The organism is Blautia glucerasea (genome assembly GCF_020537505.1).
Classification (GTDB): domain Bacteria; phylum Bacillota; class Clostridia; order Lachnospirales; family Lachnospiraceae; genus Blautia_A.
In genome coordinates this window covers 1-57,671 of record NZ_JAJBMO010000008.1, presented here as the reverse complement: position 1 = coordinate 57,671, position 57,671 = coordinate 1, and the positions used below count along the sequence as shown (strand labels likewise).

Sequence of the window (57,671 nt, the reverse complement as noted above, 5' to 3'; positions counted from 1 at the left end):
ACTGCAGTTGTGTACCAGAATGGAAGAGAGGTCACAAAGAATTATCCGGCAGCATGGTTTTCCTGGCGTAAAAAGACTGAAAGCGGTGAGAGCTTCCTGGGATACGGCTACAGTATCAAAGTAAAGAATGAAGATTACATGTTTGGCGGTGTGGTGATCGGACGATTTACCACATACAAGACTGCAGCGCTCATAGTAGGCGGCAAACTCCTTGTGATCGGAGGGAAAGCTGTCAATCTGAATGTAGATGCGGTATGAAGAAAGGAGATTAAGCTATGGCATTACCACAAGACGGCCAGGACGCAAACGGCCTCACAAAAGTAACACAGATTCCCGCAGGGAAAGAATTGATGTTCATCGATCCCACCACGAATGAGGGTGGGATTATTACATTGGAGGATTTGACGAAGCAGATTTTGAATGGATTGACCTCACAAACCTTCGGTTTAGACAGCGGAACCCAGACGCTACCGGCAGCCATTAACTATTTATATGGCAACTCCTTTAGAATCTCAAATAATAATTCGTCTTCACGCACAATAACGATTCATAGAACTTCCAAAAACAAACGTATTCCACATTGCGCATTACTATATTTTACCAACGATTGCATTGCATTGATCAATATGGATATGGCGAACGATGTAGTGGAAGCCACAAAAGTATATTCTATATGCGGCCCAGATACTCCTACTGCATCTATTAGCAATGGAGACCTAAAAATATCAATTAAGTCATGGAGAAACGTCACTCTGATTATGCCAGGGAACGAATTTTCAGCAACTTTGTCTGACTAAAATAGTAAGCCTTTGATTTCTGCAAGAGAAACAATCCGTTACAATGGCGATGATTCAGTAATGAAATTCACTATTTTAATAAATACGAAACGGAAAAATAGATTCTAACACCTTTCAGTGAATATTTTCCGAACACTACAATGTCACCATTTGGGGATATTGAAAGTTCTATAATTTCCTTTGGATTGTAGGAATATCCAAGAGCATGAAAGGCAAACGCTGGTCTATATTTTTCTCTCAGCTTGCATAAAACAGTTCCCTCACTCACATCAATGTTATTTGTAATGATGTCGAATGATAATGTTGATGCAGTTCTTGTATGATTTGCTGAAAAGATAAGCGAACGTTCTGTCAATATATCACCGTCATGCAACGATGCGTTATTGCCATATTATATAGTCAGCACTTTGTAGGGTAGACCTTCCTGGTACCAGAAAATATAATGGAATCAGGAAGGGAGGTATTCATTTATGACCGAAAAATTGATTCAAAATGTAATTGTAGCAATGCAGGATAGCCTTACTGACGAACAGCTTCAGAAACTGGAAAACGTTCTTGCAATCAATCTTCATGGGATGGAAGTGAGAGAGGAGTGCACACAGTTGGTTACTTCGGAACGACACTGGGAGCGAATTCTAAAGCTGTACATAGCTAGTAAGCGTTTGGAAAACTGCGCCGAATCTACACTACTGGCGTACAATCGGTGCATTACACTACTATTTCAGGGAATTAATAAGAAAATTCACGAAATAACTACCAATGATCTTAGGTACTATTTGGCTGTATACCAGGAACAGAGGAAAATTTCGTTGGCTTACCTTGAAACTTTGCGGCACAATATCAGCGGATTCTTCAGCTGGGCTACGGATGAAGGCTACATAAACAGGAATCCAGCCAGAAGATTAAAACGTGTAAAAGTGCCGCAGAAAATCAAGAAACCTTACACTGCAGAAGAGCGGGAACATCTTAAAGATGTAGCGAAAACGGAAAGAGATGTGGCAATCATGGAGCTCTTATACAGTACGGCTGGGCGTATTGGCGAAGTGGTAGCTCTTAATCGTGATGATGTAGATTTTGTAAACAGAGAAATAATCATTTACGGTCAAAAGGGTAAGAAGGAGCGTAAAGTGTATCTTACAGAAGGTTGTGTTTATCATCTTAAGAAATATCTGGAGAGTAGAGACGATAACAATCCGGCATTGTTTGTGAGAGGAAGGAAGCCGTATAATCGCCTGGGAAGGCAGGCAATACAAGACATGCTCCGGAAACTTGGAGCGGAAGCAGGAGTACATGCGCATCCTCATAAATTTAGAAGAACATTACTTACGGATGCAGGTGCCAGAGGTGTGCCATTACAAGAAATCCAAGCTTATGCTGGGCACGCAAAGTCGGACACAACAATGCTGTACGTAAGTGTTAAACAGGAATCAGTAAAAGCATCCTTTATGCGTCTGATCGCATAGGAAAAGGAAAAAATAAATGTTGGAAAAGCCAGCTGAAAAGGTGGCTCGGGGAAGTGCGGCCTTTGGGAAAACGATTGTATTTTTGAGGGAAAAAGGAGCTTGCGTATAATATGGCAAATTAAAGCCTTATTATTCAGGCTCAATTACTTCTTCATCTACATCAGTATCAATGCCTTATGGAATATATCTCGTAGCCACATATCGAACAGGTGGGTATAAAATAAGTTCAGTATCTATATTAAATATCCAAATACAAAACGGTTCTTTTATTGAAATTCTTGCAAAGGGTATTGATTTTGATGATTCAATTAAATTTGAATGTGCTGAGCACGAGTTCTTGTTTCAATATAAACTAACAATCGATGGTGCAGCTGGAATAAGAATATATAAGCTTTAAGAACTTTTTGCATCCCAGGTAAAAACATAATTTTAGTCAAAAAGGAGAACGGTAACCGTTCTTCAAAATGTAGCAACGGTTCTCTCGGTTATTCGTATAAATAATTATTTTAAAGTATAGCATGAAATTTATTTTATGAAATTGATATTACATTGTTAATTATATTAGCTCGGATAGTAAAGACACAATTTGCATTCTATAGTGTCCTGGTTGGTAAGCCATTACAACACGTCCATATTTATATCCAATACCATTGAAATCTTTTATGGAATCATTCGTTGGTGTGGTGGTTATTTTGGCTTTGCCATTTTTGAGAACTTCCATTAAAAAATGGCTTACTATTTTATCAACAAATCATTATTGAATGAATATATGCCTATACAATTAGCTTCATTACCTGAATTAATATTTTTTATAGTTACTGTTAAATAGTCAGAAGACAACTTGGTTTCTAATCGATCCGGTTCTTCTTGTATTTTAGTTAGATATCCGTTTGAGTATATATAGAAACTTTTTGTAGCAACTATTACAAATGCAGTTCTATATGACTCAATCTTAATATACATTGATTGACCGCCAGTTAATGTTCTATAGTGAGTGTTGCCATATTGTTTAGTAAAACAAGAATTCATGCTAAAGGGCACCTCCCAAGGTGTCTTTTATTATGGATTTTTATCCGGAAAGGAGGAAAAACCCGATGATATTCGAACAGGAAGCCAGTATATTTTCCAAGGAATATACCCTAAAGCGCTTCCAGGCAGCAGAAACCGCAATCCAGGTAACTCAGGGAAAAATTACCGCACTGATCAGTGAATCAGAACTGATTGAACTGCAGAACAGCAAGGCAACCATGTACAGTAAACTTGCATCAGCCGTACTGGATATAAACAGCCTTCAGCTGCAGTTTTCCGATATCAGCAGTAAATACGATACCGTAACCGGTCAGTACAGTTCCCTGGATGCAAAAGTAGCAGATTACAAAGCAGGCCTAGATGGACTCTCAGTAAATCTGACCAACCTTAGTACCAGGATAAACAATGACTATTCCACGACTACGGCAATGAATGCAGCTATTAAAGCCAGCGTGGATGGGCTGTCAAGTACTGTCTCACAGACTTATGCGACAACGCAAAATGTTAAATCTTCACTGGCAGAAGCGGATACCAATGCAAAGAAATATGCAGACAGTGCACAGAACACCGCAATAAGCCAGGCACAGCAAGACGCAACGTCCAAGGCAGATGCAGCAGAATCCAATGCAAAAGCAGATACAGCCAATAAACTGAAGAATTATTCCACTACTGTAGCCATGAATTCTGCAATCAAGCAGATGGCTGACAGTATAACACTTAGCGTTTCCAAGACCTATGCGACAGGAGCAGATCTCTCAGCTGGTCTATCCGGCGCAGACCAGAAGGCTAAAAACTATGCGGACAGTGCCTTACAATCAGCGGATAAATCCGCAAAGGGATATGCGGATGCGGCACAAAGTGCAGCCGTAAAAGCTGCGAATGCAAATACAGAAGAACTTCTGAAATCGTATCCGACTGTAACTGCTATGGAATCAGCTATTAAGCAGAATGCGGATTCCATCACAGCATCTGTTTCAAAGACTTATGCAACTAAGGAGGGGCTGAGCGACGCTAGTACAAAGATATCAAATCTAGAGACCTGGAAGTCCCAGGCCGCACTGAAGATCACAGATTCCGCAATCGTCAGCACCGTAACCAGTTCCACATCCTGGAGCAAAAAGGCAGACAAGGCCAGCCTGATCTCCCAGATCAACCAGTCTGCAGAAAGTATTTCCATTAACGCGAGCAAGATCAATTTAAACGGCGTGGTGACAGCCAACAGCTATTTTAAGATTCTCACTACCGGAGCAATGGAGTGTACTTCTGGAAAAATCGCAGGCTGGCTTATTGGAAGCCTGACGCTGAAATCCGCAAACAGCTCTATAATCTTGGATGCAGCCAATAACAAGATCACAACAACGACAGGCAAAAACGGCTATGGAACAACAATTACTCCTGGATACATAGATGTTGGAGATATTACAGCGAATTATATGTTTTCCAGTACAGGACAGTTAGGCGCTGACGGAACCACGCTTGCATATTTAAGAGTTCGGAGCCCTTTTGATGATGGTGGAAAATATAGCGGCGGCGTGGAAATAGTTGGAACAGGTTCTACATCAAGTGGTGCAAAACTGGTTCTTGATTCAGACGGGAAAACAATAGCCAAGCTGGCTTCCTCATCCAGAAGATACAAGGACCATGTCGGAGACATGACAGAAGAGGATGTGGAAAATCTGTATAGCCTTCCAGCCGTATTTTTTACTTATAAGCCTGGCTATCTTGTCCGGGACAGTGCCGTTCCCATTCCCGGGCTTTATGCAGAGGATGTGGAAAAATATCTTCCCTTAGTTGCCAGATACCAGGATGGAAAGATTGAAGACTGGAACGAAAGAGCACTGATCCCGTATCTGCTCAAGGCAATCCAGCTGCAGCACAAAGAAATTGAAGCACTAAAAAGAAAGGTGGCGTGAAAATCGAATGAACGAACCCAGGGCGAGACCGTGTAACCGGTCTTATTTTTATACCATAAAATAATATAATAAGAAGGAGAACACATAATATGAAGGTGATTGATACGTATAATGCTATTGTTGGCGCAGCTGTTGCTGTATTGAGCTATATCTTTGGAGAGCACTGGATCCTGTTTGCATTGTTCCTGGCATTTAATGTTGCCGACTGGATCACAGGCTGGATGAAAGCCAGACTGACACACAAGGAAAATTCCAAAGCCGGATGGAAAGGAGTCCTGAAAAAACTGGCTTACTGGATCATGATTGCGGTAGCCTTTGGGGCATCTGCAGTGTTTGTGGAGATCGGAAAAACGCTTGGTGTTGATCTGGGAATCACCACATTACTTGGCTTCTTTGTACTGGCATCCCTGTTAGTAAATGAGATCAGGTCTATTTGTGAGAATCTGGTGGAGATGGGAGTTGACGTCCCGAAGATTCTGATCAAGGGACTGGAAGTGGCAGACAAGGCAATCAATAAAGATGGAGAAGATATTGACGAGGGCGAGTGATCGCCCTCCTTTTTGAAAGGAGAATTTCAACATGAAATATTTTATCTGTGTAGGTCACGCGAACTATGGCGGTGGCGTCATCTCATCTGCAGATGGCACCAGCAAGGGTGGCGTGAACGAATATAAGTACAACAAAGAATTGGCACCTTATGTGTGTAAATGGCTCCGGGAAGCAGGTCATAAGGCAACACTGTGTATTGCTCCGGAAGGTCAGCTGCACTCCCTGAATGATGAAATCAAGTATTTCATTGAAGAAGAGCATAAACAGAACTATGATCTGTCTGTTCAGCTTCATCTGAATGCCTTTAATGGAGAGGCATATGGCTGTGAAGTATACTGCTACAATGCAAATGGACTCCCGGAAGCCCAGCGGATCAGCGCGAAGCTTGGCACTGTCTGGCATGACAGAGGAGCTGAAGAACGTCCAGGTTTGTACTGGACCAGAAAGACCAAGGCAAAAGCTGTCCTGGTAGAATCTTTCTTCTGTGATAACAAGGACGATTATGCCAAAGCGAAAAAACTTGGTATGGAAGCTCACGGAAAGCTGATCGCAGAGGGTATTCTGGGAAAAACGATCACAATTGCGCCAGCGCAACCAAAAGCAAAGTATTACATCCAGGCTGGAGCCTACGGAACAAAAGAAAATGCAGACGTGATGGTGAAAGTGCTTAAGAAAAAAGGATTTTCAGCAAGTATCCGCAAAGTATCCGGCTCCGTCCCATACCGTGTCCAGGTTGGCACCTACAGAACAAAGAAAGCTGCCAACAAAGTGGTGAAGAAGCTGAAGGCAGCAGGCGTCACAGTCCTGGTGAAGAACCTGTGATGTCGAAATCTGTCGCACTATCTCGCACGATAAAACTCGACAGATGAGAAAGAATCTGGTACAGTAAAACTGAACATGAGATTTCCCTTAGACAAGAAAAGCCTTTACAATCCCGCGAGTTGCCCCTCAGGAGAGTAAAGGCTTTTCTTCTTATTAAATATTGTATCATCTATGAAAATTTGAAATTATTAGTCTGCCCCCAGGGGGCAAATAGGGGGCAAATTTTTGACAACCCCTGACATTTCTTGAAATCCTAAGCAACAAAAAATCCCGTAAAATCAAGGATTTGACAGGATTTATATAACATATGAAATATGAAAAAGTGCCGGCAGTGGGACTTGAACCCACACGTAGTTGCCTACAACAGATTTTGAGTCTGCCTCGTCTGCCATTCCGACATGCCGGCGGTTGAACAATTGATATAATAGCACATTATAAAAATAAAGTAAAGATGAAATTATGAAAAGTTTATAAATTTTCGGGACAGAATATTGATATTCATACACGGAAATGCTAAAGTATTTAACAGTTTACAGAAAATGGAGGAAATACCAATGAATATTGACCATAAAAAACCAGAGAATCGGCCATTGTACATTTTTGTACTGGTAGCTGCCTTGGTAATCCTTTTCCTGAACATTTTTGCCATTCCTGCTATGCAGGAGCGTTCTGTGGAGAAGACGGACTACAGCACATTTCTCAGCAATGTGGAGCGGGGAAACGTGTCCAAAGCAGAGGTACAGGATGATTACATCTATTACGTAGTAAGAAAGAATGGAGAGGATGTGGTATGCAAGACGGTACGCATGGATGACCCGGATCTGGTAAGCCGTTTATATGAGGCCGGAACCAGTATGGAGGCAGTGGAACCACAGAAACAGTCCATTTTCCTCAGTCTGGTGATCGGATATGTGATCCCGATCGTCATTTTTATTTTACTTGGAAAATGGCTGAGCAAGAAGATGATGAGTTCCATGGGCGGCGGCCCTGGCGGAGCAATGTCTTTTGGAAAAAGTAATGCCAAGGTGTATGTAAAGTCTTCCACAGGAATCAAATTTACAGATGTAGCAGGTGAAGATGAGGCGAAAGAGCTTCTTACAGAGATTGTAGATTATCTCCACAATCCTCATAAGTACACAGAAATCGGAGCTTCCATGCCGAAGGGTGCCCTTCTGGTAGGCCCTCCAGGTACTGGTAAGACGCTTCTTGCCAAGGCGGTTGCCGGAGAAGCGGAAGTGCCATTTTTCTCCATTTCCGGTTCTGAATTCGTGGAAATGTTTGTAGGTATGGGTGCTGCCAAGGTGCGTGACCTGTTTAAGCAGGCTAATGAGAAAGCACCGTGTATCATATTTATCGATGAGATCGATACCATTGGTAAGAAACGTGACAGCGGAAGCTTTACAGGCGGAAATGATGAGCGTGAGCAGACACTGAACCAGTTGCTTACTGAGATGGATGGATTTGACGGTTCCAAGGGAGTTGTGATCCTTGCCGCTACTAACCGCCCGGATTCCCTTGATCCGGCGCTTCTTCGTCCAGGCCGTTTCGACAGACGTATTCCAGTAGAGCTTCCGGACTTGAAAGGCCGTGAGGAAATCCTGAAAGTCCATGCCAGGAAGATCAAGATTGCAGACAGTGTCCGTTTCGATGACATTGCCAAGGCAGCAGCCGGAGCTTCCGGTGCGGAGCTTGCAAACATTGTCAATGAGGCAGCCCTTCGTGCTGTCCGTGATGGCAGAAAGTTTGCAACCCAGGCAGATTTTGAGGAGAGTATTGAAGTGGTTATTGCCGGTTATCAGAAGAAGAACCGGGTGCTTTCCAATAAGGAGAAGTTGATTGTATCTTACCATGAAGTGGGACATGCACTTGTGGCAGCCAAGCAGACAGATTCTGCTCCGGTGCACAAGATCACCATTATCCCCCGTACTTCAGGAGCCCTTGGATATACCATGCAGGTGGATGAACAGGAACACTATCTGATGTCAAAGGAAGAACTGGAGAATAAGATCGCCACCTTTACCGGAGGGCGTGCGGCAGAAGAGCTGATCTTCCACAGCATTACAACAGGGGCATCCAACGATATTGAGCAGGCAACCAAGATCGCCAGAGGCATGATCTCACGTTATGGTATGAGTGACGAGTTCGATATGGTTGCCATGGAGAGCATGAGTAACCAGTATCTGGGCGGTGATGCAAGCCTTAGCTGTTCTTTTGAGACACAGACTCTTCTGGACAAGAAAGTGGTAGAGCTTGTTCGCAGACAGCATGAAAAAGCATATAAGATCCTGGAGGAAAACATCAACAAACTCCATGAGCTTGCCAAATACCTGTATGAACATGAGACCATTACAGGAGAGGAATTTATGAAGATTCTGAATGATCCGCCAAAAGTGCCTGCAGGTGCAGAAGAATAAAAAACAAGTAACTGTTTAGTGCCTTCACAGTTGCAAAAACAAATAAAAAGAGAGACAGCAGAAGATACCTTGTTTTGTTTACTGGTTACTGTTCGCTGAACAGAAACATGGGTATCTTCTGCTGTCTCTTGTGTTTTTGTGGGGATTCGGATATAATAAGTCATATGGTCTGTGAAAGAGAGGTGTGCTTCCATGAATTGTCAGACAGCAGAGAGTATGGTAACCAGATATATTGAGCATGATCTGTCAGTAGATGAGCTGGAAGGGTTTCTGAATCATGTGGAGAATTGTCCTTCCTGTTATGATGAACTGGAAACGTATTTTATTGTGCATGCCGCTATGCAGCAGCTGGATGAAGAGAGCAGGAACGCAACGTTTGACCTCCGGGAACTTCTGGAGGAGGATATCCGCAGGTCCAAGCATCATATATTGAGAGAAAAATTTCGCCGGGCATTAAGTGGAGTGGGTTTTTGTGCACTGATCGCCGGGCTGGGCGGATTTTTGATCTATATTATTATGCAGGTATTATAAAAGTGCAGCATTATGGTTATACAGGAGGCACATATGTATAAAAAAATTTTATTGATAGATGGTCACAGCATCTTAAACAGGGCATTTTATGGCCTTCCGGATCTGACAAATTCAGAAGGTGTGCATACAGGTGCCGTTTACGGCTTTTTAAATATCCTGTTTAAAGTGCTGGGAGAGGAAAATCCAGAATATCTGGTGGTGGCTTTTGACAGAAGTGGGCCTACCTTCCGCCATGGAAAATACCCGGAATACAAAGGCACGCGGAAGCCTATGCCGGCAGAACTGAAGGAACAGATCCCCCTTCTAAAAGAGTTGCTTGAAAAAATGGGAATCCATACCGTTTCTCTTGCTGGCTTTGAGGCCAATGATATTCTTGGCACACTGGCAAGAAAAAGTGAGGAAAAAGATCTTGACGTAACCATTCTTTCCGGTGACCGCGATCTTTTACAGCTTGCTACAAAGAAAACCATGATCCGTCTGCCAAAGACTGCAAAAGGACAGGCCGTGATAGAAGATTATAAAGAAGAACAGGTGCAGGAGCGCTATCAGGTTACCCCTGCCCAGCTCATAGAATTAAAAGCTCTTATGGGTGACTCTGCCGATAATATTCCCGGAATTCCAGGTGTGGGAGAGAAAACAGCTACAAAGCTGATCGTAGAATATGGATCTGTAGAAAATGCTTTTTCCCATGCAGATGAAATTCCACAGAAACGGGCCAGAGAGTCTTTGAAAGAGAATTACCAGCTGGCACAGCTGAGTAAAGAGCTTGCCACCATAGACACCAATTGCCCGGCAGCGTTTGATCAGGAGAAATTTAAACTGGGAGATATCTATACCAAAGAAGCTTATGAGCTTTGCAGAAAACTGGAATTTAAGAATTTCCTGGCGAAATTTGATCCGGCCCAGGTCAGTGAGAATACCATGGAGCAGGATTTCTTCACCTGCAGTGAGTTTGGCGGCTGCGAGTCCCTTTTTGCAAAAGCAGGACAGGCAGAGAATGCAGGAATTGCTCTTCTCTGGGACAAAGAGGGCGTCTACGGTGCTGGCGTAGCTTTAAGCGAAAATGAAATCTATTATATTCCAGTAGAAGGAGTGGTAAGCGCTGGATATCTTGGAGAAAAGATCGGAAGGCTTGGAGAAACCACCACGGTCTGTGCCATGGATGTCAAAACCATGTTAAAATGTGCGGAAATGAACCCGGATGCAAAAGTGTTTGACTGTGGAATTGCCGCGTATCTTCTGAATCCACTGAAAAGTACCTATACCTATGAAGAACTGGCCCGGGACTATCTGGATGGAAAACGCCTTCCGTCAAAGGAAGAGCTGCTTGGAAAAACATCCCTGAAAAAAGCCTGGGAAGAAGAAGTGCCGGAACTTTCGCATCTGGCATGCTATATGGCGTATACGGCTCTTGCCACCAGAAAGCCTCTGGAAGAGAAGCTTCAGGAAACTGGCATGTGGAAGGTGTATACGGAAATTGAGCTTCCTCTTGTATTTACCCTGGATTCCATGGAAAAATGGGGAATCCAGGTAAAAGGGGAAGAACTGAAAAATTATGGAGACAAGCTGACTGTCCGTATTCAGGAGCTGGAAAAGCTGATCTGGCAGCAGGCAGGGGAAGAATTTAATATCAATTCTCCCAAGCAGCTTGGCGTGATCCTTTTTGAAAAAATGGCCATTCCAGGTGGGAAGAAGACAAAGACCGGCTATTCCACATCCGCAGATATCCTGGAAAAGCTGGCTAAAGAGAACCCTATCGTAAATGATATTCTGGAATACCGTCAGCTCACCAAGCTGAAATCCACATATGCAGATGGTCTTGGAGCCGTGATCGGAAAGGATGGCAGGATCCATTCTACCTTTAACCAGACCATTACGGCGACCGGCCGTATCAGCAGTACAGAGCCAAACCTTCAGAATATTCCAGTCCGCATGGAGCTTGGAAGACTGATCCGAAAGGTATTTGTGCCGGAAGCAGGCTTTGTCTTTCTGGATGCAGATTATTCCCAGATCGAGCTGCGTGTACTTGCGCACATGTCCGGAGACGAGAAACTGATCGAAGCTTATAGGGAAGCAGAGGATATCCATAGGCTGACAGCTTCCCAGGTTTTTCATATCCCTCTTGAAGAAGTTACGCCTTTGCAAAGACGAAATGCCAAGGCGGTAAACTTTGGTATTGTATATGGGATCAGCTCCTTTGGCCTTAGTCAGGACCTTAGCATTACCAGAAAAGAGGCTGCAGCTTATATCCAGAAATATTTTGAGACCTATCCAGGTATCAAGGGCTTCCTGGAGGGACTTGTAGAGCAGGGAAAAGAAAACGGCTATGTTTCCACCATGTTTGGCAGAAGAAGACCGGTTCCGGAATTGAAGTCCAGCAATTTTATGCAGAGATCCTTTGGCGAGCGTGTGGCTATGAACTCTCCAATCCAGGGAACTGCCGCAGATATTATCAAAATTGCCATGAACCGTGTATACAAGCGTCTTCTGGACGAAAACCTACGGTCCAGGCTTGTGCTGCAGGTCCATGATGAGCTTCTGATCGAGACCTGGAAAGAGGAAATCCCTCAGGTTTCCAAAATCCTGGAAGAGGAAATGAAAGGTGCAGCGAATCTGGCAGTAGAGCTGGAGGTTGACATGCACCAGGGGAATAACTGGTATGAAGCAAAATAAAAACTGGATGTTGTTAAAATAAAGGAGAAGAAAGCCAGAATCAGCAGGAAATAAAACAAATGAAGATAATTGGGATAACAGGAGGTGTAGGCGCCGGGAAGAGTACGGTGCTTGCCTATCTGGAGAAAAAATACAATGCTTTTGTCATACAGGCAGATGAAGTGGGACATATTGTAATGGAACCGGGACAGGAGTGTTACCAGCCTGTCATCGATCTGTTTGGAAAAGAAGTGATAAAAAATGATAAAACTATTGACCGGAAGAGGGTTTCCGATGTAGTATTTGGACAACCGGTTTTTTTGACCCGCTTAAACGGGATCATTCATCCGGCTGTGAAACAATATATTTTAAAAAGCCTGGAGGAACAGAAAAGAAAAGGGAGAAAGCTGTGCATTGTGGAGGCTGCCCTTTTTCTGGAAGAACATTACCAGGATTTTTGCGATGAAGTATGGTATATTTACACAGATGAGGAAGTCCGTATTCAGCGCCTGATGGAGAGCAGAGGATATACAAGGGAGAAGTCTCTTGGAATTATTGGAAACCAGGCCAGCGAAGCATATTTCCGTGCCCACACAGATTACGTGATAGAAAATAATGGCGATCTGGAAAAAACGTGGAAGCAGATCGATGAAGGAGTAAGAAGAAATGAGACTTTGTAGCATTGCCAGTGGAAGCAGTGGGAACTGTATTTATGTGGGATCAGAAGAGACACATGTTCTTGTAGATACAGGGATCAGCGGAAAAAGGATCGAGCAGGGACTGAACCAGCTGGAGATTACTGGCAGGGACATTGACGCCATTCTGGTTACTCATGAGCATTCCGACCATATCAGCGGGCTTGGGGTGATGGCACGCAGATATCACATTCCGGTTTATACCACAGGTGGAACCGCAGATGCCATCAGCAGAATGAAAAATATGCAGAATCTTCCAGAGGATACGTTCCATGAGATCGTGGAAGACCAGGATTTTCATATCAAGGATCTGACCATACATCCTTTTTCCATTCCTCACGACGCGGCGCAGCCGGTTGGTTACCGTGTGGAGTGTGAGGACAAGGCGGTTGGGATTGCTACAGACCTTGGGAAATATAACGATTACATAGTAGATAATCTACAGAACCTGAATGCCCTTTTGCTGGAGGCTAACCATGATATCCGCATGCTGCAGGTAGGAAGCTATCCCTATTATCTGAAGCAGCGTATTTTAGGAGACCGGGGACACCTTTCCAATGAAAATGCGGGAAGGCTGCTTTGCAGGCTTTTGCATGATGATATGAAGGCAATCTTCCTTGGACATTTGAGCAAAGAAAATAACTACGAGGCCCTTGCTTATGAGACGGTGTGCTCAGAGGTAACCCTTGGAGATAATCCATATAAATCAAAAGATTTTCAGATACAGGTTGCGAAACGGGACAGTATTTCAGACGTGGTTGTGCTGTAGCAGCATGCAACGGCGATAAAAGTGAAAGCCAGGTTTCTGGCAGATGTTCCGTTTTTATATACAGATTATGGGAAATGTGAGAATAAGACAAAACATTCCCGTGAGACAGTCAAATATGGGCGTGAGACCCAAACACAGGAGGAGTATCATGAAAAAAACAATCATCACAGTAGTAGGAAACGACACCGTTGGTATTATCGCAAAGGTATGTACCTATCTTGCAGAGAACCAGGTAAATATTCTGGACATCTCCCAGACGATTGTACAGGGATATTTTAACATGATGATGGTGGCAGACACCAGTGCTTCAGACAAGGAAATTGCAACTCTTTCCAAGGAACTGGCTGCTCTCGGGGATGAGATCGGCGTTGTGATCCATTGCCAGCATGAGGATATTTTTAACGTAATGCATCGGATCTAATCTATAATCTTATCTGGAGAAAGGAACACGAACGCTATGATTAATATGTTTGAGGTAAACGAGACCAATAAAATGATCGAGCAGGAGAACCTGGATGTGCGTACCATCACCCTTGGAATCAGCCTGCTTGACTGCATTGACAGTGATCTCGATAAAGTAAACGAGAAAATTTATAACAAAATTACCACATATGCCAGGGATCTGGTAGAAACCGGGGAGAAAATTTCTGCCCAGTATGGAATTCCCATTGTAAATAAACGTATTTCTGTAACGCCTATTGGTCTTATTGGCGGGGCAGCCTGTAAAACCACAGAAGACTTTGTGACCATCGCCAAGACTCTTGACCGAGCTGCCAAGAAGGTGGGAGTAAACTTTATCGGCGGATATACCGCTCTTGTAAGCAAAGGAATGACGCCTGCGGAAGAGCTTCTGATCCGTTCCATTCCACAGGCTCTTGCCAGCACAGAGCGTGTGTGCAGTTCTGTAAATGTAGGATCCACAAAGACCGGGATCAATATGGATGCAGTGAAGCTTATGGGCGAGATCGTTCTGGAAACAGCACAGGCTACCAGGAATCAGGATTCTCTTGGCTGCGCCAAGCTGGTAGTATTTTGCAATGCACCAGATGACAACCCGTTCATGGCAGGCGCCTTCCATGGCGTAACAGAGGCAGATGCCATTATCAATGTTGGTGTCAGCGGACCTGGCGTTGTAAAAACAGCTCTTGAGAAGGTAAGAGGAGAGGACTTCGAAACTCTCTGTGAAATGATCAAGCGTACTGCATTTAAAGTAACCCGTGTGGGCCAGTTGGTTGCCAGAGAAGCGTCTAAGATGCTTGGGGTTCCATTTGGTATTGTGGATCTTTCCCTTGCACCTACACCGGCTATCGGAGACAGTGTAGCGGAGATTCTGGAAGAGATCGGCCTTGAGAGAGCAGGTGCGCCTGGAACTACAGCAGCTCTTGCCCTGTTAAATGACCAGGTAAAAAAAGGCGGCGTAATGGCTTCCACAGCAGTAGGTGGATTAAGTGGCGCATTTATTCCAGTCAGCGAGGATCAGGGAATGATCGATGCGGTAACTGCAGGTGCGCTTACCATTGAGAAACTGGAAGCTATGACCTGTGTATGCTCTGTAGGACTTGATATGATCGCAGTGCCTGGAGATACCAAGGCCTCCACCATTTCCGGCATTATTGCAGATGAAGCAGCAATCGGAATGGTAAACCAGAAGACCACTGCAGTCCGTTTGATCCCGGTTATTGGAAAAGGTGTGGGAGAGACTGTTGAATTTGGCGGCCTTCTTGGCTATGCACCGATCATGCCAGTGAATAATTTCTCCTGCGAGGCATTTGTGGCAAGAGGCGGAAGAATCCCGGCACCGATCCATAGCTTTAAAAACTAAGCTTGCGAAGCAAGCGCTACTTCTTGTGCCTGTCACAAGAAGGTTCCTCTTTTTTGCGAAGCAAGCGCTACTTCTTGTGCCTGTCACAAGAAGGTTCCTCTATATTTAAATTTGTACTTGACATTCTTACATCACTGTGCTAAAGTATAAATCAGTTAAACCGATGAGAAAGAGTAGTAAATCAGATGCAACATTGAGTCATTATGAATGGACTGAGTAATGGCTTGCCAGAGAGCGGAGGACGGTGTGATCTTCGTATGAAGCGGCTGATGGAATGGACTTTCGAGGGCGGCCCGAAATTGTAATTGGGGAGAGTAGGCGCCGACGGGAACCGAACCCGTTACCAATCAGGAGTGTATGTTTGTACATGAGAAAGTGGACGATTTGTCAATTTGAGTGGCACCGCGATAATAAGATTTTATTACCGTCTCAAAGAACAACAAGGAATGTTGTTTTTTTGAAGACGGTTTTTTAATACCCTGGAAAGCCCACAGCGGTTGCTGATGGACACGGGAGACAGATACCACTCATTCTTTCTCGCAGACAAGATGCGGAGGATCGGCTCAGTTATCTTCCAGCCAATTTTAAGAGAGAGAGGAAAAACACTATGAAAAAAAGAATGATCGCAATCGCAGCAGCAACAATGGCAACTATGATGATGGCAACACCTGTTCTTGCAGAGGACTATAAGATCGGTATCTGCAACTACGTGGATGACGCTTCCCTGAACCAGATCGTAGACAATCTGGAAAGCCGCCTGAAAGAAATCGGCGATGAGAAGGGTGTAAACTTTGAAATTTCCTATGACAACTGTAATGCAGATGCCAATGTTATGGAGCAGATCATCTCTGACTTCCAGGCAGACGGCGTAGACCTTATGGTTGGCGTTGCTACACCGGTAGCTATGCGTATGCAGGCAAGCACAGAAGGAACAGACACACCGGTTGTATTCTCCGCAGTGTCAGATCCAGTTGGTGCAGGTCTTGTAGAGTCCATGGATGCACCTGGCGCAAATCTTACCGGAACAAGCGATTATCTGGATACCGCTTCCATTATGAAACTGATCGAAGCTGTAAACCCGGATACCAAGAAGATCGGACTTTTATATGATATCGGACAGGATTCCTCCACAGCAGCCATTGAAGCAGCAAAAGCTTACATGGATGAGAATGGAATCGAATATGTTGAGCGTACCGGAACCACCACAGATGAGGTTCAGCTTGCAGCAGACGCACTTGTTGCAGATGGTGTAGATGCAGTATTTACCCCAACAGACAACACCATTATGACAGCAGAGCTTTCCATCTATGAGAAATTCATTGATGCAGGAATCCCACACTACACAGGAGCTGATTCCTTCGCATTAAACGGAGCATTTGCAGGATACGGTGTTGACTATGCAAACCTTGGCGCCAAAACAGCAGACATGGTAGCAGACATTCTTTTAAACGGTGCTGATCCGGCAACCACTCCTGTAGAGACCTTTGACAACGGTACTGCAACTGTAAATACAGAAACCTGCGAAGGCCTTGGCCTTGATTTTGAAACTGTCAAAGCAGCTATGGAGCCTCTTTGCACACAGGTAAATGAGATCGTGACAGCAGAGAGCTTTGACGAACTGGAAGCAAATTAATGATTAACCGGAGGAAATGATCGTGACACTGGCTACTGCACTCTCCTTAGGAGAAACTGCCCTGAAACTTGGACTGATCTGTTCACTGACTGTCCTTGCATTGTTTTTAAGTTATTCTATGCTGAATGTCTGCGACCTTTCTACAGACGGCTGCTTTACTTTAGGCGCCGCTGTAGGAGCTGCCGTGGCAGTCAGCGGACATCCTTTTTTATCTATCCTGGCAGCAATGCTCGCTGGAATCTGTTCCGGCTTTGTAACCGGATTTTTGCAGACGAAAATGGGCGTAGACAGCCTGCTTGCCGGAATTATTGTGAATACAGGCTTGTATTCCATTAACATCGCTGTGATGGGAGGCTCTTCCCTGATCAACATGAACCGTACAGATACGGTATTTTCCATGATGAAGGATGCCCTGGCAGATACCCCTCTTAAGGGAAGATCAGACATTCTTGTTGCACTGATCGCAGTAGTAGCAGTGGTTGCCTTTCTGGTAGTATTTTTGAAAACAAGACTTGGTCTTGCAATCCGGGCGACAGGAAATAATGCGGATATGGTGAAGTCATCCTCCATCAATCCGGTATTTACAACGATTATCGGACTTTGCATTGCAAACTCTTTTACCGCATTGTCCGGATGTCTTCTTTCCCAGTCCCAGAAATCAGTGGATATCAATATCGGTCAGGGAATGGTTACCATTGCCCTTGCATCTCTGCTGATCGGTGGAACCATCCTGGGAAAAGGCGGAATCTTTGTGAGAGCTGTGGGAATGGTACTTGGTTCCTTTATTTTCCGACTGGTCTATACAGTGGCACTGAGATTTAACATGCCAGCCTTCATGCTGAAGCTGGTATCCTCCGTGATTGTCATTCTGGCAATCTCCGGTCCGTATCTGAAGCGTCAGTGGCCGCAGCTGAAACGAAGAATGACACACCAGAAGGGAGGAATCTGATCCATGCTAAAGCTTTCACATATTTCCAAAACCTTTAACCCGGGAACGGTAAATGAAAAAGTTGCGATCAGGGATTTGTCCCTTCATCTTGAAAAAGGTGATTTCGCAACCATCATCGGTTCCAATGGAGCTGGAAAATCCACTATGTTTAATGCCATTTGTGGGGATTTTCTTACAGATTCCGGATCCATTGTTCTGGACGGGGAGGACATTACATTTATGCCCCAGCATGCCAGAGCGAAAAATATTGGCCGATTGTATCAGGATCCTATGAGAGGAACGGCACCTGGAATGACCATCCTGGAAAATCTTGCTCTTGCAGCTGGTAAGGGCGGCTGGCTTTCCCGTATTTCCAAAAGTGACAAACAGCGCTTCCGTGAGCAGCTGGCTCTTCTGGATATTGGACTGGAAGACCGCATGAACCATCCGGTGGGACTTCTCTCCGGTGGTCAGAGACAGGCGCTTACCCTTTTGATGGCGACCATGAATCCGCCGAAACTCCTCCTTCTGGATGAGCACACCGCAGCTCTTGACCCAGGAACAGCCGAGAAGGTGCTGAACCTGACAAAGAGAATTGTGGAAGAACATCACCTAACCTGTCTGATGATCACTCACAATATGCAGTCTGCGCTGGAGCTTGGAAACCGTATTCTGATGATGGATTCCGGTGACATTGTTCTGGATATTAAGGAAGAAGAGAAGAAGGGACTTACTGTGGAAGGCCTGCTTGATAAGTTTAAAGTTGGAGCAGGAAAGAAACTGGATAATGACCGTATTCTTCTTTCTAATGAAAAATAAAAATGGAGCCCTGGCTATGACGAGAACTGTGATAGCCGGGGCTTTTTACTTACGCGGGCAATGGGCCAAAGTCCGTGCTTGCACGAGACCTTGGCAACTGCCACGTTTGACTTGGAAGAGAATCAGCTGCCTGAAAAATATTAAAAACAAGGCGCTGCCTAAATACTTATTATAGAATAACGATCTGCTGTCTGTATTCATGCGTATAAACAGCAGTATTTTTTTGCGCCAGAATACTTTCGTAAAGATTGGATGCGAGGGTTGTTTCGTTTAACAACTCCATAGCCTGAGGCACATTTTCGAGTGTTTTAGGGGCATCCGGCAATTTGGTAAGCAGAGGAATACGGCCACGCTTTTTTATTTCCCCCAGAAGTGCAGAACTGTCTTTTCGAAATCCCAGAACCCGGGCATAAGGAATCTGTGCCGGCACATTCTGAATATGAAGAAGCATGTGAAGCAGTGCCCTCTGGATCCTGGTACGTGTGATCTCCTTGGTTTTCAGAAGGTCAGCAAACTGGGAAAAGGTCTGGTACTGATCCCGGCAGGCGAGGATCCTTCTTGCAAGAGAATGAGAAAGATCCAGGTAAGTGCACAGGCTTTCCTCGGTTTCCAAAAGAAGACAGTAGCGGTAAAGAACGTCCAGATCATTTTCCAGGAGAAAACGGTTTTCGGAAACCTCCTGTAAAAACAAATTTCGGCTGGATTTTGGTAAAAAGTTTTCTGTCAGATCCGTAAGGAGGGCGTCCCCCTGCGCCGATGCCCCGTGAAAATCTGATGAAGTAAGGTGCATGCTGCCGGTAAGGGCTGATGAGCAATTGTCTGCACGCTTTATGCCTGAAATGGCATTTCGAATCGCGGAAGCAGAGGGAAATTTGTTCTCGGATAAAGTATTCTCGTGATAATCATCTCCCTCGCGTTTTATGGCGACTGGTGAAATGGAACTGCTTTCCCGCAAAATAGCCTTGCAATATTCGATCCCAAGAATGTTATTAGGGGAAGAAAGTATCTGCTGGTATTTTTCAGATTCGGGCAGAACAGCAGCAAGAGCCAGGCTTCTGGCTTTGGGAAAGGTCATCCCCTCTTTCAGATTCTGGCGAAGGGCAGTCTGAAATTCTTCTGGTTCTTCCACCAGGATTTTTGCCAGCTCCATAAGGATATCCGTATTGCCGCATTCGCTTCCAAAACAAAGCAGATCGGTAACCCCAAGTCCGTTTAGAAGCTGCACGCCTCCTCTGGCAAAAAGCTCTGCGCTGGCAGTGGAAATAGAAACTGGCAGCTCCAGAGCCAGGTCTGCTCCGCTTCGAAGAGCCATTTCAGCGCGTACATATTTGGAAAAAAGAGCAGGGGTTCCCCTTTGGACGAAATCGCCGCTCATGGCAATGACCACATAGTCTGCCCCAAGTTTTTCCCTTACATAGTTTATCTGATATTCATGCCCTGTGTGGAATGGATTGTATTCTGCAATAATTCCGACTGTTTTCATAAAATTGCACCTCAAAAAATACGTTGTTCTTCCATATTCTAACATTGAAAAGCTTGAAATACAAGGCGGGGTGGCGTATAATGAGGATAAGTTACTGAAAGGGAAAGGGATATTTATGCCAGTTCCCAGAGGATTACTGTAACAAATGAAAGGAGCCATTTAATCATGGGATTTATTGATGTAATCAAAGAAAGAGCAAAATCCAGCATTAAGACAATCGTACTGCCAGAGACAGAGGACATGAGAACTCTTGAAGCAGCAGACAAAATTTTAAAAGAGGGAATTGCTAAGCTTGTACTTGTTGGTAATGAGGAAGCAGTTAAGAAGAGCGCAGCTGAAGGCGGCTTCGACATTTCCGGTGCACAGATCGTAGATCCTGCAACATCTGAGAAGACTCAGGGATATATTGACAAATTAGTAGAGTTAAGACAGAAAAAAGGCATGACACCAGAGCAGGCTAAGGAGATCCTTCTGAACCAGTATCTGTATTATGGTGTTATGATGGTTAAGATGGGCGATGCAGACGGTATGGTTTCCGGAGCTTGCCACTCTACAGCTGATACCTTAAGACCATGCCTTCAGATCCTGAAGACAAAACCAGGTACCAAGCTTGTTTCCGCATTCTTCCTGATCATCGTTCCGGATTGCGAGTACGGCGCTAACGGTGCATTCGTATTCGGTGATTCCGGTCTGAACCAGAACCCGAATCCAGAAGAACTTGCAGCAATCGCAGCTTCTTCTGCTGAGTCCTTCAAGCTTCTTGTACAGGAAGAGCCTGTAGTAGCTATGCTTTCCCATTCTACTAAGGGAAGTGCGAAACATGCAGATGTTGATAAAGTTGTTGAGGCTACCAAGATCGCGAAAGAGCAGAATCCAGACCTTGCACTTGACGGAGAGTTCCAGCTTGATGCAGCTATCGTTCCAAGCGTAGGTGCTTCCAAAGCTCCAGGAAGCCCGGTTGCAGGTAAGGCTAACGTCCTGATCTTCCCAGACCTTGATGCAGGAAACATCGGATACAAACTGGCTCAGCGTCTTGCAAAAGCAGAAGCTTACGGACCTATCACCCAGGGTATCGCAAAACCTGTAAACGACCTGTCCCGTGGATGCTCCGCTGACGATATCGTTGGTGTTGTAGCAATCACATCTGTACAGTGCCAGGCTCAGGACTAATTTGGAATTAGTCTGAAAAGGGCTGAATCGTATTGTGATTGAGGGCACATGCCCTTGAAGAGATACCAGAGGAATAAAATATCTGGTGTCAGGTAATACATAATCATGTAAACAGGAGAGTAAAAAAATGAATGTATTGGTAATTAACTGCGGTAGTTCTTCTTTAAAATACCAGCTGATTGATTCCGACACAGAAGCAGTTCTTGCAAAAGGACTTTGCGAGAGAATCGGAATTGACGGAAGACTGGTATACCAGAAAGCCGGAAACGACAAAGAGATCACAGAGGCTTCCATGCCGACTCATAAAGAAGCCATCCAGATGGTTCTGGAAGCTCTTACAAATGAGAAAACAGGCGCGATCAAGAGCCTTGCAGAGGTTAATGCAATTGGTCACCGTATCGTACACGGCGGCGAGAAATTCGCTTCTTCCGCTATCATCACAGATGAGATGATCAAAGCAGTAGAAGAGTGCAACGATCTTGCACCGCTTCACAACCCGGCAAACCTGATCGGTATCCGCGTATGCTCCGAGCTTATGCCAAACGTACCTCAGGTAGGTGTATTCGATACCGCATTCCATCAGACAATGCCTGCAAAAGCATATTTGTACGGACTTCCGATCGAGTACTACAAGAACTACAAAGTAAGAAGATACGGCTTCCACGGAACCTCCCACAGCTTCGTATCCAAACGTGCTGTTGAGTTCCTTGGCCTTGACAAAGATAACTCCAAGGTTATCGTTTGCCACCTTGGAAATGGTTCTTCCATCAGTGCTGTACAGAATGGCAAATGCGTAGATACTACAATGGGTCTTACTCCTCTTGAAGGTGTTGTAATGGGTACACGTTCCGGAAGCATTGATCCGGCTATCGTTGAGTACATTGCAAAGAAAGAGAACCTGGATCTTGCAGGTGTTATGAACGTTCTGAATAAGAAATCCGGTCTTCAGGGTATGTCTGGTGTTTCCAGCGATATGCGTGACCTTAGAGCAGCAGCTGCTGAGGGCAACGAGGATGCTAAGAACGCAATCGAAGTTCTCTGCTATGGCATTGCGAAATATGTAGGCGGATATGTAGCAGCTATGAACGGTGTTGATGCGATCGTATTTACTGCTGGTATCGGTGAGAACGTTGGCATGATCCGTGAGAAAGTTTGCTCTTACCTTGGATTCCTTGGTGTTACAATCGACGCTAAGGCTAACGAGGCTATGGGCGAGGAAGTTGTTATTTCCGGTGCTGACTCCAAGGTAAAAGTTGCAGTTATCCCGACCAACGAGGAGCTTGCAATCTGCCGTGATACTGTAGCACTTGTAAAATAATTACAAGGTAATACAGCATTCCTTTATAAAAAGTACTGATCCTGCCAGAGCGTATGCTTCTCTGGCAGGATTTTATATGCAGCAGGGAATTTCCCTGGAAGCTCCTGCTGCATGTAAGTAACAGGAAATTAATTTGGTATTTCCCCTGAAATTTCGTTAGCTTTTGTAATTTTTTTGAAAATTTATTGTATATAAGGGAAAATTCAAGTTGACAAATAATGACAGGGTATGTATAATTGATTAAGTGTGAATAGGGAGACGATTATGCAGATACATTTATCAGACATTTCATCCAGCGAAGGGAAGAGCCAGCACTACAGTGTTGCTTTTGAGATGGATACCATCACCTTCCAGCAGGGAACCTTTCCAGTACTGGATAAGGAGCCTGTAGAGCTTACCATTACGAATAACGGAGACAGAGTTCTGGAACTTGAAGGAAGCGGTCTTGTGACTGTTGGAATTCCATGTGACAGATGTCTGGAAGAGGTTAAGACCAGGATTCCTTTTGAATTTAAGAGGAAGCTTGATATGAAGCTTACAGATGAAGAGCGTGTGAATGATCTGGATGAGAGTAGCTATCTCACCGGCTATGACCTGGATGTGGACCGTTTGGTCTATCTTGAGGTACTGATGAGCTGGCCTTTGAAAGTCTTATGTAAAGAAGACTGCAAAGGGATTTGCAGCAGATGCGGGAAGAACCTGAATGATGGTCCCTGCGGATGTGCCGAGGAGCCTAAGGATCCCCGTATGGCAGCTATCAGTGATATATTCAGTAAATTTAAGGAGGTGTAACCGAAATGTCCATCTGCCCAAAGAATAAATCTTCCAAAGCAAGACGCGATAAGAGAAGAGCAAACTGGAAAATGAGCGCTCCGAACCTTGTAAAATGCAGCAAATGCGGCGCACTTATGATGCCACACAGAGTTTGCAAGGCTTGCGGAAGCTATAACAAAAAAGAAATCGTTAAAGTTGAAGACTAATAGCGAACCTTTAAAGAACATCTGAGATGATCGGGTGTTCTTTTTTTATTGTTTTTTCTACATATTTCATATATAATATTTACAGAAAAACGCACAAATCTGAATTCTATTTTATGAATAAAATGGAGAGATGCGGCGTGCTGAAAAATATAGTATTTGGAGGAACCACAATGTCTGAATTAAGTGATAAGATCAGATCAGAATTTAAAAAAGCAGATGATGAGCGGGATGCTCTTTTGAATACCCCGGAGGACATCGACCGCTGGGATAACATTGTATATGGACACGATGACAGAGAGATGCAGAAGCTGGATGTGTACAGACCGAAGCAGGCACAGGGAGAGGATCTTCCGGTGATCATCAGTGTTCACGGCGGTGCCTGGATGTACGGAGATAAGGAGAGATACCAGTATTACTGTATGAGTCTTGCCCAGCGTGGATTTGCTGTTGTGAACTTTACCTACCGTCTTGCACCGGAGTACAAATTCCCGGCACAGCTGGAGGACCTGAATCTTGTCTGCAAGTGGGTGATGAAGCGTGCAGGAAGATTCCACTTTGATACAGAGCGTATTTTTGCAGTGGGAGATTCTGCAGGAGCCCATCTTCTGGGACTTTATGCAGGAATCTGCACCAACCCTGCATCTGCATCCAAATATGATTTTGCGGTACCGGAGGGATTTGCCCTCACTGCAATTGCATTGAACTGCGGCGTATACAGAGTTCCGAGGGAAGAACCGGAGAATATGACCATGCAGATCATGAAAGAGCTTCTTCCAGAGGGCGGTACGGAGGAAGAACTGGAGAAGATTGACGTGTTAAATGGCATTGCAGATGTGTATCCCCCTGTATTTTGCATGACTTCTGTAGCGGACTTCCAGAAAACACAGGCACCTGCCCTTGTTCAGAAGCTGATGGAGAATAATGTGCCGTTTGTATATCGCGTGTTTGGAGATAAAGTAAATAAACTTGGACATGTGTTCCACTGCGATATTAAGACTATTGACGCGGCTCAGTGCAATGATGCAGAATGCGATTTCTTCCGGGAATTTTGTTTCTGATCGGATATGATATCTGGTTGTTGCTGCGAACGGAGTGAACAGTAACACCGTTTTTCACGGAAACCTGCGGTTCGCCACAGGTTTCTTGTTTTATATGGTAAAATTCGATATGCTTAAAACAGGAGAGAATAGATGAAGAAAAAAAGGATTTACTGGCTGGCCGTAATTGTATGCTGCCTTTTCCTGTGGGGCGGGGCTGGAGGAAGGACAGTGCTGGCGGCTGATCATGTGATAACAGATTTTTCCAAAATCTTTTACATACCTGCAGGTGCCGTTTTAAAAGACGGGGATATGCAGGGACTTCGGGAAATTTACGATGATATGGGCTGCATGGCTTACACAGAAGAGGGAGAAAAACTTTATCTGAATGTAATCTGGGACTATTCTGCAATTGATATACGAACTGCAGGTGCCTATGAACTGAAAGGTACGGTACAGCTTCCAGAAGGCTATGTGAGCAAGGCTAAATTACCTGTGTGGACGGCAGAAATCTCAGTACAGAATCCGGGACAGCCAGAGATCCAGGTCTATTCCAGAATGATTTCTGCAGGTATTTACTATTTTCCCTGGATTGCAGACCAGGATCCGGATACCATGACCATCTGGATGCGAAAAGAAGGGGAAGACTGGGTAAATGTAAGTGAGGAAGGGTATGGATTCTGCGATACCGACGGAATGTATCTTTCCTGCCAGAGTATGCTGCCGGGAAATGTGTATACACTGACGGTGACTTATGAGAGAGGAAAAACCCGAAATCTTACTTACCGATATGGGTCAGATGGAGCGCTGGATGTGATCAGTTATCAGCCTGATACCCTTGGCGATACGCTTAAGAAGGACAGGACCATCCGTTCTATTGAGAGTATAAATGAAAAAGGCCTGCAGCGCTGTATGGTTTATGCAGTGCGGGTAGGGCAAAGTCTGGCAGAGGTAAGAGCAGATCTGGAAGAAACATTTCATATTCTGGGAAGCACCTGTGAGGAATATGAGGATACCGCAGCCCATCCGTCTGTAATGATGCCCTCAGTGTGGGATTTTGACCAGGTAAATACGGCGGTTCCAGGCGTTTACAAGGTGACTGGGACGTTTACTGCTCCCCAGGGATATGAGGCAGATTCCGGGCTTTTAGTGCCGGAGGCGGTGGCTTATGTCACGGTACAAAGACCAGATCAGCCAGAGGTACAGACCTGTTGTATGACAGGTGTGGATACCTTGTACTTTCCAATGGTGCTGGATGCTTTTTTGGACAGCCAGATAAGTGGATTCCAGGTATATTTAAAGAATGCAGGAACCGAAAAAAGAGTAGAAACCGGTAATTTTTATTTTACCAGAAAAGGCCTGTATCTGAAGCGGGGCGGTCTGAAGCAGAACCAGGAATATGGCATTTACGTTCTTTATCCAGGTGGAAGCACAGGCGTGTATACCTTTCAATATGATGAAGATCTGATCACCAATGAACACTGGTATGAGAGAAACTATGCAGACCGGGATGGAAAGGATTTCCCAGATATAGACAATGGTCCGGAGAAAGTGACAGATACGTCTACGATCATGGTAGGAAACCGTCTTTTGGATCTTATACGTATGGGAGAGAAGCAGATCCCTTTTGAAAAAGACGGCGTTCTCATCGAGGTTCCAACAGAGACGGTAAAGGACTGGGAGATTGAAGACCAGGATCAGATCCAGGTGGATATCTCCAGGGAAGGGAATGGAATATCCGTTAAAATTTCTAAAAATGGGAATGAAATTACAGAGATTCCAGGAGCTGTTTTAAAAGTTCCATATACTTCTGAAGATGGGGAACCTACGCTTACAGATGAGGATGGAAATACTTATACTGGTACTGTGGAGGAAACCCAGAAGGTGGCTGTGATCCCTATTGACAAGACGGGAGAATACACAGTGGAAGAGACACCAGAGGAGGAGGTCTCAGAGGAAGCAGATACAGAGACAGAGGATATCTCCCAGGATGCGGAAGAATTCCATTCGTCTGGTGAAATTCCAACAGAAGCCCAGGAAGAAAGAAAAGAGAAAGATTTATCAGCACAGCATAAAAAAACGGCTTCTATTGTTGGAAGTATTGTAATTTTGTTAATATTTTTATGGCGTTTGCAAATGGGAAAAGGAAGAAAACTCCGAAAGGGGGGACGGGGTGAAAGAGAACAGGGCAAATAAGAAAAGCAGAAAAATGCTGTGGGGGACGATGCTTATAACCATGGTCCTGTCCTTTATGTTTTTTTATGTATTGTATTGTTCAAACAACAAATATATGACAAGAGAAGAAAAGGCAATACATGGACTTCTCTATGCAGATGGCTCCTATGAAAATCTCCCTGTATATTATCTGTCGAGAGAGTGGGAATACTATCCGGATGTGCTGCTTACACCCAGGGATGATCTGTCAGATTACTATTCCCGTTATATCTCCATAGGAGAATACGGCGGAATGGAGCTTGGAGACCGGGATGGCGATCCATATGGGAGCGGTACCTACCGCCTGCGCATCATGATTCCGTCGGAAGAACATACCTATGGATTATATCTGCCGGAAATATTTTCTGCATATAATCTGTATGTAGATGGAGTTCTGATCGAACAGGTGGGAAATCCGGATCCAGATCATTATGTAGAGCGCATTCAGCATAGAATGTTTACTTTTAAAGCCCATACTTCTGTGGAAATTATGATCGCAGTGACCGATAAGGATTCTGCATCCCCGGGAATCCAGTATGTCCCGGCCTTTGGAAATCCGTTGAAGGTAAATACCATAAGAGGAATCCAGATATTTATCAATTCTTCTGTATTTACATTAGTGGTTCTGGTTTTGCTGTTTTCCATCTGGGCTTTTTTCAGGACCAGGAGCAGGGCAAATGCGCTGTTTGCGGGAGTGTGTCTTTGTGTGCTGGGATATACCTGTTATCCGCTTTTGTACACTTATGCAGCGCTTCGGGTGCAGCCGTGGTTTTCTCTTGAGATGCTGTTTTATTATCTTGCTTTTTCAGCTATGCTGCTTTTGGAATATGAGATCACAGAACGAAAATATAAATGGATTGGCTGGGTGGTTGTACTTACTGCAGTGCTGGGAGTGGGCGCCACTGTTGCAGGATTTTTTGCAGGAGGAAGTAAGACAGCAGTTCTTTCTTACGGCATTTCCTGGGGAACAGAAGGGTTAAAATGGTTTACTGTGGTCTGTCTGATAATTGCCGCTTTTTTTTATACAGAGGGAGAAGGAAAAATTTCTCTTCTTGCAGGAACTGTGATCTATGCGGTCTCTCTGGCTGCAGACAGAATCTGGCCATTGTATGACCCTATTATCGGGGGATGGTTCCCAGAGTGGGGCGGGACGATCCTGACAGGGATTTTTGGGATGCTTCTTTGGAAAGAATTGACAGAGGGCTACCGCATGCGCCTGATTTACGAAGAGCAATCCAGGCAGATGGAGCTTCGCCTGATGATGCAAAAAGAGCATTATGAGAAGCTGACAGGGGCACTGGAGGAAGCAAGCCGTACCAGGCATGACCTGCGCCAGTATATCCGTACCGCTTCCATGCTGCTGGAACAGGAGCACTATGAAGAACTGAAAGAGTATTTCCACCGGTTTGCCAGGGAAAGCAGTGAAAAAATGCAGACGCCAGTCTGTTACAGCAAGAACATGTCTGTAGATGCAATTCTCCATTATTATGCGGCGCAGCTGGAGCAGCTGGGAGTGGAATTCCGGCATTCTGTGGAGATACCGGCCCAGATGAAAATTACGGATCTGGATATCTGCAGGATTTTTGGCAATCTTCTGGAAAATGCAGTTCGTGCCGTGAAAAATGAGCAGGATTCGGAAGAGGCTTATGTAAATTGCGTGTGTAAAGTGAGAATGGGAAAATTGCTGATCAATATTGAAAACACCTACCACGGGGAATTGAGAAGAAATGGAGAGGTGCTGTATTCCACAAGGCATAGTGGACGTGGAATTGGAACAGCCTCTGTAAGCAAAACAGCGGAAAAATATGGGGGATATGCAGATTTTGCAGCAGAAGATGGAATGTTTCGGGCAAATGTGTTTATCCCGCTTGGAAATCTGGAAGGAAAAAAGTCTGCATGAATGAACGTGCAGACTTTTTAAAATTATGAAAAAAGATAGTTCAGATATTCCTTCTTTATGGCGTTGGCACCCCGCTTGCGGATCTGGACGATTTCCTGATTGTCCAGGAGAAAGCCTTCTTCCAGAGTTTTATGAATGCGGTCCATATTTACCAGACAGCCCCGGTAGCAGGAGAGAAAGCATGGCAGATCCTGGATCAGCTCTTCAAATTTCTGGAAGGTCAGGTAGGTGCGAAGCACACCGGCATCGGTGTGGAGCTGGACTGCATTGTGGAAGGTGTCTGCATATAAAATTGTTTTTACAGGTACCCGTACGAGAGTCCGGTCACAGATCACTTCAATGTATCGTGCATCCTGAGCACTTTTGATTTGGATGGAATCCAGCACGTTTGCCAGCTTCACCGGATCCAACGGTTTCAGAAGATAATAGGTAGCCTGGACGTCGTAGCTGGCGACTGCGAAAGCGTCACTGCTGGTGACAAAAATTAGGGCACAGGAATCCCCCTTCTGACGAAGGTTTAGTGCCACATTCATGCCGTTGCTCTGTTCCATGTAGATATCAAGAAAGACCAGATCATATTTGTCAGGGGTGTAATCCTCCCAAAAGGCGGCAGGAGAGGAAAAGGTGTGCAGCTGAACCGTAAGCTGACGCCTGGCGTAATAATCGCTGACAGTTGCTGCGAGTGTATCAAGATCCTGCTTTACATCGTCAATCATTGCAATATTCAATCGATAAATCCTCCGTAAGAAGTAATTTCAAAATATTATTGTAAATCATAAATTCAAAATATCACCGAAAGTGTCATTTCATCCCATGTGTATTGTTTTTTGAAAATGAATCGGATATAGTAATCTTAAGGTGATGAGTAGCTTGAAAGTAATACTTTTTCGGTATACTTTCTAAGACCTCTCTATAATATCACAAAATACGACAAAAGTGAGGTAGAAAAATGAAAAATTGGAAAAAAGTTATGGCTATGTTATGTGCCGCAGCAATGGTTACCGGATTCTCCGCTCCTGTATGGGCTGAAGCAGATGCAGCAGAGGATACTGAGGCAGCAGCAGATACTGAAGCAGCAGATGATATCACAGAGCTGACACTGGATATGCTTGACGAAGCTGCATACGAAGGAACATGGTTATCTTTTGAGCCAGGATTTGACCTTTATGTACCAAGTAACTGGAATGTTCTGGAGATTTCTGATGATGATGCAGCTGATGGACTTATTTTCCAGGCTCAGGATCCGGATTCTGAAGAGGGCGTAAACATGGTAGTGACCGCTACAGATGTTGGAACAGATTATGACCTGTATTCCATGGCTGACGAGCTTGCTACAGAGTATAAGGATGTTGAGAAGGTTTGCATCAACGGACTTTATGGTGTTACCTTCGAGACTGACACTACATACGGACTGGCTTTCCTGGAGGATGCAGAGGGCGTTATGTACAATGTTCAGATCGGACCGAAATCTGATGATATTCAGCCAACTGCTGAGACACTTTTCATCTCTCTGATCAAGACCGAAGACAATACAGCTAATACAGGCGATGAAGCAGCTGACGCAGCAGAAGCTGATACAGCAGAATAAGAATCTGCAGACTGAAATGAAAAAATAGGACAGGAGTTATACCGCATATCTGTTTAGGACAGGGAAAGGTATAACTCCTGTTTTTGTTACTGTTCTAAGAAGAATTCCCGGTTTCTTCTGAATGATGAAAAGAAAACCGGGAATTGGATACTTTTAAATTAGCTTTGCAAAGATTTTTTTAATTTGGCATTCCATTTCTGCACGATCAACGGATTCATTTTTACCTTCTTGCGGTCGTAAGTGATCAGTCCGTTGATTTCTTCTTCAATATCCGAGAGCTGGGTGTAGATGGTAGCGGAATACCCTTTTTTTACAGAAGGGACGATGGTGCCTTCCATAAGTCTGGAAAAGCCGTCCGTGAGAGCCTCGCTGGTGGTGAATTTCTTATAGCCGTAAATATTTTTGCAGGCACTGTGTTCTGGCAGGCGAAGAGAATAGCCGCCAAATTCGGAAAGTGCAAGCACGCGGTCTGACTTCGGAATCGGAAGTCCCAGGAAATAGTAGTGAAGACTGTTGATATCTCCACATCCCTGGTCGAACCATCCGCTGGCAGAATCCACAAGACGGGAAGGGTCCAGCTTGTGGATAAAATCTGTCACCTTTTTCGTGGAAAACTGTCCCCAACCTTCATTAAATGGGACCCATGTCACAATGGAAGGATGGTTGTACAGAGTCTTTATCATGTCCCGGATATCATCTATATATTCCTGGCACCCATCCTTATCTGTACGGGAAAGAAGGCGGGCGTGGATATCTTTTACCGGAATGCGCAGCCAGTTTAGAAGAGTGGCCAGGTAAGTTACAAACCAGTGATGATAATCGGAACCTCCGTTTGGCATGTCCTGCCATACCAGCATACCCAAGCGGTCACAGTGGAAATACCAGCGGTCTGCCTCGACTTTGCCATGCTTGCGGAGCATGTTAAAACCAAGATCCTTCATGGCACGAATGTCATAAATTAGGGCTTCGTCAGAAGGTGCGGTGTAAAGCCCGTCGGGCCAGTATCCCTGATCCAGAACGCCGCTCTGAAAGTAAGGCTGGTTATTCAGGAAAAAGCGTGGATAACCGTCATCCGCCATCTGCACATCACACTTACGCAGGGCAAAATAACCGAGAACCCGGTCACTGTCAAATTCCAGGGAGTAGGGATAAAGCCAGGGCTCTTTGGGATTCCAGGCTCTTTGCTCTTCCTTTGGAATGGAGAGGCTGGTTTCTTTTCCAGGCTTTATGGAGGCGGTGAGGATTTCATCCGCACACAGCTCCTCCCTTAATCCATCTGTGTCAAGAAGAACTGGCGGGTAAACCCTGCAGATGATAGAAGATAGGGCTTCCAGGTCTGCGTGATCTGAAATTCCGGGAGGAGTGGGCGGTATGTTCCCGGCAGCTGCATCTGAAATATGCCTGGAGACTGTACGGACTCTCATTCGAACCAGTCCTTTGTCAAAATCCGGTGTGGTGCGCACGTCTCTTATGTAATCCTTTGGAACAATTTCCATCCACACCGTCTGCCAGATCCCACTCTGTGCAGTATAAAACATGCCTCCTCTTTTTAGCTGCTGTTTGCCTCTGGCGTGGTAGGAGGTGTCGCTGAAATCGTGGACGCTGATCAAAATAGAGAGGGTGAGATCTTCTGCAGTAAAATCCGTAATATCTGTGCTAAAGGGAAGGTAACCATCCTTATGGTAAGCTGCAAATTTCCCATTAATGTACACGCTGCAGATCTGATCCACAGCTCCGAAATGGAGAAGAAGCCGCTCCTTTCTCCTGTCCAGGCAGTTATCTGGGAGCTGGATGATCCGGGAATACCATAATGTCTCATCAGGAAGAAGCTGCCGGTTCACCTGGGAAAGAGGTGCTTCTGGGGAAAAAGGAACCAGGATCTGGCCGTCAAATGGAAAATTTTCGTTTTCGTAAAATTGCCATGGCAGAATACGGCTGTCTGTGATCAGATAATCCCACATTCCGTTCAGATTGATCCAATGTTTTCGTACCATGCCTGGTCTGGGATATTCTTTTAAGGTTTGTCCCTGGGCAGCCGCCCCGGTCCAGATGGTTTCCAGATTTTTCAAATATAGATCCTCCTTAAATGGTAAAGTTTGTTTACGGAAAGTATGAAAAAATAATTATCATGATATCTTTTATTATACACGAAATACAGTACTTTGCAATTAAAATTGCCAGGAGAACGAGAACAGTAACTCCAAAACTTGTAATTGAAAAAGCAGGGAGGTTATGTTACGATAGAAAGTAATGATGGAGGGGAAAAAATGAATCAAACACAAAACAAAAACCTGCTGACAGAAGGTTCCATCTGGAAAAAGCTGATGGGTTTTGCATTCCCGCTTTTTCTGGGAAATCTGTTTCAGCAGCTGTACAATACGGCAGACTCCCTGATCGTGGGAAACTTTCTGGGAAGTGACGCGCTGGCTGCAGTAAGTTCATCTGGCAGCCTTACTTTTTTGTTGGTAGGATTTTTCCAGGGCCTGGCCATGGGAGCTGGTGTTATCATCGCCAGATATTTTGGGGCAAGACAAAAGAGGGAACTTCACAGAGCCATTCATACTACTGTTGCATTTGGTATCCTGTGTGGTATTCTTCTTACAATTGGCGGCGTTGTGCTGGCACCGAAGATTTTGATCCTTATGAAGACACCGGCAGATATTCTGCCTAAGTCTACCTTATATTTTCAGGTGTATGCAATGGGCTCCCTGGGACTGGTTCTTTATAACAATTTCGTAGGAATCATGCAGGCGGTTGGAGACAGCCGCCATCCATTGTATTATCTGATTTTTTCGTCTTTATTGAATGTAACCCTGGACATGGTATTTGTAGGCAGAATTGGAATGGGCGTGGAGGGCGCAGCTCTTGCAACGATCATTTCCCAGTTTGTAAGTGCTTTTTTGTGTCTTTATCGTCTGATGAAAAAGAGCCCGGAGGAATATACGGTTTCCCTGAAAGAAATCTGTCTGGATCCTTACATGCTGAAGCAGATCGTGTCCAACGGTCTTCCTGCCGGCATACAGAACTCTGTGATCGCCATTGCAAATGTGGTGGTACAGTCCAATATCAACAGCTTCGGCAAGCTGGCTGTGGCTGGCTGCGGAGCCTATTCCAAGGTGGAAGGGTTTGGATTTTTGCCGATCACCTGTTTTTCTATGGGACTGACCACATTTATCAGTCAGAATCTTGGGGCCCAAAAGTATGACAGGGCGAAAAAAGGTGCACGTATTGGCATTTTGTGCAGTATTTCCATGGCGGAGGTAGTGGGGATCATTGTGTATTTTGCAAGCCCTGTGCTGATCGCGGCTTTTAACAGCGATCCGGAAGTGGTTGCTTATGGAGTGAAGCAGGCCCATGTGATCACCTTGTTTTATTTTCTGCTTGCATTTTCCCACTGTATTGCAGGGCTTATGCGGGGCGCGGGGAAAGCTACTGTGCCGATGTTTGTTATGCTGGGCTGCTGGTGCCTGATCCGTGTGACTTATATTACTATTGCCGTGAGACTGCATCCAGTGATCCAGACTGTATTCTGGGCGTATCCGCTGACCTGGTCTTTAAGCTCCATTCTGTTTTTGATCTTCTATCTGAAATCAGACTGGATCCATGGCTTTGAGAAGAAAATAGCAGGCTGACAGGCGAGATAGAAGTGAGCTGCTGGTCAGGAAATGAACAGTAATACGAAAGTAAATGCCGCCTGTGCGGTGAAAAAGGAGTTAACATTTTCATGAATGTGCTGAATATCGAACATGTAAGCAAGATTTTTGGAGATAAAAAGATTTTTGATGATATTTCTTATGGAATCCATGATGGAGACAAGATCGGAATTATCGGAATCAACGGTACTGGAAAAAGTACCCTTTTGAAGATCCTTGCAGGGGAAGAAGAGACAGATGAGGGACAGGTGATCTCCCAGAATGGATTGCGGATCACCTATCTGCCCCAGATGCCGGATTTTCCAAAGGGAGCCATTGTGCAGGATTATGTAGCCGATGGGAAGTGGCAGAAGGACTGGAGTACAGAGAGTGAGGCCCGGAATATTTTAAACAGGCTGGGGATCACCGGGCATGATGTGCCGGTGGAACAGCTTTCCGGCGGACAGAAGAAACGTGTGGCACTTGCACGTACCCTGGTGAATCCTTCTGATGTGCTGATTCTGGACGAGCCTACCAACCATCTGGATAATGAGATGGTGACCTGGCTGGAGGACTATCTGAACCGGTTTAAGGGCGTTGTGATCATGGTTACCCATGACCGTTACTTTCTGGATAAGGTTACCAACAAGATTCTGGAGATCAGTCACGGGAAGCTATATTCCTATGATGCCAACTATTCCGGTTTTCTGGAATTGAAGGCGCAAAGGGAAGAGATGGAGCTGGCTTCCGAGAGAAAGCGACAGAGTATTCTCCGCATGGAACTGGAGTGGGCAAAGCGTGGCTGCCGCGCCAGAAGCACCAAGCAGCGCGCCCGTCTGGAACGCCTGGAGGCCTTGAAAAGCGGCAAAGCACCTGCCCAGGATCTGGATGTGCAGATGGATTCCGTGGAGACCAGAATGGGAAAGAAAACTGTGGAGCTTCACCATATTTCCAAAAAGTATGGGGATAAAATGATCCTGGATGATTTCGATTATATTGTGCTGCGGAATCAGCGGCTTGGAATCATCGGACCTAATGGCTGTGGAAAGTCCACTTTGATCCGTATTATAGACGGGATGGTAGAACCGGATTCCGGTACTGTGGAGATTGGAGAGACTATCAGGATCGGCTATTTTGCCCAGGAAGTGCCAGACATGGATGGAAATCAGAGGGTGATCGACTATATCCGTGATGTGGCGGAGTTTATTCCCACCCGTGATGGCAGGATCAGTGCTTCCATGATGCTGGAACGTTTCCTTTTTGACTCTGCTATGCAGTACACACCGGTTGCGAAGCTTTCCGGTGGGGAGAAGAGACGTCTGTATCTTTTGAAAGTGCTGATGGAGGCTCCCAATGTGCTTCTTCTGGATGAGCCAAGCAATGATCTGGATATTCCTACTTTGACTATTCTGGAGGATTATCTTTCTACTTTTTCCGGAATTGTGATCGCAGTGTCTCATGACCGTTATTTCCTGGATGATGTGGTTGACCGTATTTTCGCTTTCGAGGGAGATGGAAGGCTGACCCAGTATGAGGGCGGGTATACAGACTATGCAGAGGCGCGGGCGCGAAAATATGGGGATGGAAGCGGCTCTGGCGCACCTTGTGTAGCTGGTCTGGCGGACAAAACATCTTCTGGATACGGCGCTGGGGAGGAGGAAACGAAGAAGGCTACCAGAAAAGACTGGAAGCAGGGACAGAAGTCCGAGAAGCTGAAATTTTCTTATAAAGAAGAGCGGGAATATGCCACTATTGACGAAGATATTGAGAAGCTGGAAGAGAAGATCGCCAAGCTGGAAAATGATATGATGGCGAATGCAACCAATTCTGTAAAGCTGCGTGAGATCATGGCAGATAAAGAAGCCGCAGAACAGCAGCTGGAAGAGAAAATGGACCGCTGGGTATATTTGAATGACCTGGCGGAGAAGATCGAGGCGCAGAAAAATAATGGGTAAAAGTCACAAAGAACAGCCTATTTCCAGGCTTTGCCAGGAGCCAAAAAAGGCCAAGATTTCTTCAGCTAATAGAAATGAGCAGCTTCGTAAAATTCCTAAAATAGATAAAATTATGGAAACAGAGCTGGTGAAGGAACTGGAGAAACAGTATGGACACGAAAGAGTCCGGACAGCAGTGAGAGAGTCTGTGGAGCTGCTGCGGCAGGAGATTTCCGGCAGTAAAGCTTTAGAGGGTTTTGGAAAATGGGCAGAAGCCTCATCAGTGGCATATACGGAATATATTTTACGAAATACGAAAAAAAAATTGTTCCGTGAGGAGCAAAAGAGAATGCAGCGAGTGATCAATGCTACCGGTGTGATTCTTCACACCAATCTTGGAAGAGCACCGCTGGGAGAGCGTCTGGTGTCAGAGCTTGTTCCGCTGATGACTGGATATACCAATCTGGAACTGAATCTGGAAGATGGGAAAAGAGGCAGCAGGTACGACCATTTTGCAGAAAATCTGTGCAGGCTGACGGGAGCCGAGGCAGCTATTGTGGTGAATAATAATGCGGCAGCGGTGCTGGTGATGCTGACAGCTCTGGCTTCTGGAGGAGAAACTATTGTTTCCAGAGGGGAACTTGTGGAAATCGGAGGAAAGTTCCGGATCCCGGACGTGTGCCGCCAGAGTGGGACCATACTTGTGGAGGCAGGGACTACTAACCGGACGTATCTTCAGGATTATGAAAATGCAGTGACTGAGAATACTGCTGCTTTTCTGAAGGTACATACCAGTAACTATCAGATTACTGGATTTACCCATGAACCGGAACTGTCAGAGCTTTCTGAAGCAGCCCACAGTCGGGAATTCCCTCTTTTGGTGGATTTTGGAAGCGGAAGCATTGTTGATATGGCAGAGTATGGAATCCAGCCGGAAAAAACCGTACAGGAGCTTCTGGGAAAGGGTGCGGATATTGTAACCTTCAGCGGGGATAAGCTGTTAGGTGGACCGCAGGCAGGTATTTTGGTAGGGCGTAAAGATCTGATTGAGAAGATTTCAAGGCATCCTCTTATGAGGGCGCTGCGGATCGATAAATATACTGCGGCGGCACTGGATAAGACAGTGGGTATTTATTTGGACGACAGGAAGCTGGAAGAGGAAATTCCTGTTTATGAAATGATGGGAAGAAAGTTTGGAAATCTCGAAATATATGCGCCGGCTTTCCTGAAAAAACTGACACGTTGTAATCCAGAATATGATTTTATGATAACATCTACGCGAAATCCCATTGGTGGTGGTACGACACCTGGAAAAACATTGCCAGGAGCTGCATTGCTGATAAAGAGCAAGAAGAAAAATGGTCCTTCTGCCCAGGAAATCAGCAATCGCTTACGCCAGATGGAAGTTCCAATTATTGGGCATATTGTGGATGACTGGGTTTACCTGGAACTGCGGACATTACTGTCTGATGATTTTGAAATTATGGAAAAAGAATTGATTTATGATTTATAAAAAGACTTTCTCCAGAGCGTGTTTGAAAAAGGTTTTCTGCAAGATGTGCGTCACAATTTGTGGGAGATTGCGGGAATGATTTTTCAAACACGCTTTAGTATTATTTGCCCATGTACCAAGCCAGTCTTACACTTGCAGAATGAACCTGTCCGGTAAGCCAGTCACAGTCATTGGTGATCCAGTCCATAATGCCAAGCTGACGGGTTTCCCAGGCTACAGTAGCTTCGTGAGCCTCGGGTGTTTCTTCTTTCTCCATAGTGGTGTCGATTTCATTATATCCGAAAATATATCCGCCTGCGCTCCAGATGCTGAAATTGCTGTCCGGACCTGGATCGATCTTATCGCCTCTTGCAGCAACCAGTCCGTCATGTCTTGCCTTGTATTCTTCCTCGCAGCCAGGTTTCAGCTTCGTCATAAACATTCTGTGACGGATCAGTTCTTTACTTTTGCGGACAATTCCGAAATTGTGATACATGAGACGCATGTTTTCGCCAGGAGTAGAAATCCAGATGAAGGTGTTATCAATCCTGGAAGTGAGCGCCTGGATCTTAGCCTTTTTCTCTTCCGAAAATTCGCTGGCTTCGTCTGTTTCGTAATAACCGAAAATCAGGGATTTGCAGTTCCAGATGCTGAAATTATGCACCTTCTCCTGATCCAGAAAAGCAGTAAGCTCCGACCAGATTTCCCCTAATTTCTGGCGGTATTCATTCTTTTTCCCTTCTTTGATCTCCATAGCAAAGCTGTGTCTTTCCATAAGAAAATTCCTCCATTTTAAGAAAAATAAAATATTGTATAGGTTCTGCCGATTCTATAAGAAAATTTCATAAGACCAATACACAAATCTAAGAAAAAGAATAGCACAATTTTTCAAAGAAATCCACCCTTATATTGACATCTGGAACGTACTTATATACAATAAGAGGACTGGCCTTTTGAAAAGTGAGGATGTCAAAGTACAGAGGCATGTGCGCGACTGCGAAGGGAGCGGGAAATGCCTTTGCCGGAGAGTGAAAAAGGCTTAACTACAGAAGAGAGGGGATTATTTTTGGAAAAAGAAGTAAAAGTTCAGGAAAATAAAATGGGCGTTATGCCAGTGGCGAAGCTTCTGCTTACCATGTCTGTGCCCATGATGATTTCCATGCTTGTCCAGGCACTTTATAATATTGTGGACAGTATGTTTGTGGCAAAATTAAGTGAGAGCGCACTTACCGCGGTTTCCCTTGCCTTTCCGATGCAGAATCTGATGATCGCAGTGGGAACCGGTACCGGAGTTGGTATCAATGCACTGGTATCCCGCGCCCTTGGGGAAAAGAAGAACGAGTACGCCAACAGCGCGGCAAACAATGGTATTTATCTTGCTATTTTCAGCTTTATCGGATTCGCTATCGTGTGCGGGCTGTTTGCACCGGCATTTTTCAGTGTGCAGACTTCTGATCTGCAGATCCTGGAATACGGTGTGGATTATGTGAGAGTGATCGGAATTATGTCTTTCGGACTGTTTATCCAGTTGGTGTGCGAGAAACTGCTGCAGTCTACAGGAAAGACCGTTTACTCTATGGCAACCCAGCTTCTGGGCGCGATTATCAACATCATCCTGGATCCAATCATGATCTTCGGTCTTTTCGGTTTCCCGAGAATGGAAGTAACAGGAGCTGCCCTCGCTACTGTGACAGGACAGATTATTGCGGCGATTGCTGGCGTGATCGTCAATATTAAGCTGAATAAGGAATTGCACATTTCTCTTATCAAATATAGAATTTCTGGTAATGTCATCCGGAACATTTACAGTGTGGGTTTCCCATCCATTATCATGGCTTCTGTAGGCTCTGTTATGACCTTTGGAATGAACAAGATCCTGATGGGCTTTACTTCCACAGCAACAGCAGTATTTGGCGTATACTTCAAGCTTCAGAGTTTTATTTTCATGCCGGTGTTCGGATTGAATAATGGAATGGTTCCCATTGTGGCTTACAATTACGGAGCCAGAAAGCCGGAACGTATTACGAAAGCGATTAAGCTCAGTATTATTTATGGCGTATGTATTATGCTGGCTGGTTTTATCGTATTCCAGCTGTTTCCAGGAGGTCTTCTTGGAATTTTCAGCGCGTCTGATGACATGCTTGCCATCGGAATCCCAGCCCTAAGGACCATCAGTCTCAGTTTCCTGATTGCAGGTTTCTCTGTAGTAGCGTCCTCTGTATTCCAGGCGCTGGGACACGGATTCCTGAGCCTTGCAGTATCCGTACTCCGTCAGCTGTTTGTCCTGCTCCCGGCAGCTTATATTCTGGCAAAAATAGGTGGCCTTGGTGCCTGCTGGTGGGCATTCCCCATCGCCGAGGTATTCTCTGGCATAATCTGTTTTGTGTTCATCCGTTACGCATATAAGAAAGAGGTTCATCCACTTTACGAAAAATAGAATGTATAGGAAAACAAGAGCTCTTGAGACTTTGATTTCGGGGCTCTTGCTGTTTTGTGTGTTGAAAGTTCGTCGAGGAGGGACGCATTTGGACAATGTGTATTACTCACTCGCCGGCGCAACGCTCCAGTGAACTGATCGCTGACTTCGACTAATGTGTTAGGAGAGCCCTCACGCATTAGTCTACATAAGCGCTCTCCTGAGCGTCTTAGTCGTAGTTAGTCATTAGCTTGCCGGAACGTTGCGACGCACGGCGGTGAATATACATTGTAAAATCGCGTACGGAGTAACGACCAACCCACAAAATAGCAAAACAGGGAATCCTTCGTTTGGATTCCCTGCAAAAATCAATGGTGTTTAATTCTTATGCCATATGCACGGTCACATGATACTCGGCTTTTCCGTCCTCTACAGGTACCACATTTCCATCCACATGTTTGCCATCTACTTCCAGATAAGCAACTCCCTTTTCCACATTGTTCGGGTTCTTAACGTCGAAGTAGTAGGTAGCACCGCGGAAGCGGCGGATGAGAGTGAAGTCACCGAAGCCTTCCGGGATACATGGATCAATAGAAAGTCCATCGTAGGATGGCTGTACACCCAGGATCGCCTGGGAAAGGTTTACGAAAGTCCATGCAGCAGTTCCAGTCAGCCAGCTGTTCTTCGCCTCGCCATGGCGGGCTGCGTCACGTCCAGCAATCATCTGAGAGTAAACATAAGGCTCTGTACGATGGATCTCGCTGATGTTCTCAATATAAGATGGGCAAGTCTTCTTATAAATCTCAAATGCGCGGTTTCCACGTCCGATCACAGTTTCCGCAATGGAAATCCATGGATTGTTATGGCAGAAGATTCCGGCATTTTCCTTGTATCCTGGTGGGTAAGAAGAAATCTCACCAAGATTCAGGTAATATCTGGTATAAGCCGGCTGGTGAAGCATAATGCCGTACTTGGTATCCAGACGCTTCTTAACAGAATCCAGAGCCTTCTTAGCAAGACCTTCCTTCACGCCGATTCCAGCGATAATACAGAAGCCCTGGGGCTCAATGAAAATTTGTCCCTCTTCACACTCGTGGGAACCAACCTTCTGGGAAGTGGCATCATAAGCACGAAGGAACCACTCGCCATCCCAGCCGGCATCAAGAACAGCCTGATACATTTCATCAACAGCTTTCTGCGCAATCGCTGCGTCTTCTTCTTTACCAACACGTCTGCAGATCTCTGCAAACTCATTGCCATATTTTACATACATACCTGCAATAAAGACAGACTCTGCAACTGGTCCCTCAGATGGTCCTGTGGTCTGGAAAGACTCACCAGGCTCATTGGAGAAGCAGTTCAGGTTCAGACAGTCATTCCAGTCAGCACGGCCGATCAGCGGAAGCTTGTGCGGTCCAAGATGGGTACGGCTGTATTCGAAGGAACGGCGAAGGTGCTCAAACAAAGGAGCCGCTTTTTCCATATGGCAGTCAAAAGCAACCATCTCATTTAGAATGGAGTAATCTCCAGTCTCTTTTAAGTAAGCAGCTGCAGCTGCGATCAGCCACAGCGGGTCATCGTTAAATCCGCTTCCGATATCCAGGTTGCCCTGTTTGGTAAGAGGCTGGTACTGATGGTAAGCACTTCCGTCTTCAAACTGGGTAGCTGCAATGTCAAGGATTCTCTCTCTTGCACGCTCTGGAATCAGATGTACAAATCCAAGAAGATCCTGGCAGGAATCACGGAAGCCCATTCCACGGCCTGTTCCAGATTCATAGTAAGAAGCAGAACGGGACATGTTAAAGGTTACCATACACTGGTACTGGTTCCAGATGTTTGCCATACGGTTTACATGTGGATCCTGGCTCTCTACATGATAGCGGGAGAGAAGATCATTCCAGTAAGCATTTAAGGTAGCAAATGCTGCATTTACCTGTTCGGAAGTTGCAAATTTCTCCATGATCTTCTTAGCCGGAGCTTTTTTGATTACGTTTAAAGCTTCCCATTTGTCATCTTTCGGGTTTTCGCAATAGCCAAGAAGGAAAACGTATTCTTTCTCTTCGCCAGGTGCCAGGGAAATATTGATCTGCTGGCTGGCAATAGGATACCATCCGCTTGCAACAGAATTGTGGCTCTTGCCTTCCTCTACAACGATCGGAGCATTGTTGCCTCTGCCTAGTCCTAAGAACTCATCTCGGCTGGTATCGAAACCATTTACAGGAGTATTTACGGTAAAGAAGCTGTAGTGGTTACGACGCTCACGGTATTCGGTCTTATGGTAAATGGTACTGCCGATGATCTCAACTTCACCGGTACTCAAGTTTCGCTGGTAGTTGGTCATGTCATCTACTGCATTCCAGAGACAGAACTCTACATAAGAGAATAACGAAACTTTTTTCGCTTTATCGGAAGTATTCTTGAGAGTCAGCTTATTGACCTCGCAGGCGGTATCAACTGGGACAAATGCCAGAAGATCAGCTGCCAGCCCGTTTTTCTCACCGTGGAAACGGCTGTAGCCAAGTCCGTGGCGGCATTCGTAAACGTCAAGAGGAGTGCGGGTTGGCATTGCACCTGGATTCCATACGGTATCTCCATCTTTGATATAGTAGTATTTTCCGTTGGAATCTACTGGGATGTTATTGTAGCGGTAACGGGTGATACGGAGCAGCTTTGCATCTTTATAGAAGCTGTAGCCACCGCAGGTATTGGAAATCAGTGTGAAGAAATCCTGGGAGCCAAGGTAGTTGATCCATGGCAACGGGGTGTCTGGTGTTGTAATGACATATTCTTTATTGGCGTCATCAAAATGTCCGAAATTCATAGTGGATCTCCTTTGATAAATTTTATTTTTGCTGAATTCTTTCTAATTGGTTGATTACTATTCGTGATTTACATCAGGGGGTATTAATAATTTTCGAAGCTGCACGGAGCTCTGCTCTTATATGTAGTAACGTTCCGCAAATGTAATATGTAGTTTCGAAAAGGCCAACTGGATTGAATTGTGAGATAATTAACACACGAAAACGAATAAGTAAAGGCAATAAGAAATAAAAGTAAAGAATAATGGTATATATTTGCTCTTAGTATAATAGAAAGACTGATTAAAAGCAACATAAAAATTACAGTAATAATTAAATCTATTATATATTACAAAACAGAGATTTAAAACGCGAAAGTTTTCGCGAAAATATTTCGGGAAGAACTCTCATTCACAATTAAATTGTTAAAAACGCAAATATCCAAATTGTGCAATAGGTAGAATGACGTGAAAACGCACAAAAAATTCCAGAAACCACTTGATTTTTTGTGCACTAGAGGGTACTATAAGCTTACGAAAACGATTTAGAGATGACAGGAAAGAAAAACAGGAAAGAGTGAGGCAAGCATATGGTTTCCATGAAAGAAATCGCAAAACAATGTAATGTCTCAGTCGCCACTGTCAGTAAAGCATTAAATGGTTACTCCGATATCGGAGAAGAAACAAAAAACTACATATTAAGAACGGCTTCAGAGATGGGATATCTTCCCAACTCATCGGCAAGAGCTTTGAAGACGAAGCGAACCTTTAATCTGGGAGTTTTATTTGTGGACGAGGCCCGAAGTGGTCTCACACATGATTATTTCAACAGAGTACTGGAAAGCTTCAAAAGCACCGCAGAAGCGAAAGGCTATGACATTACTTTTACAAGCGGAAATGTTTCCGGTAAAAGGATGACCTACCTGGAGCACTGCAGATACCGGGGCGTGGACGGAGTGGTAATGGCCTGTGTGGATTTCACCGCAGAAGAGGTTCAGGAGCTTCTCCTTTCAGACATTCCGGTGGTGACCATCGATCATATCTGTGATGGAAGGATATCGGTAGTATCCAACAACATCCAGGGAATGGAAGAACTTATTACCTATATATATAAGAAGGGACACCGCAAGATCGCTTACATTCATGGAGATGACACATCGGTTACCAAGAATCGTCTTGGAAGCTTTTACCGGACCCTGCAAAGACTGGGGGTTGAAGAACCGGATGAATATGTAAAACCGTCTTTTTACAGAGATGCTGATCTGGCAGGTGAGAGAACCGGTGAACTTTTGGATTTGAAAGATCCGCCAACCTGTATTCTCTATCCTGACGATTATGCAGCGATGGGAGGGATAAACGAGATACGGGAAAGAGGACTTCGGATACCGGAAGATATTTCAGTAGCCGGGTACGATGGAATTAATATCGCCCAGGTTCTTGAACCCAAGCTGACAACCCTTTGTCAGGACACAGCGGCAATCGGAAGGATAGCAGCAGAAAGGCTGATTGAGCTGATTGAGCACCCGAAGACAACAGTTATTGAGAAATACACAGTGGATGGAACCCTTTTTAAAGGGGCTTCTGTGAAAACTTTGTATCCATCAAAAAATTTCAAGTAGTTATTAAAAAAATAAAAGATATAATTAAAGGAGGAAGTAACATGAAGAAAAAAATGGTGAGCGTATTATTAACAGCTTCTATGCTGGCAGGAATGACATTATGTGCAGTCCCGGTTATGGCAGAAGATGCAGAAACACCGGAAAACGAAGTTACCGGTGACGCTTCCGCAGATGATTCCTTTGTAGTATGGGGATGGAACGATGATATCAAGAAGATCCTTGATGGACCATTCAAAGAGGCTTATCCAGATGATTACGAAAGAATCGTTTTTGTAAACACAGGTGGATCTGATTATTATCAGAGCAAACTGGATCCTGTACTTGATGATCCTTCAAATGAGTTATATCCTGACATGATGGGTCTGGAAGTTGACTATGTTCAGAAATATGTAAACAGCGACTGGGTACAGAGTGTTGCAGATCTTGGAATCACAGCTGATGACTATGCAAACAGCTATCAGTACAATCTGGATCTTGGATCCGATGTTGATGGAAACGTAAGAGCTCTGTTCTGGCAGGCAACTCCTGGATGCTACGCAGTTCGTGCAGATCTGGCTGAGAAATATCTTGGAACAACAGATCCTGCAGCATTAGCTGAGAAATTCAAAGATCTGGATACCATCGTTGCTACAGCAAAAGAAGTGAATGACGCTTCCGGCGGAAAATGCAAACTGTTCTCCGGCTATGATGAGATCAAACGTAGCCTGACCGGTTCCAGAACTCAGGGCTTCTATGATGAGAACGATAAGATTACAATTGATGACAACATCAAGACATATATGGAAACAGCTAAGACTCTTTATGATGAAGATCTTACCTTCAACACAGATCAGTGGAGCGCTGACTGGAGTGCAAACATGAGTGGTGATGGCGTTGATTCTAACGCAGCACTTGCTTATATGGGATGCCCATGGTTCGTATACTGGAGCTTAAGTGATGCTTGGAAAGGCAACACAATCCTTGTTCCTACCCAGACAAAATGCTATTGGGGCGGCACAGGACTTGCAGCTACAACAGATTGTGCAGATACCGAGCTTGCAGCTAAGATTATGAAGTTCTTCACATGTGATGAAGATGGAATGGTTGCAATCAACGCTCTGAACTCTGACTATGTAAACAATACAGCAGCTGTCAGCAAGATCATCGAGGCTGGTACATCCGCAGATGGAAACGGCTATTTGTATCCAGACGCTGGACAGAACTTCATGGAGTTCTTCCTTCCATTAGCAGACGGACTTGACGCTTCTATGGTAACAGCAGAAGACCAGCAGATCCTTTCCCTTATGGATACTCAGACCAAGGCTTATGCTACAGGCGAAAAAGACCTTGATACTGCACTTGCAGATCTGACTGCATCTATCCATGATACATTCTCTTACCTGAGCGCAGAATAATGTGGCTTAAGAGTTTGCAGAGTCAATCATAAGTAAGTAGTGAGTGTGCTGCTTCTTCCCAAAAGAAGGAGCAGCACATTCTTATATAAGCGAGCAGCTGCTTTTGCTATAAAAAGCAGAATGACTGCCAGTGGCAGAGGAGAATGGCGCAGAAGCCCGAAGGGGCAGGCACTCCCGCCAGTGTCAGGCATTCTGCCTGGGAAAAGCAGGCAACTTCAGACAGGAGGCTGTTATGAATAAGAAAAAGAAAAAAATGATCGATTATGGAAGGTATGGCTACTTCTTTATTGCACCGTTTTTTATCACTTATCTGGTGTTCCAGCTGTGGCCGCTGATCAATACTTTCTATTATAGTACCTTATCCTACTACAAACGTAACGGGCGTGAATTCATGGAGTTTGCAGGACTCCAGAATTTTGTAAATATCCTTGGTATGGCTGCAGGGGAGAGAGGTTATGTACTCAGCTATCTGAAAAATACCCTTGTCATGTGGGGCTGCAACTTTGTTCCTCAGATTCTGGTTTCCCTTCTTCTGGCTGTATGGCTGACGGATGAGAAGGTTAAGGTAAAAGGAACAGGAGCCATGAAGGTTATCGTTTATCTTCCAAGTGTTATCACTGCAGCTTCTGTTTCTGTATTGTTTAAATCTTTGTTTTCCCAGTACGGACCAATCACCCAGACTTTGAAGGACTGGGGCGTTCTTGGCAAGAACTTTGATTTTATGTCCAGCGTAGCAGGAAGCCGTGGGCTGATTTCCACAATTCTGTGGTGGATGTGGTTTGGTAATACGACCCTGCTTCTGATTTCAGGCGTTCTTGGCATTGACCCTGGACTTTTCGAGGCTGCTGATATTGATGGTGCAACAGGCTGGAAAAAATTCCGTTACATTACCTTACCTCTTTTGAAACCAATTATGCTGTACACACTGGTTACCTCCGCAATCGGTGGTCTTCAGATGTATGATATCCCGGCACTGTTCAACGTTCCGGAGACCGGACTTGTAGGTCTGCCAGATGATAAGACAACCACAATGGCCATGTATATTATGCGTCTGTATAACAGTGATGTTGGAAAGGCAGCAGCCGTTTCCGTAGTACTGTTTATTATTACGTTGGTTGTCAGTCTGATCCTGTTCGCAACTATGAGCGACAGCGAAGACAGACGTATGAAAAAAGAGCAGAAACAGCGTAGAAAGGCAGGTGGAAGATCATGAGTAAAGCCGCAACAGCAGACAGCTACAGCAAGAATATGCTGCATCAGAAAGTCTTCCGTACCATTATTTGTATTTTATTCTGTATCATTGCACTTTTGCCATTTGTTCTTCTGGTTATGAACGCAACAAGAGATTCTGAGTCTATCAAGGCTGGTGTTTCCCTGATTCCGTCCACACACCTGATCGAGAACTGGAAAAACCTGATGATCAAGCAGAACGGTATGCAGATCACTTTGCAGAAAGCGATCATTAACTCTGCAACCATTACAATCCCTGGAACCTTCCTGTCAGTTTACTTTTCATCTCTGACAGCTTATGGTATCCATGTATATGATTTCAAATTCAAAAAATTTGCATGGGCATTTATTATGGCAGTTATGATGGTGCCAAGTCAGATTTCCATCATCGGTTTCTACCGTTTCATGCTGGATCTGAAGCTGATCGATACATACGTTCCGCTGATCATTCCTACCATTGCAGCTCCGACCGTTGTTTTCTTTATGAAACAGTATATGGAAAGTACACTTTCTCTGGAGATGATCGAGGCAGCCAGAATCGACGGTTCCAGAGAGTGGAATACCTTTAACAAAATTATCCTTCCAATTATGAAACCGGCAGTTGCCACACAGGCGATCTTCCAGTTTATCGCACAGTGGAACAACCTGTTTACACCTACCATTTTGCTGACAACAGATTCCAAGAAAACACTTCCTATGTTTGTACAGCTGCTGAGCTCTAATCAGTTCCGTACTGACTATGGTGTAGTTTATGTAGGACTGTTTGTTACCATTATTCCTCTGGTTGTTGTATACCTGGTACTTTCCAAGTATATTGTGGCAGGTGTTGCACTTGGTGGTGTGAAGGGCTGATGGGCGTGTATGGAATTATTTGACTAAGAAAAATATTATAAAAAATGAGAGTATGGCCGGGGGAAAAATCTTCCGGTCATATTTTTAGCTCTTTTTCGAAAAATAATTTAGTGGTGCTGAAATTTGTTGAGATTTTTGGTATTTTCAGGTGGCAAACTAAGAATTATATGTTATACTGATTTGGTGTCATTTGCCACGCAAAAAGGTAAATCTTTCTGTGACAAGGGTAAGAAGCAGCGTTTGCTGCGCAAACTTTGTATTGGAAATGGCATAGGATAAATTGGACGAGGTTATTATTTTATGGGTTATCAGGAAACAATCACATTTATTCTGGAAATGATCGGAACCATTGCGTTTGCGGCGTCAGGTGCTTTGGTGGGATCGGAGCAGAAGATGGATATTTTCGGAGTTTCGGTGCTGGGTGTGATTACGGCTGTTGGCGGTGGGATGATCCGTGATGTGACGCTTGGAATCATTCCCCCAGGCGTTTTTCAGAAACCGGTGTATGCGGCTGTAGCAGTGCTCACTTCCGTGCTTGTATTTTTTCTTCTTTATTTTAAAAGGGAATTGTTGGAAGAAAATGTTACTTATGATAAGGTGATGCTGGTGATGGACTCTGTGGGACTTGGGATTTTTACGGTAGTTGGCGTGAATACAGGAATCCGCCAGGGCTTTGCAGACAATACCTTCCTGTTAGTATTTGTGGGAACCATCACCGGCGTTGGCGGAGGATTACTCCGTGATATGATGGCTGAGGTGCCGCCTTATATTTTTGTAAAGCATATTTATGCGTGTGCTTCTATTGTAGGAGCTATTATGTGCGTGTATGCATACCGCTGGTTTGGAGTGGTGGCATCCCTTATCTCCGGATCTGCAGCGGTGATCCTGATGCGGTATATGGCTGCGCATTACAGGTGGAATCTGCCGAAATTAAAATAAAAGGAACTATTCAGAAGGTGGTATTTTACGAAGTGTGTAGCTGTGAGGGTACTGAACAGTACAATGAATGTTACCGATTTTTTAAATAACGGAATCACATAGAGGAGTACTTATGATTAAAGCAGAGAATTTATCTTACTCTTTTCCTCATAAAGAGTTATATAATAAAATTTCATTTACCCTGGAAGATGATGTGCATTGTGCTTTTATCGGCACAAATGGAACCGGTAAGAGTACATTGGTGAACATGATCCTTCACCCGGATGATTATTTATACGATGGAAAGCTGATCATCGATGTGCCTGGAAGAATCGGGTATGTCAGTCAGTTTTACACCATTGATGAGGAAAAAGAGGTTACTGTATTTGACTATATCAGTGAAGAATTTGTGAGATTGCAGAATAAGATCAACCAGATTTGTGAAGATATGGCCACTACGGATCATCTGGAAGAGCTGATGGAGGAATATCAGCAGACTTTGGATGAGTTTAATGCCATTGATGGTGATTTTTATGAAAGTAATATCCGCAAACAGCTGAAGCTGGCGGGGCTGGCAGGGTATGAAGACCAGCTTCTTACCAATTTAAGCGGCGGAGAGTTCAAGCTGGTGCAGGCAATCCGGGAGATGATGATCAGTCCGAAATTTATTATTATGGATGAGCCGGATGTGTTCCTGGATTTTCAGCATTTAAATGCACTTCGGAATCTGATTAATTCCCATAAGGGAACCTTGCTTGTGATCACCCACAACCGTTATCTTCTGAATCATTGCTTCAACAAGATCCTTCATTTGGAAAATACAGAGATGCAGGAGTTTGACGGCAATTATGTGGACTACAATTTTGCCCTTTTGCAGATGAAGATTGAGCAGCAGGAGCTGGCTGCGGCGGATATGGAGGAAATCGAGCGTAACCGCAAGATTGTGGAGCGTCTTCGAAACAGCGCTACTGCCATTGACAGTGCTACAAGGGGGAGAAGTCTGCATGCGCGGGTTTCCCTTTTGGAACGTCTGGAAGCGAGAAGGACAAAATCTCCATTTGTGGATATTAAGCAGCCAGAGATTGTATTTCACGCAGCTGAGGCTTTAAATGGGGGATTTTCCGGTGAAAACACGGAAGAATCTTTGGTAAGTGAAAGAAAGTCCAGTCCGGGAGATACGAATGCGGAAAATGAAGCTGAGAAGATAGTGTTAAGTGTAGAAGATTATAATGTGACCTTTGAACGTGAGATTATGGAACATGTTTCCTTTGCTCTTCGGGCGGGAGATAAGGTTGCAATTGTGGGTCCAAACGGCACTGGAAAGACGACCCTTCTTCGTGATATTATCAAAGAAGAATCCCCGGCAATTTGTCTTAGCGAAAATGTTAAGATGGCATACCTTTCCCAGATGCATGGAGAGGTATTTGATGAGAAGGACACTGTTCTTAAGAATTTTGAGGATGCAGGCTTTGATACCGATGACCAGGTGACAGCTTATTTGAAAACCTATGGTTTTGAGGAAGAACTGGTCTACAGTCTAGTGCGTGACCTTTCCGGTGGAGAAAAGAATCTTCTTCAGCTTGCAAAGATTTCCAGAGCAGGTGCAGACCTGCTGCTTCTGGATGAGCCAACCAGTCATCTGGACACATATTCCCAGCTGGCATTGGAGCAGGCAATAGAGAAATATAATGGAACAGTGCTAATGGTTTCCCATGATTTTTATACCGTAGCCAACTGCATGGATTATGTGCTTCTCACAGAGGATAAGGGTCTTCGCAGGGTAAGTATGCGAAAATTCCGAAAGATGATTTACGCCGATCATTTTGATAAGGATTATCTGGAATATGAGCAGAAGAAAAAAGAACTGGAGAATCGAATAGCTTTCGCACTTCAGGCCGGCAAGTATGAGGATGCGAAAAAGATTTCGGAAGAACTGGAAAAACTTTTGCAGAAATATAATGGATAACAAAATATTTGTATAGGAAGCAGCAGTGACGGACATATGTGCCAGAAATGTATAAGAAAAACAGCCCCTGGAAAAATTCCAGGAGCTGTTTTTTAATAAGGGAAACAAAAATATAGTAAGATGTTAAAGTTATTTATGACTCTTCATGAGTATCCTGCAATGCCAGGTAACCTTCCTCGCCAGTTCTGATCTTGACAACGTTTTCGATGTCGTATACGAAAACTTTTCCATCACCAATCTGACCGGTATGAAGAACTTTCTTGGCAGTTTCGATCACTTTCTGAACCGGAACAAGGCTGACAACGATTTCAATCTTAACCTTCGGCAGCAGGTTCATATCCATCTCAACGCCACGGTAGTAAGCAGGAGCACCTTTCTGGACACCGCAGCCAAGCACGTTAGTAATAGTGATACCAGTTACACCGATCTCATTCATAGCCTGCATAAACTCTTCCAGTTTGTTCTGACGGGTGATGATCACAACCTTTGTAAGCTTATGAACACCGTCTGCCGGGATTTCCGGAACAAATTCAGCTGGAGCAGAAGGTCTGGAAACTGTGGTAAATTCTCTGGATGTTCCCATTGGAGTCGGAACAGCAGCAACTGCGTCGCGGATCGCAAATCCATCGTATGCACTTGCAAGACCATGCTCTTTGATGTCAAGACCCTGGATCTCTTCCTCAGCGGATACACGAAGTCCAATGGTATGTTTGATTACCTGGAAAATAATGGTCATGGTAACGACTACCCAGGCGATTGTGATTAGCATGCCAACAAGCTGTACACCAAATCCATGGAAGCCTCCGCCAACCAGAAGACCTTTCCACTCTGTACCAGAGCCGTCGGAGAAAAGACCAACTGCAAGAGTACCAAATGCACCGTTTAAGCCGTGAACGCCAACTGCACCAACTGGATCATCAATTTTTAATACTTTATCAATAAATTCAATACCAAATACAACTATGAAACCAGCTATAATACCGATAATAGCAGCGGAAGCAGGAGATACGGTATCACATCCTGCTGTGATCGCAACAAGTCCTGCAAGAGAACCGTTCAGGGACATGGATACATCTGGTTTTTTATAACGAACCCATGTGATTAGCATGACTGTTACAGTAGCAACAGCTGCAGCAAGGTTTGTGGTAACGAAAATTTTTCCTGCACTTATAATTGCATCACCTTCCATAGATACGGTGGAAGCGCCGTTGAAACCAAACCAGCAGAACCAGAGGATGAATACACCAAGTGCACCAACTGTCAGGTTGTGGCCTGGAATTGCTTTAGATTTTCCATCTTTGGAATATTTTCCAATACGAGGCCCAAGGATGAGGGCGCCGATAAAGGCTGCAACACCACCTACCATATGTACAGCACAGGAACCTGCAAAATCGTGGAAGCCCATCTGGCTGATAAAGCCGCCGCCCCAGATCCAGTGACCGGAAATGGGATAAACCACAAGGCTGATCATAAGACTGTATACACAATAGGACGAGAACTTGGTTCTCTCAGCCATTGCACCGGAAACGATCGTAGCAGAAGTAGCGCAAAAGACAGTCTGGAAAATTAGGAAAGCCCAGAAAGGGACGCCATCTGGAAGCATTGCATTTCCGTAGTTTGCCTCTGAAGCAAGTCCGCCGATCTTTCCGAAAAAGCCATTTCCGGCTCCGAACATGATACCGAAACCGACGATCCAGAAAGCCGGAGTTCCGATACAGAAGTCCATCAGGTTTTTCATGATAATGTTACCTGCGTTTTTGGCTCTGGTGAAACCAGTTTCCACCATTGCAAATCCGGCCTGCATGAAAAAGACCAGCGCGGCACCAACAAGTACCCAGATTGTGTTTACTGCTGAATAATCCATAATAATTTCCTCCCTCGTTTCGTGATTTTCGACAAAACATCCTTTGGAACTATACAAAACATCCTTCGCGGATTTTGTCTGGTTTTCGTAACAGCCGGCAAGGTTCCATGTAAGCATGGGCTTTTGCTCGCTGCTCGCAAAATATCAAAAAGCGCGAAAGAGAAAACATTTATATGTTTTTCCTTTCGCGCCTTTACGATCATGATTATTGTCTGCGTCAACAGAAATATTCAGTTGTAACAATATGTAAAACAGGGGATATCCGTATCGTGTGATTAATGGATGAGGAAATCGATAATGAATTATGAAGTAGAGTTTCATAATAGATATCCCCTGTATTTACCAGTTTGAGAAACAGATTCAAAAAACAGGAACAGTTTCTATCATTTAGAATTCTCCTCTGTATATCTGATTAGATATAGAAGAGAAGTTTTCCATATGTAGGATATGGAAGCAGATCATCCGGAATGAGAGTTTCAGCTTCGTCAGCAGATTTTCTCAGTTCTTCCATGTCCACAAGTACTTCAGCCTGATACAGTTTGGCATTTTCCAGAACATCCTCAGTTGCTCTTGCCTTTACAGTATCTGCTTTCAGCTTCTCAAGACCTTTTGTCATAGCATCCTGAAGTCCGGACAGTTTGGTGATAAGAGCAGTTTCACTTTCACAGGTGATTCCAGGAACAACAGAAGCTTTCAGGCTTGCTGTACTAGCAATTTCTTCAATATAAGACATAACAGATGGAAGAAGGTCTTTCTGAACCATTTCAATCATTGTGTTAGATTCAATGTTGATGGTTTTGGAGTAGTTCTCAAGCCAGATTTCATAACGGGAGTGCAGCTCCTCGCTGGTGAAAATGCTATGCTTTGTGAACAGGTCAATATTCTTCTGGGCAATCCACATTGGGAGAGCATCCGGGGTAGATTTCAGATTGTAAAGCCCACGTTTTTCAGCCTCTTCAATCCACTCGTCGGTATAACCGTTACCATTGAAGATTACACGTTTGTGTTTCTTAATGGCTCTCTTGATCAGTTCATGAACTGCATGCTCCATATCTTCCGGAGCTATACCGTCAAGCTCTTTTGCAAACTGGTCAAGAGCTTCCGCAACTGCTGTATTCAATACAATATTCGGGTTTGCAACAGAAGCAGCAGAACCAAGCATACGGAACTCGAATTTGTTTCCGGTAAATGCAAATGGTGAAGTACGGTTTCTGTCAGTATTGTCTTTTACAAAGTGTGGCAGAACAGTTGCTCCGATATCCATCTGTACAGCACCGTGAGAAGTAAAGTAAGTATCATTTTCGATGGATTTCAGAATCTCGGTAAGCTCATCACCCAGGAAAATAGATACAACTGCTGGCGGAGCCTCGTTGGCACCAAGTCTGTGATCGTTTCCGGCACTTGCAACGGAGATACGGAGAAGATCAGCATATTCATCAACGGCTTTAATAACTGCCATTAAGAATACCAGGAACTGAATGTTCTCAGCTGGTGTTTTTCCGGGATCCAGAAGGTTTACACCGTCATCTGTGATCATGGACCAGTTGTTGTGCTTACCACTTCCGTTGATTCCCTCGAAAGGTTTCTCATGAAGGAGGCAAACCAGATCGTGTTTGTCAGCTACCTTTTTCATAACTTCCATTGTTAACTGGTTGTGGTCAACAGCTACGTTTGTGGTATCAAATACAGGAGCCAGCTCATGCTGTGCAGGAGCAACTTCGTTGTGTTTTGTTTTTGCAGGAATGCCAAGCTTCCAGAGCTCTACGTCAAGGTCATGCATGTAAGCTGCAACTTTTGGCTTCAAGGTTCCGAAGTAGTGGTCTTCCATTTCCTGTCCCTTAGGAGCTGGAGCCCCAAGTAAGGTACGTCCGCAGAATACAAGGTCTTTTCTTTCTTTATAAAGTTCCTTTGGAACCAGGAAGTATTCCTGCTCAGGTCCTACAGTAGTGGAAACATGTTTGATTCCTTTATTTCCAAGAATGTGGAGCATGTTGACTGCTGCCTTATTTAAGGTATCCATGGAGCGAAGAAGAGGAGTCTTTTTATCAAGAGCCTCGCCGCTGTAAGAACAGAAAGCAGTAGGAATGTAAAGGGTTCCATCTTTAATGAAAGCTGGTGATGTAGGATCCCATGCTGTATAGCCTCTTGCTTCGAAAGTAGCACGAAGACCGCCGGATGGGAAACTGGAAGCATCCGGTTCGCCTTTTACAAGCTCTTTACCGGAGAAATCCATGATCACCTGTCCATCGCCTGTTGGAGAAATGAAACTGTCGTGTTTCTCAGCGGTTACATTTGTCATAGGCTGGAACCAATGTGTATAATGAGTAGCACCGTTCTCAATGGCCCATTCTTTCATAGCGACTGCAACGGAGTTGGCAACGTCAAGCTCCAGATGAGTACCATTTTCAATGGTCTTTTTCAGTGCCTTGTACATGTCCTTTGGTAATTTACTGCGCATGATTCTGTCGTTGAAAACAAGACTTCCATAAATCTCGGGAATATTCTGTGTCATAACGGATACGCTCCTTTCACTTTTCATGTCTTTCTTCATCCTAATTATTTTTGATAAAAGAAAAAGGCACCTTGGATACATTTCTGTAATCCAAAGCGCCTTTGCTTTATGTTCTGTAGTATACTCAAAAAAAATCGTATGTCAATAGTTTTTTTGAAAAAAATTCCAAAAAGATTTTGCAATTGACTGAAAAAAGTTCTTGCTCAAATTTGAATCCGTATACTTGACAAATGAACTTCTTCCATTATAATTTTTGTTCAGAGCCAAGCAGATTTACAGCCAGGGATGTGAAGTGTGCTGGCACAGCAGAACATTCCTGGCTGTAAATTTATTGGCGGATACGCCAAATCGACGAAATGCGGAGCATTTTGGAGGTTGGATCTGAACATAAATAAAACTCAGTACCGAGGAGGAAAACAAATGGCGGAGATTAAAGAAGAGTGCGGTGTCTTCGGAATCTATGACCTGGATGGAAATGATGTGACATCTTCTATTTATTATGGTCTTACTTCCCTGCAGCACCGTGGTCAGGAGGCCTGTGGCCTGGCGGTATCAGATACCAAGGGACCCATTGGAAATGTAAAGTTTCACAAGGATCTGGGATTGGTAAGCGAGGTGCTTCGCGAGGATACACTTCATAAGATGAGTGGTGATATTGGAATCGGACATGTACGTTATTCTACAACAGGGGCGTCTGTTGCAGAGAATGCACAGCCTCTGGTTTTATCTTATGTAAAAGGAAGTCTGGCACTGGCACATAATGGAAACCTTGTGAATACAAAGGCGCTGAAATGGGAACTGATCCAGAGCGGAGCGGTTTTTCACACCACCACAGATTCAGAGGTGATCGCATTCCATGTAGCAAGAGAACGAGTACATACCAGCTGTGTAGAAGAAGCAGTCTTAAATACAGCCAAGAAGCTGCAAGGAGCATATGGGCTTGTGATCATGAGTCCCCGTAAGCTGATCGGAGTGCGTGATCCTTATGGTTTAAAGCCACTCTGTCTTGGAAAAAGAGACAACGCCTATGTACTGGCTTCTGAGAGCTGCGCCCTTACTTCAGTAGGTGCTGAGTTTATCCGTGATATTGAACCGGGCGAGATGATCACCATCAGCCGTAAAGGGGTAAAGTCTGATAAGACCCTTGCCAGTATGGTAAAAACCCGGGCCCACTGTGTTTTTGAATATATTTATTTTGCAAGACTGGACAGCACTCTGGACGGCGTAAAGGTCTATGATGCCCGTATCCGCGGTGGCAAATCCCTTGCAAAATCCTATCCTGTAGAAGCGGATCTTGTTACCGGTGTTCCGGAATCCGGAATTCCTGCTGCAAAGGGATTTTCTGAGGAATCCGGCATTCCATTCGGATTTGCATTTTATAAGAACTCTTATATCGGCAGAACCTTTATCAAACCAACCCAGAAAGAAAGAGAGTCCAGCGTTCATCTGAAGCTGAGCGTGCTGGAGGCTGTTGTAAAGGGCAAACGTATTGTGCTTGTGGACGATTCTATTGTCCGTGGAACCACCATTGCCAATCTGATCTGTATGCTGAAGGAGGCAGGCGCTCTTGAAGTGCATGTAAGGATCAGTTCCCCGCCGTTTTTACACCCCTGCTATTTCGGAACTGATGTGCCAAGCAACGACCAGCTGATCGCAGCCCAGCATTCCACAGAGGAGATCTGCAAGATGATCGGAGCCGATTCCCTTGGCTATATGGAGATTGACTATCTGGAAGGCATGGCAGGAGGAATTCCTATTTGTAAGGCATGCTTTGACGGCAAATATCCTATGGAAATTCCAGATGAGAATAATTTACAAAATGATTTTGAAATTCACAAGATATAAGAGAAAAAGTTTCATTTGTACGGGCTGCCCTAGAATGTCCATAACAATAAAATAGTCTATAATTACCAAAATACCGATTGTAAATTTGTGCAATCGGTATATTTATGTCCGAAATGTTACAAAAAAGTATACAAGAAAAAACTTGACAAAAATCGCGAGCTGGTGCATAATTTGCCTCAATCAAGGGAAAACGTTTTCAAACTTTCCCTTGATCAGAAAAGGAAACCAATATTCCTGTAGAACAGAAAGGGTGATAACGATGTGTCAGAAGCAGATCAAGCTGAATGCAACGGAGGATGTGAAAGAGTTCGTTAAAGCAGCAGGTAAATGTGATTTTGACATAGATGTTTTCTACAACAGAATCATCATTGATGCAAAATCCATTCTGGGAGTTCTGAGCATGGATCTTACACGGGTTCTTACTGTACAGTGCCATGGAGAGAGCAAGGAATTTAACCGTACATTACAGAAGTTTGCCGTTGCCTAGCTATTTACAACTGCAACCTGGCACCCTTCACGGTGCCACATAAAAAACGTAAAAAACAGATATTGCCGGGAACGACTTAAAACACGCGACAACATGGCATCCCGACAACATCTGTTTTTTTATTTATTAAAATTGCTATTTTGTGGGTTGAAAAGTTCGTCGAAGAGGGACGCATTCGGACAATGGG

Annotated in this window: 44 protein-coding genes and 1 tRNA gene (1 of these 45 running past the window's edge); 36 read left to right on the top strand and 9 right to left on the bottom strand. The window is 44.5% G+C overall.

The window, feature by feature from the left end; translation table 11 throughout:
• From LIQ05_RS08800 to LIQ05_RS08775, 6 genes are all read left to right on the top strand, one after another.
• Positions 1–258 carry the end of a hypothetical protein gene (locus tag LIQ05_RS08800; protein WP_226819982.1) on the top strand. 2,814 nt of this gene lie to the left of the window's left edge, so the window shows 258 of its 3,072 coding nt (coding positions 2,815–3,072); the start codon falls outside the window, past its left edge; it ends in the stop codon at positions 256–258.
• Positions 259–275: 17 nt separating this feature from the next.
• A complete protein-coding gene (locus tag LIQ05_RS08795; RefSeq protein ID WP_226819980.1) occupies positions 276–797 on the top strand; it encodes a hypothetical protein in 522 nt (173 codons plus the stop codon).
• A 470-nt stretch (positions 798–1,267) separates the two neighbouring features.
• Complete coding sequence (locus LIQ05_RS08790) at positions 1,268–2,260, top strand: tyrosine-type recombinase/integrase (RefSeq protein WP_195699444.1); 993 nt, start codon at positions 1,268–1,270, stop codon at positions 2,258–2,260.
• 1,094 nt (positions 2,261–3,354) lie between these two features.
• Positions 3,355–5,202 carry a tail fiber domain-containing protein gene (locus LIQ05_RS08785; protein ID WP_226819978.1) on the top strand — a complete coding sequence of 616 codons (1,848 nt, stop codon included), beginning with the start codon at positions 3,355–3,357 and terminating at the stop codon, positions 5,200–5,202.
• A gap of 89 nt (positions 5,203–5,291) precedes the next feature.
• Positions 5,292–5,750 carry a phage holin family protein gene (locus LIQ05_RS08780; RefSeq protein WP_195409210.1) on the top strand — a complete coding sequence of 153 codons (459 nt, stop codon included), beginning with the start codon at positions 5,292–5,294 and terminating at the stop codon, positions 5,748–5,750.
• Between the two features lie 31 nt (positions 5,751–5,781).
• Entirely contained in the window at positions 5,782–6,573 is a 792-nt protein-coding gene (locus tag LIQ05_RS08775; RefSeq protein WP_226819976.1) for an N-acetylmuramoyl-L-alanine amidase, read from the top strand.
• A 323-nt stretch (positions 6,574–6,896) separates the two neighbouring features.
• On the opposite strand, the gene LIQ05_RS08770 is transcribed toward LIQ05_RS08775, so the two are convergent.
• Positions 6,897–6,979, bottom strand: a tRNA-Leu gene (locus tag LIQ05_RS08770).
• Between the two features lie 148 nt (positions 6,980–7,127).
• On the opposite strand from LIQ05_RS08770, the gene ftsH reads away from it, so the two are divergent.
• From ftsH to LIQ05_RS08720, 10 genes are all read left to right on the top strand, one after another.
• Positions 7,128–8,987: an ATP-dependent zinc metalloprotease FtsH gene (gene ftsH / locus LIQ05_RS08765; protein WP_226819974.1), complete on the top strand. Its 1,860-nt coding sequence runs from the start codon at positions 7,128–7,130 to the stop codon at positions 8,985–8,987.
• 192 nt (positions 8,988–9,179) lie between these two features.
• Complete coding sequence (locus LIQ05_RS08760) at positions 9,180–9,518, top strand: anti-sigma factor family protein (protein WP_226819973.1); 339 nt, start codon at positions 9,180–9,182, stop codon at positions 9,516–9,518.
• 33 nt (positions 9,519–9,551) lie between these two features.
• On the top strand, positions 9,552–12,191 hold the full coding sequence (polA, locus tag LIQ05_RS08755; protein ID WP_226819971.1) for a DNA polymerase I: 2,640 nt from the start codon (positions 9,552–9,554) through the stop codon (positions 12,189–12,191).
• 59 nt (positions 12,192–12,250) lie between these two features.
• Positions 12,251–12,850 carry a dephospho-CoA kinase gene (gene coaE / locus LIQ05_RS08750; RefSeq protein WP_226819969.1) on the top strand — a complete coding sequence of 200 codons (600 nt, stop codon included), beginning with the start codon at positions 12,251–12,253 and terminating at the stop codon, positions 12,848–12,850.
• The gene (locus LIQ05_RS08745) at positions 12,837–13,634 is read left to right on the top strand and encodes an MBL fold metallo-hydrolase (RefSeq protein WP_226819967.1); all 798 of its coding nucleotides are present in this window, start codon (positions 12,837–12,839) and stop codon (positions 13,632–13,634) included. The genes coaE and LIQ05_RS08745 overlap by 14 nt, the downstream gene beginning before the upstream one ends.
• 148 nt (positions 13,635–13,782) lie before the next feature.
• On the top strand, positions 13,783–14,055 hold the full coding sequence (locus tag LIQ05_RS08740; protein ID WP_226819966.1) for an ACT domain-containing protein: 273 nt from the start codon (positions 13,783–13,785) through the stop codon (positions 14,053–14,055).
• A gap of 36 nt (positions 14,056–14,091) precedes the next feature.
• Positions 14,092–15,456 (top strand): PFL family protein, encoded by a 1,365-nt coding sequence (locus LIQ05_RS08735; RefSeq protein ID WP_226819964.1) that lies wholly within the window; start codon positions 14,092–14,094, stop codon positions 15,454–15,456.
• Between the two features lie 607 nt (positions 15,457–16,063).
• The gene (locus LIQ05_RS08730) at positions 16,064–17,089 is read left to right on the top strand and encodes an ABC transporter substrate-binding protein (RefSeq protein WP_226819962.1); all 1,026 of its coding nucleotides are present in this window, start codon (positions 16,064–16,066) and stop codon (positions 17,087–17,089) included.
• A gap of 22 nt (positions 17,090–17,111) precedes the next feature.
• On the top strand, positions 17,112–18,038 hold the full coding sequence (locus LIQ05_RS08725; RefSeq protein WP_226819960.1) for an ABC transporter permease: 927 nt from the start codon (positions 17,112–17,114) through the stop codon (positions 18,036–18,038).
• Between the two features lie 3 nt (positions 18,039–18,041).
• On the top strand, positions 18,042–18,836 hold the full coding sequence (locus tag LIQ05_RS08720; protein ID WP_226819958.1) for an ABC transporter ATP-binding protein: 795 nt from the start codon (positions 18,042–18,044) through the stop codon (positions 18,834–18,836).
• Between the two features lie 169 nt (positions 18,837–19,005).
• On the opposite strand, the gene LIQ05_RS08715 is transcribed toward LIQ05_RS08720, so the two are convergent.
• The gene (locus LIQ05_RS08715) at positions 19,006–20,319 is read right to left on the bottom strand and encodes a nucleotidyltransferase family protein (RefSeq protein WP_226819956.1); all 1,314 of its coding nucleotides are present in this window, start codon (positions 20,317–20,319) and stop codon (positions 19,006–19,008) included.
• A gap of 165 nt (positions 20,320–20,484) precedes the next feature.
• Here LIQ05_RS08715 and pta point away from each other — a divergent pair, with 165 nt between their 5' ends.
• The 7 genes from pta to LIQ05_RS19860 all read left to right on the top strand — a co-directional run bounded on the left by pta (position 20,485) and on the right by LIQ05_RS19860 (position 28,938).
• On the top strand, positions 20,485–21,489 hold the full coding sequence (gene pta / locus LIQ05_RS08710; protein WP_117853900.1) for a phosphate acetyltransferase: 1,005 nt from the start codon (positions 20,485–20,487) through the stop codon (positions 21,487–21,489).
• Positions 21,490–21,616: 127 nt separating this feature from the next.
• Complete coding sequence (locus tag LIQ05_RS08705; protein ID WP_118580050.1) at positions 21,617–22,807, top strand: acetate/propionate family kinase; 1,191 nt, start codon at positions 21,617–21,619, stop codon at positions 22,805–22,807.
• A 264-nt stretch (positions 22,808–23,071) separates the two neighbouring features.
• Positions 23,072–23,599, top strand: a complete 528-nt coding sequence (locus LIQ05_RS08700; protein WP_226819954.1) for a YceD family protein — start codon at positions 23,072–23,074, stop codon at positions 23,597–23,599.
• Between the two features lie 5 nt (positions 23,600–23,604).
• On the top strand, positions 23,605–23,787 hold the full coding sequence (gene rpmF, locus LIQ05_RS08695; RefSeq protein ID WP_077610953.1) for a 50S ribosomal protein L32: 183 nt from the start codon (positions 23,605–23,607) through the stop codon (positions 23,785–23,787).
• Between the two features lie 170 nt (positions 23,788–23,957).
• Positions 23,958–24,845: an alpha/beta hydrolase gene (locus LIQ05_RS08690; RefSeq protein WP_226819952.1), complete on the top strand. Its 888-nt coding sequence runs from the start codon at positions 23,958–23,960 to the stop codon at positions 24,843–24,845.
• A gap of 132 nt (positions 24,846–24,977) precedes the next feature.
• Positions 24,978–27,020: an Ig-like domain-containing protein gene (locus tag LIQ05_RS08685; RefSeq protein WP_226819950.1), complete on the top strand. Its 2,043-nt coding sequence runs from the start codon at positions 24,978–24,980 to the stop codon at positions 27,018–27,020.
• Positions 26,998–28,938 (top strand): GHKL domain-containing protein, encoded by a 1,941-nt coding sequence (locus tag LIQ05_RS19860; protein WP_226819948.1) that lies wholly within the window; start codon positions 26,998–27,000, stop codon positions 28,936–28,938. The genes LIQ05_RS08685 and LIQ05_RS19860 overlap by 23 nt, the downstream gene beginning before the upstream one ends.
• A gap of 23 nt (positions 28,939–28,961) precedes the next feature.
• Here the strand turns inward: LIQ05_RS19860 and LIQ05_RS08675 are convergent, their stop codons facing one another.
• Complete coding sequence (locus tag LIQ05_RS08675; RefSeq protein ID WP_226819946.1) at positions 28,962–29,666, bottom strand: LytR/AlgR family response regulator transcription factor; 705 nt, start codon at positions 29,664–29,666, stop codon at positions 28,962–28,964.
• A gap of 221 nt (positions 29,667–29,887) precedes the next feature.
• On the opposite strand from LIQ05_RS08675, the gene LIQ05_RS08670 reads away from it, so the two are divergent.
• Entirely contained in the window at positions 29,888–30,526 is a 639-nt protein-coding gene (locus LIQ05_RS08670; protein WP_226819944.1) for a hypothetical protein, read from the top strand.
• Between the two features lie 158 nt (positions 30,527–30,684).
• On the opposite strand, the gene LIQ05_RS08665 is transcribed toward LIQ05_RS08670, so the two are convergent.
• Positions 30,685–32,595 carry a glycoside hydrolase family 2 protein gene (locus tag LIQ05_RS08665; RefSeq protein WP_226819942.1) on the bottom strand — a complete coding sequence of 637 codons (1,911 nt, stop codon included), beginning with the start codon at positions 32,593–32,595 and terminating at the stop codon, positions 30,685–30,687.
• 198 nt (positions 32,596–32,793) lie between these two features.
• On the opposite strand from LIQ05_RS08665, the gene LIQ05_RS08660 reads away from it, so the two are divergent.
• The 3 genes from LIQ05_RS08660 to selA all read left to right on the top strand — a co-directional run bounded on the left by LIQ05_RS08660 (position 32,794) and on the right by selA (position 37,605).
• On the top strand, positions 32,794–34,158 hold the full coding sequence (locus LIQ05_RS08660; protein ID WP_226819940.1) for an MATE family efflux transporter: 1,365 nt from the start codon (positions 32,794–32,796) through the stop codon (positions 34,156–34,158).
• 92 nt (positions 34,159–34,250) lie between these two features.
• Positions 34,251–36,113, top strand: a complete 1,863-nt coding sequence (locus LIQ05_RS08655) for an ABC-F family ATP-binding cassette domain-containing protein (RefSeq protein WP_226819938.1) — start codon at positions 34,251–34,253, stop codon at positions 36,111–36,113.
• A complete protein-coding gene (selA, locus tag LIQ05_RS08650) occupies positions 36,106–37,605 on the top strand; it encodes an L-seryl-tRNA(Sec) selenium transferase (protein ID WP_226819936.1) in 1,500 nt (499 codons plus the stop codon). Before LIQ05_RS08655 ends, selA begins: the two co-directional genes overlap by 8 nt.
• Here the strand turns inward: selA and LIQ05_RS20610 are convergent.
• Complete coding sequence (locus LIQ05_RS20610; protein ID WP_416385989.1) at positions 37,574–37,696, bottom strand: DUF6783 domain-containing protein; 123 nt, start codon at positions 37,694–37,696, stop codon at positions 37,574–37,576. The two genes, selA and LIQ05_RS20610, sit on opposite strands and share 32 nt — an antisense overlap.
• A gap of 9 nt (positions 37,697–37,705) precedes the next feature.
• Positions 37,706–38,359 (bottom strand): L-rhamnose mutarotase, encoded by a 654-nt coding sequence (locus LIQ05_RS08645; protein ID WP_226819934.1) that lies wholly within the window; start codon positions 38,357–38,359, stop codon positions 37,706–37,708.
• A gap of 237 nt (positions 38,360–38,596) precedes the next feature.
• Between LIQ05_RS08645 and LIQ05_RS08640 the strand changes: the two genes are divergently transcribed.
• Entirely contained in the window at positions 38,597–40,021 is a 1,425-nt protein-coding gene (locus LIQ05_RS08640) for an MATE family efflux transporter (RefSeq protein WP_330633972.1), read from the top strand.
• A 364-nt stretch (positions 40,022–40,385) separates the two neighbouring features.
• On the opposite strand, the gene LIQ05_RS08635 is transcribed toward LIQ05_RS08640, so the two are convergent.
• Complete coding sequence (locus LIQ05_RS08635; RefSeq protein ID WP_226819933.1) at positions 40,386–42,821, bottom strand: GH36-type glycosyl hydrolase domain-containing protein; 2,436 nt, start codon at positions 42,819–42,821, stop codon at positions 40,386–40,388.
• A 566-nt stretch (positions 42,822–43,387) separates the two neighbouring features.
• On the opposite strand from LIQ05_RS08635, the gene LIQ05_RS08630 reads away from it, so the two are divergent.
• The 6 genes from LIQ05_RS08630 (at position 43,388) to LIQ05_RS08605 (ending at position 50,776) form a co-directional block, all read left to right on the top strand.
• The gene (locus tag LIQ05_RS08630) at positions 43,388–44,416 is read left to right on the top strand and encodes a LacI family DNA-binding transcriptional regulator (RefSeq protein ID WP_226819931.1); all 1,029 of its coding nucleotides are present in this window, start codon (positions 43,388–43,390) and stop codon (positions 44,414–44,416) included.
• Positions 44,417–44,457: 41 nt separating this feature from the next.
• Complete coding sequence (locus tag LIQ05_RS08625) at positions 44,458–45,810, top strand: hypothetical protein (RefSeq protein WP_173715495.1); 1,353 nt, start codon at positions 44,458–44,460, stop codon at positions 45,808–45,810.
• A gap of 232 nt (positions 45,811–46,042) precedes the next feature.
• Positions 46,043–47,023, top strand: coding sequence for a carbohydrate ABC transporter permease (locus LIQ05_RS08620; RefSeq protein ID WP_118580131.1), 981 nt, complete (start codon positions 46,043–46,045; stop codon positions 47,021–47,023).
• On the top strand, positions 47,020–47,892 hold the full coding sequence (locus LIQ05_RS08615; RefSeq protein ID WP_226819929.1) for a carbohydrate ABC transporter permease: 873 nt from the start codon (positions 47,020–47,022) through the stop codon (positions 47,890–47,892). Before LIQ05_RS08620 ends, LIQ05_RS08615 begins: the two co-directional genes overlap by 4 nt.
• Positions 47,893–48,192: 300 nt before the next feature.
• The gene (locus tag LIQ05_RS08610; RefSeq protein WP_226819927.1) at positions 48,193–48,831 is read left to right on the top strand and encodes a trimeric intracellular cation channel family protein; all 639 of its coding nucleotides are present in this window, start codon (positions 48,193–48,195) and stop codon (positions 48,829–48,831) included.
• A gap of 112 nt (positions 48,832–48,943) precedes the next feature.
• The gene (locus tag LIQ05_RS08605) at positions 48,944–50,776 is read left to right on the top strand and encodes an ABC-F family ATP-binding cassette domain-containing protein (RefSeq protein ID WP_226819925.1); all 1,833 of its coding nucleotides are present in this window, start codon (positions 48,944–48,946) and stop codon (positions 50,774–50,776) included.
• 133 nt (positions 50,777–50,909) lie between these two features.
• Here the strand turns inward: LIQ05_RS08605 and LIQ05_RS08600 are convergent, their stop codons facing one another.
• Together LIQ05_RS08600 and LIQ05_RS08595 are read right to left on the bottom strand one after the other, a co-directional pair.
• Positions 50,910–52,640: an ammonium transporter gene (locus tag LIQ05_RS08600; protein WP_226819923.1), complete on the bottom strand. Its 1,731-nt coding sequence runs from the start codon at positions 52,638–52,640 to the stop codon at positions 50,910–50,912.
• Between the two features lie 412 nt (positions 52,641–53,052).
• Positions 53,053–55,152 (bottom strand): glutamine synthetase III, encoded by a 2,100-nt coding sequence (locus tag LIQ05_RS08595; protein ID WP_226820207.1) that lies wholly within the window; start codon positions 55,150–55,152, stop codon positions 53,053–53,055.
• 420 nt (positions 55,153–55,572) lie between these two features.
• On the opposite strand from LIQ05_RS08595, the gene purF reads away from it, so the two are divergent.
• Together purF and LIQ05_RS08585 are read left to right on the top strand one after the other, a co-directional pair.
• Entirely contained in the window at positions 55,573–56,997 is a 1,425-nt protein-coding gene (gene purF / locus LIQ05_RS08590) for an amidophosphoribosyltransferase (RefSeq protein WP_226819922.1), read from the top strand.
• 259 nt (positions 56,998–57,256) lie between these two features.
• Positions 57,257–57,484 (top strand): HPr family phosphocarrier protein, encoded by a 228-nt coding sequence (locus tag LIQ05_RS08585; RefSeq protein ID WP_226819920.1) that lies wholly within the window; start codon positions 57,257–57,259, stop codon positions 57,482–57,484.
• Positions 57,485–57,671: the final 187 nt, after the last annotated feature.

Bases quoted from the DNA above. Each gene is read 5' to 3' on its own strand.
- LIQ05_RS08715 (WP_226819956.1), bottom strand. From the start codon at position 20,319: ATGAAAACAGTCGGAATTATTGCAGAATACAATCCATTCCACACAGGG.
- LIQ05_RS08790 (WP_195699444.1), top strand. From the start codon at position 1,268: ATGACCGAAAAATTGATTCAAAATGTAATTGTAGCAATGCAGGATAGC.
- LIQ05_RS08655 (WP_226819938.1), top strand. From the start codon at position 34,251: ATGAATGTGCTGAATATCGAACATGTAAGCAAGATTTTTGGAGATAAA.
- purF (WP_226819922.1), top strand. From the start codon at position 55,573: ATGGCGGAGATTAAAGAAGAGTGCGGTGTCTTCGGAATCTATGACCTG.
- rpmF (WP_077610953.1), top strand. From the start codon at position 23,605: ATGTCCATCTGCCCAAAGAATAAATCTTCCAAAGCAAGACGCGATAAG.
- selA (WP_226819936.1), top strand. From the start codon at position 36,106: ATGGGTAAAAGTCACAAAGAACAGCCTATTTCCAGGCTTTGCCAGGAG.
- LIQ05_RS08620 (WP_118580131.1), top strand. From the start codon at position 46,043: ATGAATAAGAAAAAGAAAAAAATGATCGATTATGGAAGGTATGGCTAC.
- LIQ05_RS08795 (WP_226819980.1), top strand. From the start codon at position 276: ATGGCATTACCACAAGACGGCCAGGACGCAAACGGCCTCACAAAAGTA.
- LIQ05_RS08775 (WP_226819976.1), top strand. From the start codon at position 5,782: ATGAAATATTTTATCTGTGTAGGTCACGCGAACTATGGCGGTGGCGTC.
- LIQ05_RS08690 (WP_226819952.1), top strand. From the start codon at position 23,958: ATGTCTGAATTAAGTGATAAGATCAGATCAGAATTTAAAAAAGCAGAT.
- LIQ05_RS08705 (WP_118580050.1), top strand. From the start codon at position 21,617: ATGAATGTATTGGTAATTAACTGCGGTAGTTCTTCTTTAAAATACCAG.
- LIQ05_RS08625 (WP_173715495.1), top strand. From the start codon at position 44,458: ATGAAGAAAAAAATGGTGAGCGTATTATTAACAGCTTCTATGCTGGCA.
- LIQ05_RS08670 (WP_226819944.1), top strand. From the start codon at position 29,888: ATGAAAAATTGGAAAAAAGTTATGGCTATGTTATGTGCCGCAGCAATG.
- LIQ05_RS08645 (WP_226819934.1), bottom strand. From the start codon at position 38,359: ATGGAAAGACACAGCTTTGCTATGGAGATCAAAGAAGGGAAAAAGAAT.
- LIQ05_RS08630 (WP_226819931.1), top strand. From the start codon at position 43,388: ATGGTTTCCATGAAAGAAATCGCAAAACAATGTAATGTCTCAGTCGCC.
- LIQ05_RS08685 (WP_226819950.1), top strand. From the start codon at position 24,978: ATGAAGAAAAAAAGGATTTACTGGCTGGCCGTAATTGTATGCTGCCTT.
- LIQ05_RS08640 (WP_330633972.1), top strand. From the start codon at position 38,597: ATGCCTTTGCCGGAGAGTGAAAAAGGCTTAACTACAGAAGAGAGGGGA.
- pta (WP_117853900.1), top strand. From the start codon at position 20,485: ATGGGATTTATTGATGTAATCAAAGAAAGAGCAAAATCCAGCATTAAG.
- LIQ05_RS08660 (WP_226819940.1), top strand. From the start codon at position 32,794: ATGAATCAAACACAAAACAAAAACCTGCTGACAGAAGGTTCCATCTGG.
- polA (WP_226819971.1), top strand. From the start codon at position 9,552: ATGTATAAAAAAATTTTATTGATAGATGGTCACAGCATCTTAAACAGG.
- LIQ05_RS08600 (WP_226819923.1), bottom strand. From the start codon at position 52,640: ATGGATTATTCAGCAGTAAACACAATCTGGGTACTTGTTGGTGCCGCG.
- LIQ05_RS08735 (WP_226819964.1), top strand. From the start codon at position 14,092: ATGATTAATATGTTTGAGGTAAACGAGACCAATAAAATGATCGAGCAG.
- LIQ05_RS08700 (WP_226819954.1), top strand. From the start codon at position 23,072: ATGCAGATACATTTATCAGACATTTCATCCAGCGAAGGGAAGAGCCAG.
- coaE (WP_226819969.1), top strand. From the start codon at position 12,251: ATGAAGATAATTGGGATAACAGGAGGTGTAGGCGCCGGGAAGAGTACG.
- LIQ05_RS08740 (WP_226819966.1), top strand. From the start codon at position 13,783: ATGAAAAAAACAATCATCACAGTAGTAGGAAACGACACCGTTGGTATT.
- LIQ05_RS08720 (WP_226819958.1), top strand. From the start codon at position 18,042: ATGCTAAAGCTTTCACATATTTCCAAAACCTTTAACCCGGGAACGGTA.
- LIQ05_RS08730 (WP_226819962.1), top strand. From the start codon at position 16,064: ATGAAAAAAAGAATGATCGCAATCGCAGCAGCAACAATGGCAACTATG.
- ftsH (WP_226819974.1), top strand. From the start codon at position 7,128: ATGAATATTGACCATAAAAAACCAGAGAATCGGCCATTGTACATTTTT.
- LIQ05_RS08595 (WP_226820207.1), bottom strand. From the start codon at position 55,152: ATGACACAGAATATTCCCGAGATTTATGGAAGTCTTGTTTTCAACGAC.
- LIQ05_RS08785 (WP_226819978.1), top strand. From the start codon at position 3,355: ATGATATTCGAACAGGAAGCCAGTATATTTTCCAAGGAATATACCCTA.
- LIQ05_RS08635 (WP_226819933.1), bottom strand. From the start codon at position 42,821: ATGAATTTCGGACATTTTGATGACGCCAATAAAGAATATGTCATTACA.
- LIQ05_RS08745 (WP_226819967.1), top strand. From the start codon at position 12,837: ATGAGACTTTGTAGCATTGCCAGTGGAAGCAGTGGGAACTGTATTTAT.
- LIQ05_RS08760 (WP_226819973.1), top strand. From the start codon at position 9,180: ATGAATTGTCAGACAGCAGAGAGTATGGTAACCAGATATATTGAGCAT.
- LIQ05_RS08780 (WP_195409210.1), top strand. From the start codon at position 5,292: ATGAAGGTGATTGATACGTATAATGCTATTGTTGGCGCAGCTGTTGCT.
- LIQ05_RS08585 (WP_226819920.1), top strand. From the start codon at position 57,257: ATGTGTCAGAAGCAGATCAAGCTGAATGCAACGGAGGATGTGAAAGAG.
- LIQ05_RS08610 (WP_226819927.1), top strand. From the start codon at position 48,193: ATGGGTTATCAGGAAACAATCACATTTATTCTGGAAATGATCGGAACC.
- LIQ05_RS08615 (WP_226819929.1), top strand. From the start codon at position 47,020: ATGAGTAAAGCCGCAACAGCAGACAGCTACAGCAAGAATATGCTGCAT.
- LIQ05_RS08605 (WP_226819925.1), top strand. From the start codon at position 48,944: ATGATTAAAGCAGAGAATTTATCTTACTCTTTTCCTCATAAAGAGTTA.